Origin of the sequence: Lachnospira hominis (ex Hitch et al. 2025) (assembly GCF_040096395.1) — a bacterium.
GTDB classification, from domain to species: domain Bacteria; phylum Bacillota; class Clostridia; order Lachnospirales; family Lachnospiraceae; genus Lachnospira; species Lachnospira hominis.
In genome coordinates this window covers 115,344-157,949 of record NZ_JBBMES010000007.1, presented here as the reverse complement: position 1 = coordinate 157,949, position 42,606 = coordinate 115,344, and the positions used below count along the sequence as shown (strand labels likewise).

Below are 42,606 nucleotides of genomic sequence, written 5' to 3'. Positions count from 1 at the left end.
AAGAAACAGCTTTAAATGAGTTAGAATTGTTCAAAGATAAATGGGATTCCAAGTACCCGAAAATCTATAAATCCTGGCATGATAACTGGGCAACTTTGTCCACATATTTCAAATATCCGGAGGCAGTAAGACGGCTGATTTATACCACAAATGCCATTGAAGGATTCAACCGCCAGCTCCGGAAGGTGACCAAAAGCAAGACAGTTTTTCCGTCAGATGATAGCCTTTTAAAAATGCTGTATCTGGCAACTATGGATATCACGAAAAAATGGACCGGACACAGGCAGGACTGGGGGCAGATCCATTCCCAGCTGGAAATCTATTTTGAAGAACGTCTAATCGGACGCAACCTGTAAAAACAGCTTGTTTTAGGCAGGTTTTATTGACATGCCCAAAAACTCCTGTATAATGCAGATATGGGCAGAATCCGGAAAATCGGCTCTGCCCATTTGTAACTATTCACAAATCTTATATCAGTTTTTAACGTTTACACAAAACTTGAAACGGTCTCGATGCTGTAATCAGGTCAGCACCCGAGTATAATGTGGATGATATTATAAAGGAATTAAAAGACTAGAAAATATGTGGGGCTGTATTCCCAACAGGAATACAGCCCGCTCAAATAATTTTTTAATTAACCAAAGTATCTCTTTAAAAGACCTTCAAAAGCTTTTCCGTGGCGAGCCTCATCACGAGCCATCTCATGAACTGTATCATGGATTGCATCAAGGTTAGCAGCCTTTGCTCTCTTTGCAAGGTCTGTCTTACCAGCTGTGGCTCCATTTTCAGCTTCTACTCTCATCTCAAGGTTCTTCTTTGTGCTGTCTGTTACAACTTCGCCGAGAAGTTCTGCGAATTTAGCAGCATGTTCTGCTTCTTCCCATGCAGCTTTTTCATAGTAGAGACCAATTTCAGGATAACCTTCTCTATGGGCAACTCTTGCCATAGCAAGATACATACCTACTTCTGAACATTCGCCATTAAAATTAGCACGTAAATCAGAAAGAATATCTTCGCTTACGCCCTTTGCAACACCTACAACATGTTCTGCAGCCCAAGTTCTTTCATCTGACTGAGCAACAAATTTATCTGAGCCTGCGTGACAGACTGGACATTCTGCAGGAACCGTATCACCTTCATAAACATAACCACATACTGAACATACAAATTTCATAATAGTAATCTCCTTTACGTTTAAATTTTTAAAAATAGTAATTGTTACTGTTTTCTATGCAACTAATATATCACGTTATTTACTGTTTGTCAACACTAAATAGTAATAATTCCTATTTTTGTTTCTTGGAACATTTTGGACATTTTCCGTAGAAAAACGAAACACTTCCTTCGATTATTCCGTCGAACTGGTTTGCTGCAGCAGAAACAAGAGCTTTCTCAGGCTTGGAATCATTAAAGTCTAAATCAATAATAGCTCCACATTCTGTGCATTGAAAATGGTAATGAGGCATAACATTTCCATCAAAATGAACCGAGCCATCATCGCAAGGCACTTTAACAGCCTGACCATTGTCAACGAGAAATGAGAGATTCCGATATACGGTCCCTAGGCTTATATTTGGAAATTCTTTGCTTACATTAGCATATACTACTTCGGCGGTAGGATGGTCTTTTCTTGAAATAAGAAAGTTTCTAATTGCATCACGCTGCTTACTGTGTTTTGTAGTAGCCATAATATATACCTCTTCTAATAATGATAATTATTACTATTATTATTTTAAAGAAAAAACCATGTAATGTCAATATATAAAATTATCGTTTACTGACATTACATGGTTAATATGCTCATAATAGAAAATATTATTTACTGCAATCCTTAATAAGAGACATAATTTTATCAATGGCTTCGCTTTGAGGGCTTGAATCCATTGCATCAATATATTTTTGTCTGTTTTTATACAAATCATCAACAGCAGCAAGAAGTTTTTCAGGAGTGATTTCTTCTTCGGTCATGACGCTTGAGTAGCCATGTTCTTTAAAAGAATTAGCATTGAGAATCTGGTCGCCTCGGCTCGCATTGGCAGAAAGCGGAATCAGAATATTAGGTTTTCTTAGAGCAAGGAGTTCGCATATTGCATTTGCACCGGCTCTCGAGATTACTATATCACTTATAGCAAATAAATCACGCATCTGGTCACTTATATATTCAAACTGGATATAGCCATCAATTCCGTTTAAAGAGGCATCAGTCTTTCCCTTGCCGCAGAGGTGGACAACCTGATATTTTTTGAGAAGCTCCGGAAGGATTGCTCTCACGGCATTATTTACTTTTACAGCACCGGTACTTCCACCGACAACAAGAATAATTGGTTTTGATGTGTTAAAACCGCATAATTTAAGTCCGGCAGGTTTATTTCCAAGAAGAAGTTCATGTCTTATAGGAGAACCGGTAAGAACTGCTTTGTCTTTTGGCAGATATTTAAGTGTTTCAGGAAAGTTGCAGCATATTTTTGTGGCTCCACGCATTGCTATTTTATTGGCAAGACCGGGCGTCATATCAGATTCATGTATTATTACAGGAATATGTTTATGGCTTGCTGCAAGAACAACAGGAACGGATACGAATCCACCCTTTGAAAAAACTATATCGGGTTTGATTTTTCTGATTAATTTTCTTGATTGGAAATATCCTGCAATAACACGAAAAGGATCAGTAAGATTTTTCCAGCTTTTATAACGGCGTAATTTACCGGATGAAATTCCATAATAAGTTATTCCAAGGTCTTCAATAAGTTGTTTTTCAATACCTGTATAAGAACCTATATAAGTTACCTGATATCCGGCAGCCGCAAGACTTGGAAGTAATGCAATATTAGGTGTTACATGTCCGGCAGTGCCACCACCGGTTAAAATTATCTGTTTCATTTTTTGGAACTTCCTTTCAATTCAATTACATTTTATGTGAAAATCTTTCCTTAAAACTGCAATGACAGCAAAGTGGCTCAACAGCACGTTTGTCACGGAATCTCTGAATGAAATTCTGCGTGCGTTCCTGTTCAAGGATTTCAGAAATATCCTGCACAAATATATTTCCAAGCGAAATGCATGCATTGCCATCAAGACAACATGGAACTATTGTTCCGTCAGAAAGTATGGCAATATGTGTGCGTAATCCCTGACAAAATCCTCTGTCATTATAGTATGAATTATTAATATCGGGCCATTCAAATGGTGACTGTACATTTATATATAATTTTTTTCTGATTGTAAGATTTTTTTGACCAAAAAGATTAGGTTTTTCGAGTGTTGTCCAAAGACGAAGCGATATTTCCGTGTCAGTTTTTTCATTAAGCATATTACAACATTCAGTTATATTTTTAAAATACGTGTCCATATCAATACAGTCATTATCATCAGCACTGTGCATTGAAATATTTATCTGATGAACCGGATGAACAATAAGTGTATCAAGTTGCTTTTTTAAAAGCGTTCCATTTGTTGTGATATTTACACGCATACCTTCATCATGGCATATCTGCAGAATATCACCAAGCTGCGGATGCAGAAGAGGCTCACCTTTTACATGAAGATATATAAATTCTGTAAGAGGCTTGACCTGTTCTATTACATGAGAAAATTCGTCGATGCTCATGAAGCGTTTGTCACGTTTTGTTTCCTGACAGAATGAACATGTAAGATTACAGGAACTTGTTATTTCTATATAAATACGTTTGAATCGTGTGACACGGTATTTTTTCACGCCTGCTCCTTGTACTGTGTTAATGCATTGGCAAGCTGGTCAGGACAGGATGTCGATCTGAATCCACACTTGATGCCGGACATTCTTTTTATTGCTTCATCTATATCCATGCCTTCTATAAGTGCTGCAACACCTTGTGTATTGCCTGAGCAGCCACCTTCAAAATGCACATTAGTTACTTTATTATCAACAACATCAAAATCAATTGAGCGGGAACATACACCGGATGTTTTATATTTCATTTTATAATCCTCCTTTGAAATTTATGCTAAGTATATCACATCAAAAAATGTGCCGCAAGGTCTTGCAAAAATGTGAAAAATCTATTATTATAAACATATATTAATGAATACATAAATGAGAATATGCGGTGAGGGTGCTGACAGCTGCTGTTTTCGTTACAAATTAAGGAGGATTATATGATAGGTATTATTGGAGCCATGGATGAAGAAGTTGAACAGATTGTGGCAGTTATGGATATAAAAAAAGAAGAGACTAAGGCATGTATGACATTTAAGGCGGGAATTCTTGCCGGTAAGGATGTTGTAATTGTAAGAAGTGGTATTGGTAAAGTTAATGCTGCTGTATGTACACAGATTCTTGTTGACGATTTTGGCGTTGATTATGTTATCAATACAGGTATTGCCGGTTCTTTAAAGGCTGAGATTGATATTGCGGATATTGTTATATCATCAGATGTTCTTCATCATGATATGGATGCGACAGGATTTGGATATCCACTTGGTCAGATTCCAAGAATGGATACACTTTCATTTAAAGCAGATGATAGACTTATCGAGCTTGCAAAGGAATCGTGTGCGAAGGCAGTCACTTCAGTAGGCGTTCATGTTGGACGAGTTGTAAGTGGAGACCAGTTCATTTCGGATAAGGCAGTAAAGGAAAGAATTTCGTCTGAATTTGCAGGATACTGTACAGAGATGGAAGGTGCGGCTATTGCACAGGCAGCATATCTTAATAAGGTTCCATTTGTGATTTTGAGAGCGATTTCGGATAAGGCAGATGACAGTGCAACAATGGATTATCCAACTTTTGAGAAGCAGGCAATTGCCAATTCAGTCCTTTTATTAAAGGAACTTGTTTCAAGAATTTAATTAATAAGGAAATTGATAAATATATGAACTTTTTGGAAGTTAAAAATATAGAGAGTTCATTAACAGGCACAGTTTACTATCATCTTCCGGGATTGTTTGAATTTTATGACTTTTACCGGGTGTTTTTGCCGTTATTTTATGAACACAGAGAATATTTTTATGACTGGTGTGATATTGGTTCAATATATGGTGCACCATCAGACTGTATATGGGGTGGCGGACGTGTTTCAGACGGAGATAGTAATCCTGAAGAAGTTCTTACTCTTTTAGAAGAATATGGGATTTCATCAAGGCTTACATTTAGTAATTCACTTTTGAAAAAAGAGCATTTGTCAGATAGAAAATGTAATGAACTTTGTAGACTATTTGAGAAAAATAATAAAATACAAAATGGTGTAATTGTTCATTCTGAATTATTACTTGATTATCTGAAAAATAATTATCCGGAATTATATCTGGTATCATCTACAACAAAGGTGATTACTGATTTTGATGAGTTTCTTATGGAAACTGACAGGGATGATTTTAAGTATGTTGTGCCGGATTTCCGCCTGAATAAGACATTTGACAGGCTTGGCAGTATGACATGCGGGCAAAAGGACAAAGTGGAGTTTTTGTGTAATGAATGTTGCTGGTTTGGATGCAATGACAGAAAAAAATGCTATGAAGCTGTCAGCCGTAAAAATCTTGGGGAGAATATATCTGAACATATATGCAGTGCTCCCGGTTCTAACGAAGGTTATAGATTTTCCAAAGCAATGAAAAATCCGGGATTTATTGGAGTTAATGATATAAAAGATAAGTATATTTCTATGGGATTTTCCAACTTTAAGATAGAGGGCAGAGGACTTGGAAGTGCATTAATTCTTGAATTTTTGCTTTATTATATGACAAAGCCAGAGTATCATGTTCATGTGAGAGAAAAAGTATATCTTGATAATATGCTGGACTTATTTTAGAAGTATTTGATATGAAAAAATCAGTATACAAAAATAAAGGTTGGTGAATATATGGTAGAAAATATTACAATAATTAAAGGGACTGATGGTCCGACGGCAGTATTTTTGGCGGGAAAAAATCATAGATATACGCTCAGACAGAAAATAAAGAAATATATATTTAATAGAAAAATGAAATTTGTCGAAAAAAGCCTGAAACCGGAAGGGCACACTGTTGATGAGGTTATTTATTATGCAAAAAATAAATACGGATTTGAAGAGGCTGATAAAGATTCTGACGAGTATAAAGAAGAGTATAATCAGATGCGTTCCTCTTTTATAATCCAATATAAACCTGAGTTGTTGGGTGATTTGACATCAGAACCTGAGTTGAAAGGCACATCTGAACAGGATATGCTTGAATTTATGGAGCAGAACGCAAAACGCATGGAAAGAGCACAAAATGTGCCTAAAGACCTGTTTGACATAGATTATCACAAGCTTATAAAAAGATTTAATGATAAAAATGATTATATGCATATAGATATTGAAAAAAATTATTCTTCAATAAGCGGTGGAGTATGTGGCAGTGATAAAATGGCAAAAAAATTTAACTGCATATACAAAGACATATACAGATATTATGGGGTGTCCGCACGGGATATCATGGAAAAAACGGAAAGGTATGAAGATGTAGTACATACGCTCAGCATGTAATTTATAAGATACAGAAAAGATTTTTGCGGGGGTGTATTGAATTATGAAGATTGAAAAAGTGACAGTTGAAGATGCAGAAGAACTTTTAGAGATATATGCACCATATGTTGAAAATACAGCAATAACATTTGAGTATGATGTTCCATCAAAAGATGAATTTGAAGAAAGAATAAAGAATATTTCTGCAAAATATCCTTATATTAAAGCAGTACATGAAGGAAAAATAGTCGGATATGCATATGCTGCAAGCTTTAAAGACAGAAGAGCTTATGACTGGTCTGTTGAAACAACAATTTATGTAAAAAATAACTGTAAGAGAATGGGTATTGGCAAGGTATTGTACGAGGTACTTGAACAGGAACTTAAAGATATGGGTATACTTAATATGAATGCATGTATTGCCTGCCCGGTACAGGAGGGAAGATATCTTAATGATGACAGCATACGTTTCCATGACAATATGGGATTTACTGAGGTCGGACATTTTCATAACAGCGGTTATAAATTCGGACAGTGGTTTGATATGATATGGATGGAAAAAATGATTGGGGAGCATAATGCTAATCCACATGAGGTAGTATGGCAGCAGGACTTTAAATTATAGAATTGTTGAAGTATAATATAAAACGGAAAAAAGGTAATCTTAAAAAATACAGGAGGATTATCGTATGAAAATACCATTTAAGGTTGATTTGACGGGAAAGACAGCAATTGTAACGGGAGGAAGCGGAACATTATGCTCAGCTATGGCATATGGGCTTGCCGTTAGCGGAGCAAAAACTGCCATAATAGGGCGTAATCAGGAAAAGCTTTTGAAGGTAGTTAATAAACTGACAGAAGATGCGTTAAATGAGTATGGCAAAGATGTTATCGTAAAGGGATACAGCTGTAATGTGACTGATAAAAATGAACTGGAAAAAGCGTACAGCCTAATAAGCAGTGAACTTGGAACGTGTGATATTCTTATTAACGGTGCAGGTGGAAACCAGCCGGGTGCAATAGCTTCAACAGAGATGTTAAAGAAGGAAAAAGGAGAAGATGATTATTCGTTCTGGAATCTTGATGAAGATAAAATAAGAGATGTAATGGATGTTAATTATATGGGAACACTTCTTCCGATTCAGGTTTTTACAAAAGATATGGTAGAAAAAAGAAGTGGAAGCATTATTAATATAGCATCTGTAACGTCAATTCTTCCGCTTACAAAGGTTGTTGCATATGGCAATGCAAAAAGTGCAATTTTTAATCTTACACAGTGGCTTGCAGTTCATTTTGGAGAGAGCGGAATAAGATGTAATGCAATTGCACCGGGATTTTATGCAGCAGAACAGAATCATTCTCTTTTATTTAATCAGGATGGAAGTTATACTGCAAGAGCAGGAAAGATAATTGCCGGAACACCGATGGGCAGATTTGGTAATCCGGAAGAACTTATAGGTGCAGCACTTTTTCTTGCAAGTGATGAAGCGTCAGGTTTTGTAAATGGCATTGTTCTTCCGGTTGACGGCGGATACAGTGCATACAGCGGTGTCTAAGACGGTATGTTTATATGATTTTTATGCGGTGGTGTGTCAAAAAAAGGCACATTGCCGTATTTTTTGTAAAACGATTGTTAATATGAGGACTTTAAAAAATATGATGCCTGAATTATAATATTTTTAAGTGATATGGAAGAAATGCTGTCATAAACTTCTTAATGTTACAGATAAATAAATGGAGGTTGTATGAAAATAATTTTATTGGGGATGTTAATTATATTTTTACTGGGGATGACGGCACAGCTTGTGGTTTATACGATTATGGCGTACATAAAAGAGGACTGCAGCCGTAAAATGATGAGAACGGTATTCGTGAAAAATACGATTTTAAGATATGAAGAGTGTACAAAGCTGGGAATTCCGGTTGATAATGTAAAAAGATTTGTGGAAAACACATTTGATTCGTGTATTTATGGTGGATATTCGCCGGATTTGATTGCTGATGTGTCAAAAAAATCCGGTAATATAATTATGGTAATGGGAATTCTGAGTGTAATTTTTCATATTAATAATTTACAGGAATGTTTTGTATATATATCAATGACTCTCCTTGAGGTAATTGCGTTAAGAGTTTCGGAAAAAATGACTGATTATAATGAAAATAAAAAGAATATTATTATTATAATGCAGAATGAACTCCTGCACTTTGAAAAATATTCGGAACTTTTGAAGGAAAATGTGAGAGGAATATATACGGAAAAGCTGAGGGGACAGGCAGCAGCTGAGTTTGGCAGGCTTAATAAACAGTACAAGCAAATCTTGAAAAATACCTAGGCAGGAAGTATAATTAAATAAGATAGTATTTTATTATTTTGTGGACTTTACTTAAAAAAGTAAAGAAATGGAGGTTATATATGGGACAGGTAAAATTTGATTATTCTAAGACAGCAGGTTATGTACATGAACATGAAGTTGAATCAATGAAAGCACTTACGGAGAGTGCAAGAAAGCTTCTTCTTTCTAAGAGTGGTGCAGGTAATGACTATCTCGGATGGATTGACCTTCCTGTTGATTATGATAAGGAAGAGTTTGCACGTATTAAGAAGGCAGCAGAAAAGATTAAGTCAGATTCAGATGTGCTTGTAGTAATTGGTATCGGTGGTTCTTATCTCGGTGCGAGAGCTGCAATTGAATTTCTTGGACATAATTTCTTTAATTCAGTTTCTAAGGATTTAAGGAAAGCACCGGAAATTTATTTTGTAGGTAATTCAATCAGTTCAAATTATCTTGCTGGGCTTGTTGATGTAATCGGTGACAGGGATTTTTCTGTAAATATTATTTCAAAGTCAGGAACTACAACTGAGCCGGCTATTGCATTCAGGGTGTTTAAGAAAATGCTTGAAGAAAAGTATGGAAAAGACGGGGCTGCAAAGAGGATTTACGCTACAACTGACAAGGCTAAAGGAGCATTAAAGAAGCTTGCTGACGCAGAAGGTTATGAAGAATTTGTTGTACCTGATGATGTAGGCGGACGTTTTTCTGTTCTTACAGCAGTAGGACTTCTTTCAATTGCAGTAAGCGGTGTTGATATAGACGAACTTATGGCAGGAGCAGCATCAGCAAGAAAACGCTGCATTGAGAATGATTTTGACAATAACGATGCAATGCAATATGCAGCACTCAGAAATATTATGTTAAGAAAAGGCAAATCAGTAGAAATTCTTTGTGATTATGAGCCAAGTCTTCATTATACACTTGAGTGGTGGAAGCAGCTTATGGGTGAGTCAGAAGGCAAGGATAACAAGGGATTGTTCCCGGCAAGTGTTGATTTGACAACAGATTTACATTCTATGGGACAGTTTATACAGGATGGTTCAAGAATTATGTTCGAGACTGTTCTTAATGTTGAGAAGACATCAAGAGAAATTGTTATTGAAAAAGAAGATGAAGACCTTGATGGACTTAATTACCTTGCAGGAAAGACGATGGATTTTGTAAATAAATGTGCCATGAATGGTACAATTCTTGCACATACGGATGGCAATACACCAAATTTAAGAGTTGATATTCCTGAGCAGACACCATTCTATCTCGGCGAATTATTCTATTTCTTTGAATTTGCATGTGGACTTTCAGGTTATATGCTCGGTGTTAATCCGTTTAATCAGCCTGGTGTTGAAAGCTATAAGAAGAATATGTTTGCACTTCTTGGAAAGCCGGGGTATGAAGCAGAAGGAGAAGAACTCCGTAAGAGAATTTAATTTTAACAATTAACAATAAGAGGAATTTATCATGAAAATTTTAATGCTTGATACAATTACATATGGTGATGATATTTCGCTTGATAAGTTTAAAACACTTGGTGAAGTTATAACATACCGGACAAGTACGCAGGAGGAAGCGTTACAGCGTATTAAGGAAATACAGCCTGATGTGGTTGTGACTAATAAAGTTGTGATTACAAAGGAATTGTTTGAAGCATCACCAAATATAAAGATGGTTGCTGAGACTGCAACAGGATATAATAATATTGACATTGAATATGCAAAGGCTCACCAAATAAGGGTTGCTAATGTTGCAGGATATTCAACGGAATCAGTTGTGCAGCATACATTCGCACTTTTATTTTATGTATACGAAAAATTAAGATATTACGATGAATATGTAAAATCCGGAGAGTATGTCAAAAGTCCGTGTTTTACACATTTTGACAAAGTATTTAATGAACTCAGTGGAAAGACATGGGGGATTGCCGGACTTGGAAGCATAGGAAGAAGAGTTGCAGATGTAGCCAAAGCGTTTGGATGCAGGGTGGTATATTTTTCGGCAAGCGGACATACATATGATACTGAATTTAAGAGAGTTTCCTTTGATGAACTTCTTGAAAATTCAGATATTATATCAATACATGCACCACTTAATGATAAAACAAATAATCTTTTTGATGATGCAGCATTTGCAAAGATGAAAAAGAATGCTGTTCTTCTGAATCTCGGCAGAGGCCCTATTGTAAATAATGCAGCTTTAACAAAAGCATTAAAAGAGAATATAATTGCCGGTGCGGGTCTTGATGTTATCGACAAAGAGCCGATTGCAGCAGATAATCCTCTTCTTGAGATACAGGACAGCAGCAAGCTTATTATTACACCTCATATTGCATGGGCAACTTATGAAGCACGCGTTCGTCTGATGGACGAGGTATATGAAAATATTAAAGCATTTGAGGCAGGAGAAAGCCGTAATGCAGTAGTATAAAATTTATGGGACAAAACATGTGAAAGTGTTTTGTCCCGTTTTTTATTACAAAGGTGATTTCGCTCCGGTTGAGTTGATACAAGTTTGATTAAAAATTGTTATTGAGCAATTATTATGATATTATTATAATTATATCACAAAAATAATCAACACAATGTTAAGAAAACAGGAGATTCGTATGAAAGAACAGGAAGAAAAGAAGAAAGGAAATCTGTGGCTTACGGTGGCAACATTTATTGTAAATAAGCGTAAAGCCATAGAGATTCTTTTTGTGCTGGCAATTATTTACAGTGTGCTGTGTATTAATAAGGTACAGGTCAATCAGGATATAACATCTTATCTGCCGGCTGACAGTGAGACAAGACAAGGTCTGTCTATAATGGATGAACAGTTTATGACATATGGAAGTGCAAAGGTTATGCTTGCAAATGTCACGTTTAATCAGGCGGATTCGCTTGTCGATAGTCTTGAAAATGTGGACGGTGTCAAGGAAGTTGCATTTGATGATTCATCTGACCATTTTAAGGGGACTAATGCATTATTTGACATTACTTTCAGTGGGACATCGGATGAACAGGTAAGTAAGGACGCATTGAATTCTGTCAAGGATATATTGGCGGATTATGATGTTTATGTTTCAACTGAAGTTGGTTCAGAAGAGTCAAGTGCCGAATCACTTGCGAAGGATATGAATATAATTCTTGTGCTTGCTGTAGTTGTCATTGTTGCTGTGCTTTTGCTTTCAACTAAGGCATATCTGCAGATACCGGTACTTTTGATTACATTTGGGGTAGCGGCTATTCTTAATATGGGAACTAACTACTGGTTTGGAACGATTTCATCAATCACTAATTCTATTGCGGTTGTATTGCAGCTGGCACTGGCTATTGACTATGCTATTATTCTGTGCGACAGATTTATGGAAGAGCATGAGACGCTTGATGCTGAAGAGGCTGTAAAGGTAGCACTTTCAAAGGCTATTCCGGAAATAAGTTCGTCATCACTTACTACTATTTCAGGTATGGTTGCAATGATGTTCATGCAGTTCAGACTTGGATATGATATGGGTATAATTCTTGTAAAGGCGATTATTTTAAGTCTTATTTCGGTATTTTTCCTTATGCCGGGGGTGCTTTTAATTTTTGCAAAAGGAATTGATAAGACGCATCACAAATGTTATGTTCCAAAGATTACTATTGTTGGTAAGTTTGCCAATAAGACAAAATATATTATACCTCCGCTTTTTATAATATGTCTTGTATTTGCATTTATGAAATCAAATAACTGTCAGTATATTTATGATACAAGTTCGATTGTAAGTGCAAAAAAGAGCGAATCAAAGATTGCACAGGAGACAATAGAAGAAACTTTTGGTGCAAGTAACCAGCTTGTAGTAATGGTACCTAAGGGTGATTATGAATCTGAGCATAAAGTTGTAAAAAAACTTCAGAATCTTGATTACGTGACATCTGCACTGGCTCTTTCCAATGTTTCAATAAATGATGAGTATGTACTTACAGATAAATTAAGTCCAAGACAGTTTTCGGAACTTGTGGGAATTGACAGGGAAGTTGTTGAAGTTTTATATATGGCATATGCATATAATCAGGAGCAGTACGGGCCGGTTGTAACAGGAATTGATGATTACGATGTTCCGATTATTGATATGTTTCTGTTCTTATATGACCAATATAAGGAAGGTTATGTGACTCTTGACAGCAATCTGGATGAAAAGCTTACAACTTTATATGACACACTTCATGATGCACAGCTCCAGCTTCAGGGTTCGGATTATTCGCGGCTTGTTCTTAATATTTCGCTTCCTGTTGAAGGTCAGGAGACATATGATGCACTGGAGGAAATTCGAGGAATCGCTGCACAATATTATTCAAAAGACAGTGTTATTCTTGTAGGCAATTCAACGAGTGACCATGACCTTGAGTCATCATTTGCGTCAGATAATATTATAATAAGCGTGCTGACAGCGTTATTTGTTATGATAATATTGTTCTTTACATTCCAGTCGGCAGGTCTTCCTGTACTTCTCGTACTTACAATTCAGGGAAGTATATGGATAAACTTTGCAGTTCCGTCAATTGAGGGGCAGACTGTATTTTTCATAGCATATCTGATTGTATCAGCAATTCAGATGGGTGCTACAATTGATTATGCGATAGTTATATCTAACAGATACCTGCAACTTAAACAGCAGATGCCGCTTAAAGAAGCCATAACCGAGACGCTTAACCAGTCATTTCCGACAATATTTACATCAGGTTCAATACTTACATGTGCTGGTTTTCTGATTGGTGAAATTGCATCAGATGCCACAGTTGCTTCGATTGGTGTGGCACTTGGACGAGGAACTTTAATCTCAATAATTCTTGTATTATTTGTATTGCCTCAAATACTTCTTATGGGAGACATTATTATAGAAAAGACAGCACTTACAATGAATATTACAAGACCACAGAGAGAAGTTGCAGGAAGAGTAAGAGTAACGGGACATGTACGTGGATATGTACAAGGTGAAATTGATGCTGATATACAGGGTACATTCCAGGGACAGATGAAAGTGTCTGTAGACTCTGTGATTCCAGGAAGGCAGGGTCAGATTGAGCAGAATGATTTGGATTCTCAACAGATATCAGAAGATGATGATATTGCAGACAATAAAGCACAGGAAGGAGATGAGGAGTCATGACAATGAAAAAATATTTAAAGAAAAGGATAATACCGGCAGGACTTTCTCTAATCCTTATTATAATGACAGTAATAAGCATCATGCCGATTAATGTGTCAGCTGAAGATTCTTTGAATGTTATTGAGATTTCAAGAGTAAATGAACTTATTGAATTTGCCAATAAATGCAAATATGACAGTTATAGCAAAGACAAGATTGTGAAACTGACTGCCGATATAGATGTTTCGGGCTCAGATTTTAAAGGAATATCATATTTTGCCGGAACATTTGATGGCGGTTCTCATATAATAAGTGGTTTTAATGTTGATTATAAAGGTTCGGATTTTGGCTTTTTCCGTTATATAGCAGAGAGTGGTTTTATTACTAATCTTAATATTTCAGGAAGTATTAATGTTACCGGAAGTCAGAAAAATATAGGCGGAATAGCAGGTGTAAACAAAGGGGTAATAAATGAAAGCTCATTTTCGGGTAAAGTAAATGCATCTACTGTAACAGGTGCAATTGCAGGCTATAATCATGAAAATGCCAAAATAGTGAGCTGTACCAGTGATGCTGATATTTTAGCAACAAATCAGACAGGCGGAATAGCCGGAGTTAATGATGGACTTATAAGCAGCTGTACATCAAAGAGCCGTGTTAATACGCAGGAACTGGATACAACACTTGACATAGGTGGTGTTGATGTAGGAACTCTCAATCTTACGCAGAATGTCATAGACCGTAATGATATGGGTGGAATAGCCGGTGAGTCAACAGGAATAATATCGGATTGTGTTAATTATGGTAAGATTGGATTTGCACATACAGGGTATAATGTCGGTGGAATAGCCGGAAAACAGAGCGGTAAAGTTATAACATGTTCTAATGAAGGTGAAATCTATGGAAGAAAAGATGTCGGTGGAATTGTCGGACAGGCAGAACCGGATATTGAGTCTGAGTATCTGAATGACCGTGTTGATGATGTGCAGAGTTCAATAGATATTATTAACAGTACATTAAATAACATGTCATCATCGATGAATAATGCTTCATCTGATGTTAAGTCTTATACAGAAAATATTATTGACCAGTATAAAGAACTGCTTGATAAGTTACAGGATAAGCTTAATGGAAATAACGATAACGATGAAAAAATAGAAGATTTTGTTGATGATATTTCAAAAGATATTGAAAACAGCACTGTTGAAGATGATATACATGGCGTTGCGGACACAGTTGACAGTGAAATAAGAACAATTGCAGATAGTATTGAAAGAATCTCTGCACAGATTAAAAATATTGGTAATACAGTAACAGAAACAATGGATGTTGTGACAAGTGATGATGACTATATAGAAGATATATCATCTGCTGACAGTGCACAAAATTCAGATGGTGTTATTGCAAAGTCAGTAAACAGGGGAGCAGTGCATGGAGATATTAATGCCGGAGGAATAGCCGGAACAATGAACGTTGAATATGATGTTGATCCAGAGTATGATCTTGACATAACTGAGACTACAAATGTAAGGCTTCGTTCAACTGTCAGTGATGTTGTAATATACTGTATTAATTATGGTGAGGTTAATTCAAAAAAAGACTGTGCCGGAGGAATTGTCGGATTACAGGAACTTGGACTTGTATATGGAAGCGAGGGTTATGGAACAGTAAAGTCGGAGACGGGTAACTATGCCGGAGGAATAGCCGGTAACAGTGCAAGTGCAATAACAGACAGTTACAGTCTTTGCAATGTGGAAAGTGAAGATTATACAGGCGGAATTTGTGGAAAAGGTTATACAATGCAAAATTGTATTTCGATTCCGGCAATTCTTGGTGATGGTGAAGCAAAGGGAAGCCTTGCAGGAATAATTGAATCTGACGGTGAAGTAAGCACAAATATATTTGTAAATGATATATATGGCGGAATTGATGATATTAATTATAGCGGTAAGGCTGACAGTGCGAGCTATGAAGCTGTTATGGCAATGGAGAATATACCTGATGGATTTCATCGTGTAACACTTGTATTCAAAGCTGATGGAAATGTTATTGATACAAAAAATATTGCATATAATGCAAATCTTGGTGTATCGGAACTTCCCTCAATTCCTGATAAGGATGGATATTATGCACAATGGCCGGAAAATATAGTATCAAAACCAATATTGCAGAATACTGTTGTTGAAGCAGAATATCATGTGTGGATAGAAAGTGTTGCCGGTGACATTGCATCGCAGAATGATAAACCGCTTTTTATTGCGGAAGGAAAATTCTATGATGATAATAAAATTACATTATCAAAATGTGATACTGATAATCTGTCAGGGGATATAGAATATTCATATGCATGGAAAATGCGAGGCACAGACGTAAAAGATAAAGGTACAAAAACATGCCATTTTTACATAAAAAATACTTCGGGAAGCAGCGAAGTATGGTATCGTGACAACGCAGATTCAGGCTGGGTTAAGGCAGATGCGAAAGAGCATGGAAGTTATATGACTGCTGAAATTCCTTACGAAGCAGATTTTGCGGTGATTCATAAAGAAAGCAGCAATATGATTTACTATATATGTGGCGGTGCTGCAGCATGTATAATTGTGCTTGCAGTAATTATTATAAAAAAACGTAAAAAAAGAAATAAGTAATGTGTGTCAGGCATAATGCAAAGTAACTTACAAGCATTAGACACTTATTCAGTGATGACGGGTGACAGAATATATGAGAAATTACTGGGAGAATCGGAAGGAGTGAGCAATATGTGTGATGTGGCACAAAGATTAGAGGACAGAGGAACTTATAGCAAGCGGGATTGATAAAGAGACAGTAGATGTGGCGTTGACGTGTCTGTAGTTAAATAAATAAAATATAAAAATTAAGGTATCCGATATGTTGTTGTGTATTGGATACCTTTTTTGACATATAAAAAAACAAAAATGCAACCTTTTATTACAAAATGTTGCATTTTTGTTTACATTTATTATATCAGCTGTAAGTGATTTTCCTTAACCCCTTTTTTCTGAAAAATAAGAATTTTTTAAATCTATAATTGATATTATAAAAATGGTTTAGCGAGGGAATTTAATATGCATATATATCATCTTTTTCGCATTGTGTGATTCCAAGATATCGTTTTGTTATATTGTATGAGGAGTGATTATAGATTGCCATGAGTAAAGCCGGCTGTGTTCCTTGTTTCCATGCAAAAAATCCAAAAGTTTTTCTGAGAGAATGACAACTAATGTTTCCTGTAATATTACATTTGTCAGCTGCGGTTTTTATTATGCGGTATGCCTGAGTACGGCTCAGCGGTCTTGTGTGGTCTGTCGATTTTGTAAATATGTAATCGTTGTATTGAGGATTCTGTTTGGAAAAAAGTTTTTGAAGTGCAATAGATAAATTGTCATTTATAGGGATAATATTTATTTTTCCTGTCTTATGTTCACTTATGGTGAGCCTCTTTATGAATTTCTTGTTTTCAAAATCATAAATCATATTCCATTTAATATTTAAAATATCACTTATTCTTAATGCAGTATTTAATCCAAAAACAATCAGGCAATGATTTCGCAGATTCGGTTTTTTGTCAGCGTAGAAATTAAGAAATGCCTGCAATTCTTTGTTATCTTTTATCGGTTCTGTAATCATAAATATTCTCCAATCATAATTTTTATAGTTCAGATGAATTATTACAAATAAAAAGTTAAAAATGCAACATTTTGTAATAAATAGTTACATTTTGAAAAGGAAAAATTCTAACTGATACATGGAGTTAAAAATGCTAAAACTCACATTAAAACCCGGAGAGTATATAGATATTGGAGACAATATCAAAGTTATATTTTCGGGAGGTTCGGCAAACAATATTCATCTGCTGGTTGATGCACCGAGAGAGGTCAACATTGTAAGAAGTTCGGTAAAAAAAGCAGCCGGTGAAAAAGTTGATGAATATAAGAAAGAAGAGGGAATATCGCAGGAAGCACAAAAAGAAATTGTAGATATTCTGATGCGTGAGAAGCGTAAAAATCGAGGTAATAATGTATAACTGATATTTTGCATGTCGTAAATATTTCATCCCGGGAAAGCATGCTTAATAAAAGACATACTTATTATAAATAAAAATGGGAAACGGAGTTTCCATAAAAATTAACCACACGGAGGTACAAAAATATGGTAGTACAACACAATTTAACAGCAATGAATGCTAACAGAATGCTTGGCGTAACAACTTCAGCACAGGCAAAATCAACAGAGAAATTATCTTCAGGTTATAAGATTAACCGTGCAGCAGATGATGCAGCAGGACTTTCAATTTCAGAAAAGATGAGAAAGCAGATTCGTGGTCTCAGTCAGGCATCTTCTAATGCACAGGATGGAATATCATGTGTACAGACAGCAGAGGGTGCATTAACAGAAGTTCATTCAATGCTTCAGAGAATGAATGAACTTGCAGTTCAGGCAGGTAACGGAACAATGTCAGAAGATGACCGTCAGAATATTCAGGACGAAATCGACCAGCTTACATCTGAAATTGACAGAGTTTCTGAGACAACAAAGTTCAACGAAACATATCTTTTAAAGGGTAACGGAACGGAAACAAGACAGAAAGAAGTTGCAGCTACAGCTATGACAGCTACATATAAAACACCTGTTACATCTACAGTTGCGTTAACAGCAACAAACGCACCTACTACTTGGTATGCTAAAGGCTCTGCAACAGCTTTGACAGCAGATCAAATATTAGAACGTCTTGAAGTTGATGCAAATGGAAATGTAGCGATTAAAGATGGCATGGAAATGTATTCTGAAGCAGCAAATACAACAGATCAGTATGGTGCACAGACAAAAGATAAGATTGTTGCATTAACTACTGTAAAGCAGAGTTATGGTGTTGCATCAACAGCTTTATATGCAGACGCGCAGGGAACGACAGCGGTAAAAGATGAGGATTTAAAAAATTATTTTAATGAAGATGGAACAGTAAAGCAATCACTTTACAAAAAGACGACAGGTGCTAATGCGACATTTAAAGAAATTGGTGCTGAACAGATTGCTAATTATGTAACAGTGACAGCTGCAAAAGATAAGACAACAGTAGAATATGAAGCTGTTAAAGACCTTGTTCTCAGTTTTCAGGTTGGGGCTGATACTACAGCAAATAATAAAATTTCTGTTTCTATGCAGAGCATGAGTGCTGAAAGTATTGGTGTCAAAGGTATTTCTGTAACAGGAGATGATTCTACAAATGCAGATGCAGCTGTAGATACAATTGGTGAAGCTATAAAGAAAGTATCTTCACAGCGTTCAGCTCTTGGTGCCGTTCAGAACAGACTTGAGCATACAATTGCTAACTTAGATAATATTGTTGAAAATACAACAGCAGCTGAATCTGCTATTCGTGATACAGATATGGCTGAAGAAATGGTTGCATACAGCAAGAATAGTATCCTTACACAGGCAGGTCAGTCAATGCTTGCACAGGCTAACCAGTCTAACCAGGGCGTACTTTCACTTCTTCAGTAATGCTATAAAAGCGTAATTACTATATTTTAAAGTAAATAAAAGGGGCTGTAAAAAAACTCCCCTTAAAGAAAAATCGCTTAGGCCGTGAGGTTTAAGCGATTTTTTGGTATAATTAATTATGCTACTAATTAATAAACCTAATGGTAATTATACAGCTCGTCAGCTGAAATTACCATTAGAAATCGAAAAATTAATTAATATTTCTGATCCAGTATATACTTTTTGTGAAGTTATGAATCACGGATTCTGTTCTCTCCGGGAGATTGAAAAACTCTGTAGAACGGACATCCGGTATATGTATCTTCTTGATGAAATGAAAGCTCCATCCTTTGCCACGTTCGGTAACTTTATTCGTAATGAATTAACCGATACAATTGAACAAATATTTGCCGATGGCAACAAACGAATCGCAGCAACAATGTTTCTGTATTTCCTTGATAAAAATGGCATCCTGTTTGCTGATGGAAATAAGCTGATTGACGATCATACACTTGTAGCACTTTTTAAACAGTGCTACACTAAAGAAAATTTGGATTTGTGGAGGTAGTGATTATGAAAAGATTGATAGCAATGGTTCTTTGTCTTTTATTTGTTATATCTTTAGCTGGTTGTGGAAAAGGAAATACAAAAAATTTAGTTATTGACTATGGGACATCATCTATATACACAAAAGATGACATGGATGAAGCTATTGATGTTATAAAGAAACAATTTAGTTCTTTTGAGGGGTGTGAATTGCACAGCCTATCTTATACATCTGATGATGCGTGCAATAATGAGGATAATATTGCCTGGATGAATGAATTGGAGGAAGCAAACGACAATAAAGAGAGTTTCACACAATGTATTTCGTTTGATAGTAGTTTCAGGTCACCTAAAAATGGAGGTGGAGCGTGGAACGCTAATGAAGAATACACATGGTCATGGTGGTTGGCACGTAGCGAAGGCGGAACATGGAAATTAATGACTTGGGGATATTAACTGTCGGTTCCTAAGTAACAAATTTCAGTCTTCTGGTGAGTTGAAAGCAATGGCGAATTTGAATTTTGCAGAGATATGTCAAAGCATTTTGACACGCATTTTCTGTGATGTCAAAGCCGTTTGATAGACTATGAAGGGTGGTTTTCCTATAATAAAGTACAAGGGAGGTACAATGGACATGGAGTATGATATCGGAAGTAAAATAAAGGCAGCTAGGCTTAAAAAAAAGATGACACAAGAACAGGTTGCTGAATTATTGGGAGTGAGTCGTCAGACCATCTCAAATTGGGAAAATGAAAAATCCTATCCAGATATCATCAGTGTCATTAAAATGAGTGATTACTACGAGGCTTCCCTTGACTATTTATTGAAGGGAGAACAAAAAATGAATACATATTATGATTATCTCGAAGAAAGTACAAATGTTGTAAAAAGCAATACCAACAGAAACAAAATTATTACAATCCTGTCCTATATGCTTGTATGGGCAATTGCTATGATTGCGTTCTGGTTCTTTACAAGTGGAAGTGATGCGATGGGATATAGTTTAGTATACTTATGGATTCTTCTTCCTGTAACAACATTTATCGTTTCCTTCATAATCGGTAAAAATGATTTTTGGGCAAAAGGAAAATGGGCACTTACTCTATTTTTTGGAGTGATGTATATGCTTGCTGAATACGGCACATTCGCAATGGCAAATAACATTGCTTTTGACAAGCTGAATGCTCCGGAGTGGGGACTTGTTGTTGCAGGAGTAATAATCTCAGCAATTGGTATGCTGATGGGTTCGTTGCTAAAAAAGAAACGTTGCAAGTGAAACGAAGAAAATGATTAAAATTCACAGTTTTCCGTAGTTTTGAAGATAAAGACAGGCATCTGCCCACTCTCGTGAACAGATGCCCTATCTTATAGCTGTTTTTTACAGCCCCTTTTATTAATCTAGTCTTCTTCAATTACTTCAATTTCCATATAGGAAAAATCAATCGAATCAATAAAATTATCATGATTAAAACGTACTTTGGAATGACGCTTAAAGGTTTCGATATTTGATTCAAGCCATATAGGCTCGCTTAAATCAAACTCATAACATGCATCATGTATTCCATCAAAAATTTTTCTTGTACGATTCAAATCAGTGTTATCGTTTGCAATAACGGTATCTTTTAAAAGATGTCCGCTTTCGTCGAATAATTTACACCACAATCTGAACATAATCACATATCTACGTTAAGATGTCTTGGAAGACCGTCTACCATAATCGGTGAAAGCTCAGCCTGAATTAATGGTCTGATATAATGGATAAGATCATCTGTTACAAAATCATCTTCTGTAATCCATTCAAGAGGAACTTTCTTTTCAATATTAGCAATCTGATGAACATCGTGTGTTTCTGTAATGCACATATATGGGTCGTCAGAAACTCTCTTTAATACAACAACTTTGCCTGACTCACCTTCAAATGCAGCCTTAACCGCAGCACCACCAACATTGTAAGCTTCTGTAATATCTGTACGTGATGACATGTGTGAAGCACAACGCTGAAGAGTTGAAAGTTCAATAGCACGAGTCTTGATTCCGAGCTCTGAACCAATCTTATTTGCAAGGAACTTAGCAGAACCTGCGAGCTGTTTGTGACCGAAAGCATCAACAAACTCTACATGGTCTGAAAGTTCAAATACATATCTGCCATCCATAACACGGATACCTTCAGATACGGCAATAACCATAGAACGACCTTTTGAAACGATAGATTTAACACGTTCCATGAAATGGTCAATATCAAATACCTTTTCAGGAAGATAAATTAAATCAACGCCTTCGCAGTCCTCACCCTTTGCAAGAGCAGCGGCAGCAGTAAGCCATCCGGCATTACGTCCCATAATCTCAACAATAGTAATAGTAGGATAGTCATATACAAGACCATCTCTGATAATTTCTTTCATTGTTGCGGCAATAAACTTTGCAGCACTACCAAATCCAGGTGTGTGGTCAGTAACGGCAAGATCATTATCAATAGTCTTTGGAACACCCATGAATTTGATGTCACTGTTGATAAGAATACCATAATCGGATAACTTCTTAATAGTATCCATTGAGTCGTTACCACCTATGTAGAAGAAATATTTGATGTCAAGTTCATTAAGTATTTCAAATATTTTTTCATAAGTTTCTTTACCTTCACTGATTTCAGGCAATTTGTAGCGACAAGAGCCAAGATAAGAAGATGGAGTTCTCTTTAATAAGTCAATGTCAATATCAGTCTTGATTTTTTCAGATAAATCAACATACTGACGATCAAGAAGACCTTTGATGCCATGACGCATACCATAAACCTTCTTAGCACCTCTGTCTTTAGCAGTCTTGAATACACCTGCAAGACTTGAATTAATTACCGCTGTTGGGCCGCCTGACTGACCAACAATAACATTTCCAACCATAAAATCCTCCTTTATTTATCCGCTGTGCGGAACATACCCGTGTAATCCGGACAAAAAAATACCCTCTATAAAACATACGCCCGGACATTATAGAATATAATATTACTGCACGAAGTATTCTAAAAAGATTTTACCATATTTTTATAAAAGGTACAAGCATGACTTTTTCGCCGTCAGGTGTTATGATATAGTTAGTAATAAATAACCCGGAGGGTTTAATAATATGCAGACAAAAGTAAGCAATAATAGTAAAAGATATATATATAGAAAAAATGCACTTGGAAGAGATAAATCTGTTATGGGACAGATGACGGGTGCTGTAAAAAACTATATAAAACAAAAAAATGAACAGAGACGATTAACGGCAAAAGAATACAGAAAGACTGTAAGACCAATTGCGACAAAACCGGTTGTTCAGAGTATGAAGAAGTTTAATCATCACAGTCAGACAAGCTGCTTTAAACATTCTGTCCATGTGTCGTATATGAACTACATAGTATGTAAAAAACTTGGATTGGACGATAATGCGGCAGCAAAAGCAGGACTTTTGCACGATTTGTTTCTTTATGACTGGCATGGGCACAAACCTGAAAAGGGAGAACGCATGCATGGATTTGAACATCCGAATAAAGCCTTGAAAAATGCACATGATAACTTTTCTCTTACAAAAAAAGAAGGAGATATGATTACCAAGCATATGTTCCCGCTCACACTGACACCGCCATCATATAAAGAAACATATGTAATAGTTATGACAGATAAACTGTGCAGTGTTGGAGAAGTCCTTGATAAGTATTTCAGAAAAAAATACAAAAATAAAAAGACAAATAAAATAAATTGATAGAAATTATAATTTGTGTTAGTATATAAAATACAATATAAAATATTTTCTGAGGAGGAAGAAAATTATGAGTTTTTGCCCTAAATGTGGCAGACAGTTATCCGATGGAGAGGTTTGTAACTGTCAGGCACAAAATACACAGCAGGTACAGCCTGACGCACAGACACAAAGTACACAGCAGGCTCCGAAGCAGACATTGCCTATGGTAAAAGAACTTACAGATTTATTATCGGGAATATTTAAGAAACCGGCAGATGCCGTGAAAAAGTATGTTTCCGATGCATCAATGGAAGCACCGGCAATTCTTATACTTGTTCTTGCATTTATAAGTGCATTAGGTGAATTATTAAGAATGTTATATGTAAATTTTACAACAAAAAGTTCATTAAAGAGCCTCGCAGACCTTGCTAATCTTATTTCGGGAAAGACAAAAGCTTATTCTGCAGGACAGATTGCTGCAGGATTTTTCACACGTTTTGTGGAAGTTATTGCGATTGCTGCACTAACAGCTGCAATTATTATGCTCATAATCAATGCATTTGAAAAAGACAAAAAGGTTACATATAAGCAGACTCTTGCAATAGCAAGTTTATCAATTCTTGTAACAATTCCATTTACGTTTGCAGGAACAATAATCGCAATGATTCCGGCATCATTTTTCGGATATCTCAAATCATGGATGATTTCATTTGCAAATGGTGCAGGACTTGTACTCACTTTTATCGGTATCAAGGAAATAGAGAAGGATGATAATAATATGCCTCTGGTATATGGTCTTGCGGCACTCGCATCAGCAGTTCTTTCAACAATTCTTGGATTATTATTTAAATGATAAATTAAAACAGTTGCGGCAGCTGTAGTCCGGTGATTCCGGCTGTGGCTGCCGTTTTCATTAAGGAGGATTTTATGCAGAATAAAAAACAGGAATGGAGACCGGGAAACATGCTTTATCCGGTTCCGGCAGTCATGGTAAGCTGCCAGAGAGAAAATGAGAAACCGAATATTATAACAGTTGCATGGGCAGGAACAATATGCTCAGACCCAGTTATGTTATCAATTTCAGTCAGAAAAGAAAGATATTCACACCGGATAATATCAGAGACAAAGGAATTTGTTGTCAATCTTACAACAAAGGATTTATGCCGTGCAACAGATTATTGCGGAGTGCGTTCGGGAAGAGATGTTGATAAATTTAAAGAAATGAATCTCACACCACAGAAGTCATCAAAAATCAATGCTCCGGCAATCGCAGAAAGTCCGGTTAATATAGAATGTAAAGTGGTTAATGTTATTGAACTTGGCTCACATGATATGTTTATAGCAAAAGTTGAAGCAGTGCATGTAGATGAAAAACTTCTTGATGATAAGGGAAGATTAAGACTTGAAGATGCTAATCTTCTGGCATATTCACATGGTGAATATTTTGAACTTGGGGAAAAAATAGGCAAATTTGGTTTTTCAGTAGCAAAGAAGAAATAATGCGGTAATCAGTAATCCGGAGGTGTCATAGTGAAAATAAAAAGGCTTCATATTAAAAACTATAAGTCGATAAAAGAACTTGAAATAGATGATGCACAGGATGCACTTATTCTTGTTGGAAGAAATAATTCGGGCAAGTCAGTAATTCTTGATGCAATCCGTGTTGCTCTTGGCGATAAAACAGTTAATATGCCGGATTTTAATGGCCCGGAGGGAAATATTATAATCGGAATGGAACTGGAGTTTGCATATGAAGACCTGAGTTTTCTTCATGGCAACGGGATTGTTAAAAAAATGAAAAATTATGATTTGTGGCTCAAAAGCTTCTGCCAGAGACTGCCGTCATTTATTCCTGATGAAGAGGGCGGTGGAATATTGACATTTGAGTATGTGTTTGACAGGAATGGAAATGAGAAATACCGCGATGGAATAAAGAAAAATAATACATATATAAGAAATGTGCTTCCGAGAATTTATTTTGTTGATCATTATAGAAATAATATTGATATTTTAAAAGATATTATGATGTTTTCTAATGATGATAACTTTGCGGAATTTAAGGCTGACAGATGCATATTCGACAGTGCAAAGAAATGCAGCCAATGCTTTGACTGTATGGGCGTAATCAACAGAAAAAAGCCGCAGGAGCTTACACTTGTTGAGACAAGCAGACTCATGCAGTATAAAATGTTCAGCCTGAACCTTAACACATTTGCGGACAGGCTTAATTCGTATTTTTCAAAAAACGGTGGGGGAGATTTGAAAATCCGTTATGAAATTAAATTTGATGCGGATGAACTGTTTAATATAGAAACAATAGTTGAAAATCCGTCAAGAAAAACATACCACAGTTTTGATTCAATGGGAGAAGGATTCAGGAGTATATATATTTTGTCGCTGCTTGAAACATATATAAATTCTGATAATGATACGGCACCATATATCATTATGATTGAAGAGCCCGAGACATATCTTCATCCACAACTACAGAAAATCGCCAGTGAGATTTTGTACAGACTGTCAAAAAAGAATCAGGTTATTTTTTCAACTCATGAACCGGAGATGCTTTTTAATTTTACAACAAAACAGATAAGGCAGATTTACTGCGATGAATTTCATATGACAGCTATCAGAAAAGATACAGATATAGATGATATTTTAAATGACCTTGGTTTTACGGCAAATGATATGATGAATGTGAGCTTTGTGTTTATTGTTGAGGGAAAGCAGGACAGGAGCAGGCTGCCACTTCTTCTTAACAAGTATTATTCTGAAGTATATGACGAAAATGGGCGTTTAAGGCGTATAGCTATTATTTCTACCAACAGCTGTACCAATATCAAAACGTATGCCAATCTGAAATATATTAACACTCTCTATCTTAAAGATCAGTTTATGATGATTCGTGACAGCGACGGCAAGGATAAACAGATGCTGGGAAAACAGCTGTGTCGCTATTATGGTGAGCGTGCAAAAGAAGATAAAGGGAATATGCCAAGAGTTACGGATAGAAATGTACTTATATTAAAGTATTACTCATTTGAAAATTATTTTCTGTTTCCTGAAATAATGGAAAAGGTTGGTGTTGTTAAGAGTGTTGATGAGTTTTATGATATTTTGTGGGAGAAATACAATCAATATTTGTACAAACTGACAAGTGTAAAGAAAATGTTAAGCAAGCTGGATATAAGTATTGATTCACGCAATGATTTAATTGCAAATATAGAAAATATAAGGATTTATGTCAGAGGACATAATCTTTATGATATTTTTTACGGAAGATTCAAGGCAAATGAGAATGATGTGCTTTCGCGATATATAGAACTTGCACCGAGAAAAATTTTTGCTGATATTTTAGATAAAATTGATGGCTTTGTATATTTTGACTCAAGAAGAAGATAAAATGATATAACTTTGTGAAATTTGACAAAATGGTACTTTACAAAGGGACATGTTAGTGTTAAGATGTATTTGTTACAAAAATGTTACAGAAAAATTACAAATATGGAATTATAAAATAACATTATTTGGAGGAATATATGACACACTTAACCAGGTATGGCAGAAGACTTAAGATGACTCTTATAGCCGGAATGTCAGCAGCATGTTTTGCATGCATATTTGCTATACCATTTGCAGAGAATAAGTTTAATAACAAAGTTGGATATTACAGCATTGTATTTAACGGTGAGGAGATTGGCAGTGCCAACTCAAGACAGGAAGCTGAGCAGGCAATGGCAGCAGCCAGACTCAAGTTCAGTAAGGAATATGATTCTGTTGTATATATGGATAACAATATTGATATTGTAGAAGAGCATAAGCTTGTTGCATCAAGAATGTCACAGGACGAGCTTGAGACAGCTATTTACAGCAGTCTGTTCAACTGTGTTACAGATAAGGAGAATGCAACTGCATATACTGTAAGAATCAATGATTTTACAGTTACACTTGCATCAAAAGATGATGTTGTTGAACTCATGGAGAAAGTTACAGATAAGTATGATACAAAGAAAGAGTTTCAGGTTAAGCTTTCTTCAGGAGACGGAAGCTATGGTGCATATTCTGTAGATGTTGTCCAGTCAGAGTTAAAGAATACAGATACAGATATAGTAGCAGCTGCTCTCAACGGACAGATGGCATCAGTTGCTACTGACAGTGATACAGCTAAGGATGGAATAACAGGAATAAGTTTTGAGCAGAATGTCGTAGTTAATGAGACACTTGCAGCAGGAGCTAATATTGTGAGTGTACAGCAGGCATATGACGAGATAACAAAGGAAAAAGAGGAGAAGACCATGTATGTGGTCGAAGAAGGAGACTGTCTTTCACTTATAGCAGGCAAGTGTGATATTGCACTTAATGATTTGCTTGCACTTAATGAGGGACTTACAGAAGAGTCACTTATAATACCGGGAGATGAACTTGTTGTAACAGTTCCTAAGTCAGAGATTTCAGTTGTTGTAACACAGAGAATGACTTATGAAGAAGATTACAATGCTCCTGTTCAGTATGTAGATGATGACACAGCTTACAGAGGAACAAATACAGTTATATCTGAAGGAACAACCGGTCATCATAAGGTTACAGCTGATGTTACATTTGTTAACGGAGTAAAGACGGATGTTTCTTATGTTAATGAAGAGGTTATGGTTGAATCACAACCGCAGGTTGTATCAGTTGGTACACTTACACCTCCAACATATTTAAGACCGATTTCAGGTGGTTCAGTTTCATCAGAATTTGGTTACAGATGGGGAACACTTCATTCAGGCGTTGACTGGTATGTATCAGTTGGTACTCCTGTAAGAGCTGCGGCAGCAGGAACTGTTATCAGAGCAGGCTGGTATTCAACATATGGATATTGTGTTGATATAAGACATTCAGATGGTTCTATGACAAGATATGCACATCTTAATTCTGTTACGGTTTCTAATGGTCAGTATGTAAATCAGAGCGATTTGATTGCTTACTCAGGAAATACAGGCTATAGCACTGGTCAACATCTTCATTTTGAAATATGGATAGGTGGAACACCTGTTAATCCTTTATACTATGTAAATAAAAATTAGGATTATATATTGTGATATTTACCCCCGCAGTATGAATTGACATGCTGTGGGGTGTTTGTTATAGAATAATGGTACGGTTTTTAGAGGTTATCAAAAAATAATCTTTACAAAGGGTATCTTTGTGTTATAATATTGCAGTTGAAAATAAATAAATATAAGCTTTTTAAATGTGAATATTTACAAATATAGAAGAAATACTTATAATAATAAGTAATGAGTAGTTTTGAGATTAATCTGATTGTTAGAGGTGCATAGATGGAACAATATGTAATTAAGGGAGGCGTCCCACTTAACGGGGAGGTGTCCATCGGTGGTGCAAAGAATGCTGCGTTAGGAATTCTTGCAGCAGCAATTATGACAGATGAGACAGTTACAATTGAAAATGTGCCAAATGTAAGGGATACGAGAGTATTGCTTCAGGCTATTGAGGGAATTGGAGCTAAGGTTAAATATGTATATAACAACACCGTTCAGATTAACGGTGGAAGTATATGTGACATTAATGTCGATTATGAGTATATAAAAAAGATTCGTGCATCATACTATCTTTTAGGTGCATTGCTTGGAAAATATAAACGTTCACAGGTTGCATTGCCGGGTGGATGTAATATTGGAAGCAGACCGATTGACCAGCATATTAAAGGTTTTAAGGCACTTGGTGCAGAAGTTGAGATTGAGCATGGCAAGATTAGTACAAAGGCAGAGCATCTTGTTGGTGGTCATGTTTATTTTGATGTCGTGACAGTTGGTGCGACAATTAATCTTATGCTTGCAGCCTGTCTTGCAGAGGGTGATACAATTCTTGAAAATGCGGCAAAAGAGCCACATATAGTAGATGTTGCCAATTTCCTTAATGCTATGGGTGCCAATATAAAAGGTGCCGGTACAGATGTTATCAGAATTAAAGGTGTAAGTAAACTTCATGGAACAACGTATTCAATAATTCCTGACCAGATTGAGGCTGGAACATTTATGTTTGCATCAGCTGCAACATGCGGTGATGTTGTTGTAAGAGATGTAATACCTAAACATCTTGAATCATTATCTGCTAAACTTATTGAAGTTGGCTGTGAAGTTATAGAAGGTGATGACTGGGTAAGAGTTATAAGTAAAGGCAATCTTAAAAGCACTAATGTTAAGACATTACCATATCCGGGATTTCCTACAGATATGCAGCCACAGATGGCAGTTGTTCTTGCACTTGCACATGGAACAAGTATGGTAACAGAGAGCATATTTGAAAACAGATTCAAATATGTAGATGAGTTAAATCGTATGGGATGCCATATTAAGGTAGAGGGCAATACAGCATATATAGAAGGCGTTGATAAAATAACAGGTGCACAGATGTCTGCCCCTGATTTAAGAGCCGGTGCGGCGTTGGTTATTGCTGCTCTTTCGGCAGACGGTATATCTGAAATAGAAGACATTGAATATATACAGCGTGGTTATGAAGATTTTGAAGGTAAACTCAGAGGTCTTGGTGCCATGATAGAACGTGTTGACTCAGAGCGTGAGGCTTTAAAAGCACGCCTTAAAATAGGATAAAAACATTAAAGTGCATCATTCATGGATAAGACATGGATGATGCACTTGTGCAATGCGTTAGTTAAAGGAATTTATATGAAGTTAAGAAATAAGTTAAAAATATCATTTTGCATAATGGTTATATTGCCTGTAATAATGTGTTCGATATTTGCATATGCATTTTTTAAATATCAGGCAACAACAATACACCAGTTATATGAGGTTGACAGCGGTGAACTGCTTGATAACTTTTATTCTCCGGTTGTTCTTATGGGAAGGATGACAGAAAATATCTACAATGAAATGAAAGAAGTTGCTGAGACGTCACCATGGCAGTATAATTCGGTGGATTTTGTGAAACAGCTTGATGAGGAATTACAGTGCAAACTTTCGAGTATTGTTGTCAGACGTAACGGTCTTTATACATATGTATCTGATAATCTTGATATAGAAAAGCTTGATGTAGTTCTTCCTGATTATGAAGCGGGAGAAAATATATCAGATGAGGGTATTTATAAAGGTGGCGATTACCAATGTCTTGTAAAACAGATAGATTTTTGTGATTCATATGGAAATCAGTACAGTGTTTCGATTATAACACCTTTAAAGCAGGCTATACCTCAGATAAAGAAGTTTTTCATACAGGTTCTTATATCAGGTGTATTTATACTTATATTGACAAGTCTTCTGCTTAATGTATGGATTTATCGCTCAATTATAAAACCACTTGACAGATTAAAGCTTGCAACGCAAAATATAAAATATGGTAATTTTGATTTTGAAATGCCTAAAAGCTCCAATGATGAAATTGGAGATGTGTGCCGTGACTTTGAAGAAATGAGAGTTATTCTGAAAAAAACGGCAGAAGACAAGCTTAATTCTGATAAAGAAGAAAAAGAACTTATAAGAAATATATCACATGATTTAAAGACGCCGCTTACAGCAATAAAAGGATATGTTGAAGGAATTCTTGACGGAATTGCAGATACACCTGAAAAACAGCATAAATATCTTATGACAGTTGCAAATAAAGTTAATGATATGGATAAGCTTATAGATGAACTTACAATTTATTCAAAGCTTGACACTAACAGGGTTCCGTATTCATTTGCAAAAATTAATTTGAAAAATTATTTTGATGACTGTTGCGAAGAGATAGGAATGGATTTGGAAACCCAGGACATAGATTTGGAATACAGATTTCATGCAACTTCAGATTGTACTGTTGTGGCTGATGCAGAACAGCTTAAAAGAGTTGTTAATAACATTGTCAGTAATTCTGTAAAATATATGCAGCCGGGAAGAAAAGGTAAAATAAGCATAGATATTTATGATGAAGGAGATTATGTTCATATAATTATCGCAGATAACGGCAAAGGAATTGGCATGGATGAGATTCCACATATTTTTGACAGATTTTACCGTACTGATTCATCCAGAAACAGCAAACAAGGCGGAAGTGGAATCGGACTTGCTATTGTAAAGAAGATTATAGAGGATCATAAGGGAAAGATATGGGCAGAAAGCGTTGAAGGAGAAGGTACTACAATGCATATTAATCTTTTGAAAGATATGGATAAACGCAACTACATTTGCATAGAAGATAACAGAAAAAAGGAGAAAAAATAGTATGAGCAGAGTATTAATTGTTGAAGATGAAGATGCAATTGCAGAAATTGAAAAGGATTACCTTGAACTTAGTGGATTTGAAGTTGTAATTAAATCAGATGGAACAAGTGGTCTGGCAACAGCACTTGAGGAAGAGTTTGATATTATGATACTTGATGTTATGCTTCCGGGTGTTGATGGATATGAAATCTGCAAACAGGTAAGAGAAAAGAAAAATACACCTATTATCATGGTATCAGCGAAGAAAGAAGATATTGATAAGATAAGAGGTCTCGGCGTTGGAGCTGATGATTATATGACTAAGCCATTCAGCCCAAGTGAGCTTGTTGCAAGAGTAAAAGCACATCTTGCAAGATATGAAAGACTTGTAAGCAGTGCAAAAGAAGCTAATGACATTATAGAAATAAGAGGTCTCAAAATTGACAAGACAGCAAGGCGTGTATTTGTTAATGGCGAAGAAAAAGTATTTACAACAAAAGAGTTTGATCTGCTTACATTCCTCGCAGAGCATCCGAATCATGTATTTACAAAGGATGAACTTTTTAAGGAAATATGGGATATGGATTCAATTGGAGATATTGCAACTGTAACTGTTCATATCAAGAAAATCCGTGAAAAAATAGAGTATGATACATCTAAACCTCAGTATATTGAGACAATCTGGGGTGTTGGATACAGATTTAAAGTATAAGGAAGTGCTTAATAATGAGACTTGAAAAAGATAATGCAATAAGACTTTTTAATTGTGAGGCTCCCGGCTCTGAAGGTATTAAACTTGAGGAGATATTTTATGAGGAGAAAATGGAAGATGGCAGGATAAAGAAGGTTGTACAACATGTCCTTAATCCTGAGATGGTTCCATATATTCCATCTTCATCTAAAGATAAAAAAATTCCGGCTGTACTTATAATTCCGGGCGGTGCATTTAGAAGGCTTGTATACAATTTTGAAGGTGAAGAAGTTGCAAAATGGCTCAACAGTCTTGGAATAGCAGCATTTGTATTAAAGTGCAGACTTCCGGCAGATGAGCATAATGACTCATATAATGTTTCTTTGATTGATGCACAGAGAAGTATGAGAATAATACGTGCACGAGCTGATGAATTTAACATAGATGCAAATAAGATTGGTGTTATGGGATTTTCAGCAGGAGGATACTTTGCGGCACTTTTATCTACAGCATTTGATAAAAATGTATATGACAAAAAAGACGATATTGACGAATTATCGGCAAGACCTGATTTTTGCATATGCGGTTATCCAGTGATAAGTTATGATAAATGTATAGAAGCCGGACAGAGGTATTTTCCAAAAGAAGTGATAATTGCAAATGTGCGTTCATATGAGGAAAATATGTTGAAAAAATACAATCCGGAGGAGCTGGCATCACCGGAAATGCCACCGGTATTTGTATTTGAAACAGATGATGACAGGACAACACTGGCAGAAAACAGTATTGGATTTTACATGGCTGCCAGAAAAGCAGGAGTGCCTGCTGAGTTGCACATTTTCAGAGAAGGCGGACATGGTTTCGGTTGTGGAGATGATAACGGACAGACCGGAGAATGGAAACAGCTTTTTGTAAATTGGGCTAAAAGCCTGAATATAATTTAAGACAATAAACAGAGCGGGATATGGTTTATCAATTATATCCCGCTCTGTTGTTATGTGCATGAAGCACTGCATATAACACAGGGGATGCTTCTTATGGTTATGGCTTGGCAGCCAGAGCAGCCTCAGCTTTTGTGAGCTCTTCTTTTGAATATTTTGTTAATATTTGTTCTTTACTTAACCGCCTTTTTCCTGTATTGCAGGGGACTCATACCGTTTATTTTTTTAAAAAGAGTGCAGAAATAATTGGAATTGCAAAAGCCAAGCTCGTTGGATATTTCCTGGATACTTTTTGGCGATTCGGTGAGCATTGTCTGTGCGATTTTGTTTTTGTATCTGTTGACGTAAGTTTTGTATGAACAGCCTGTTGCGTCGCGGAAACGCTTCATAAAATGAGATTCGGATAATCCTGCCTTTTTTGCAAGCTCGGAGACTGAAGGATTATTCATAAAATTCGTGTCTATATAAGAAAGAATATCCATTATTTCGGTGTCTGCCGTCGAAATGTGGATTTCGGACGTTTCTGCTACGGTACCGTATCGGTACATTATAAGTATGAGCTGTTCGAGCAGATTTTGCAGGGCGAATTCCGCAACGCTGTCGTAATTATCATATTCAATAAGCATCTGTTCATAAATATCGATAATCTTTGGCTTTATTTCGTCGGGAACAGATAAAGCAGTGTGCAGCATTAAATCGTTAAATTCGTTCTCGCCTATTATTTCTTTTATTCTTGTTGTTACCGAGCTGACAAAACGCACCGCATAAACCTCGTAATTCCTGTCCGATAAAGGTGATGATTTATGATATACGCCCATGCTGACAGGTGAGAGGTATCCGTCATGGACGAAAAAAGTACGCTCGGGAGTCGAGACCTGTCGATCGCCTTTTACCAGATAACCTATTCCGTAATATTTTTCATATATGTCAAAAGAAGGCATGTAATTGGAAGCGGGTTTTGTTACATGCTCAACTCTGAATTTGTAGCCTTTTTTAAGAGGAATTGCCATAAAAATCTCCTTGTAAAATAATAGAAAATTGTAATAATTTAATCGGATTAATAATATAATGAATGTTTTTTATATAATTATATTATAAAATGTTATTAAAGAACAATGCAAGGAGAATAACATAAGATGAAGAATAAAAATATTTTTAAAAAAATTTTTATAAAAAATATTCCGCTGTTTTTTATTGAAATATTAAGTGCGTATATTGCAACAAAAGTATTGGTTTTGGGAAATACAAAAATATCGCAGGCGATAGACGCATTGTTTAATAATACAATTTCGGAGTATATCAATAAACAATTCTGGATATATGTTGCCGTTCTTGTTGCGGCGGGATTTATTTTTACATATATTCAGACATATGCGACAAAAGTATTTGCGGTAAATATGCAGACTGATTTCAGAAGAGAGGCGGGAAAGAAGCTGCCGGAGCTTCAGTTTAAATATTTCGACTCGCATTTGTCGGCGAGAGTGCTTAATAATTTTATTGATGATGTGGCTAAAATTTCGGAATATTATTCTGAGCTTCTTCCTGATATAGTAAAAACAATAATAACAAGCGTGACGATTTTTATTACACTTATAAAAGTTGACCGAGTGACGGCACTTCTGCTTCTTGTTATTATACCCGTAATGGCGGTTATCACAAGTTTTACGGGAAATATGGTGTCAAAGCTTACGAGAAAACATACTGAATATAACGATGAAGTAAATGAACTCGCATATGATGCCATAAACGGTATCAGTGTTGTAAAAAGTTTTAACCTTGAAAATTATTTTAAAAATAAGATAAAAAATACGTTAAAAACAATATTAAAATTTGAATATAGAAGAAATGCAATTTCGTCAATAGGCTGGGCTACGGGAAGCCTTGTATCTACGGCACCTTATATTATTTTGAGTATATTTGCGTTACACAGAGTTTTGTCGGGAAATTTGACTGTGGGCGGGATGACATATTTCATACTTTTTATGGACAGGCTTTTGCAGCCTCTTGGCAATCTTCCCTATATGATTATTGACGCAAAAATTGATTTGGTTTCAAAAAACAGGCTCAAAGAGCTGATGAATTATCCTGTTGAAACAAATATGGAAAATTCCGAGGACAACACAGGAGATTTTTCTAAAAAATCCGATAACACCGGGAAGAACAGTAATATTGTAAACGCTGACAAAATCGGGAAGAACAATAATGCGGCAGTAGTATTTAAAGACGTTACATTTTCGTATGTTAAGGGAAATAATGTTTTAAAAAATTTCAATGTTAATATAGAAGCGGGAAAAAATGTTGCGTTTGTCGGTTCATCGGGCGGCGGAAAGAGCACGATTTTTAAGCTGATTTGCGGTTTGTATGAAGTAAACGGCGGTACAGTGGAGATTTTCGGAAAGAGAATCGGAGAAGAAAATATTGATTTAATAAGAAAAGATATAGCACTTGTTTCGCAGGATACTTATCTGTTTCCAGAGACGATTGCGTGGAATGTTGCCTGCGGAGACGAATCGGTAAGTATGGAACGCATTATCGAATGTTGCAAAAAAGCAAGAATTCACGATGATATTATGAAAATGCCTCAGGGCTACAATACCGATGCAGGGGAACGCGGAAATATGCTTTCGGGCGGACAGAAGCAGAGAATAGCGATTGCAAGGGCTTTGCTTAAAGATGCCAGGCTTATATTATTCGATGAGCCGACAGCGTCCGTGGATATTGAAAATGAAGAAAAAATAAAACAGGCAATAGAAGAAATTAAAGAAAATCATACAATAATTACGATAGCACACAGACTTAATACAATAGAAAATGCAGACTGCATATATGTTGTGGATAACGGTGTTATAGCCGAAAGCGGTACGCATGATGAATTGATAGCCGGAAACGGAATATATAAAAGGCTGTACGATACGAAAGATGAGGTGTCCTATGAATAATTTTAAAATATTAAAAGAGCTGATAAAAAGATTTCAGGGAGTTCGTGCAGTTCTTTATTTTGCAGAAATAATAGGAATGGGAGTAGCAGATGGAATTTCGGTGGTTCTTGTTTCAAGAATTATAGGCATAATTATGGACACTGCCGTGTCAAAAGGAAATTTGCGTGACACTCCGCTGGTAAAATATATAATTCTTACAATAATATTTAAAATTATTATACAGACATTGCTGGCTGTTTTGTATAACGACGAAGCAAAGCGGACAGGTGCGAATATGCGTAATACTGTATACGGAAAGGCCCTGTCGCTTCCTATGGAATTCTATGACAATCATCATACGGGAGAATTTATGTCGAAACTTACATATGATACAAACATGGCATCTGGAGTGTTCGGTTCAAGAATAAGGCGTGTCATGATGCCTGTTATTATGGTTATTGTCTGCATAATACCTATGTTTGTTCTTTGCCCTCCTGTTACGGTGGGTCTGCTTGTTTTATGTATAATTTCGCTTACATTAAATTTTGTGATGATACCTGTGCTTGAAAAATACAGCCGCAAAATTTCAGATGCAAATAAAGAAATAAGCAAATCCGTAACAAATATGCTTCAGGGAATGGAAACAATAAGAATGTTTCCACTTAAAAAAGTTATAAGCGATTCTTATAATAATGCCAATGAAAATTGCGGCAAAAACATGAAAATCCAGGGACGGACAGAGGCTTTGATTTCGGCACTGAGAGCAGCATTTGACCTTATAGGGGCATTGGTTTTTCTTGCACTCGGAATATTATATACAACCAAAACAGGAGGAAAACTGGGAAATCTTATAAGCCTGTATTCAATATACGGAGCGTTTCAGTATAATTTTCTGCTCATGGGCGTGTATATACCTAGTCTGTCAAGCTGGCTTGTAAATGCACAGCGTGTTCTCGAGTTTATTGATACTCCGAACGAGAATTTTTACGTCGAAAATAAAGAAAATACAAAAAATAATATTTGTCAAAAAAACAGCGAAGCTCACCATACGGTAGAATTTAAAAATATAACATTCGGTTACGCGGGTAAAAATACAAATATATTTGAAGCTTACAGTGCGTTTTTTGACAGCGGAAAAAGTTATGCACTGGTGGGAGAATCCGGCCGCGGAAAGAGTACGCTTACAAAACTTCTGCTCGGATTTTATCAGCCAAAGAAAGGACGCATATTTATTGACGGAACTGACATAACGGAGCTCGGACTTGTAAATGTGCGTGATAAAATCGCATATATACCGCAGGAACCGTATTTATTTAACTGTTCGATTAAGGAAAATATAAGAATGGGAAAATTAAATGCTTCAGATGAAGAAATTTACAATGCGGCAAAACAGGCTGGAGCACACGATTTCATATCGGGGCTTGAAAACGGATACGAAACACCCGCGGGCGAACGAGGAAATACACTTTCGGGAGGTCAGAAGCAACGAATAGCAATAGCCAGAGCAATTCTCAAAGATGCACCTGTAATCATATTTGATGAGGCGACATCGGCACTTGACAATGAGACGGAAAAATATATAAACAAAACTGTTATGTCGGTGAAAAAGGACAAGCTTATCCTTATGATAGCACATCGCCCGTCTACGATAGAGACGGCAGATTGCAGATTTGAGGTGTAAAAGAGCTTACTGACATGTAATGTGGCTAAAAAGGTGGAGTGTATACAAAAAAATACCGATGTTTATGAAAAAACTTACTGTTTATTACAAGATGCTACAAAAAACTTGAATGTTTTGACTACAGGTGATATGTTTAATACAAATATAGTGTGTTTATCGGAAAACAAAAGGGTATTTTAGGAGGGGGTATATATGAATATAGCCATAACAGGAGATAAAAAAATAGCATTTAAAATTAAAAATTTATTAGAAAATGAAAAAATCGATAATATAAAAATAGACATTATTACATCTGAAGATTTTATTAGATTAGATGTTAATTTGTTGCAAAAATATAATGTTATATATATAAATGCAAGTGAAGATGAACAGGCTATTATGAAAAAAGCAAATGAATTGCATGAATATGACTACAAAGGCTTTATAGTTCTTATTTCTAATAATATTAATTTAGCGGTCAAAGGGTATGATGTTGGGGCATTTAAATATATAATATTAGATGATAATATTGTAGCTCAAGTTAAAAAAAGTATTGTTGATATTATTAAAATTAGGCGAAAAAAAGAAAACTATATTTTGTTAAATGATAATAAAGTAAAAATTAAAAATATTGTTTATGTTGAAAGCGATTTGCATAAAATAAAAGTGCATTTGTCAAATAAAAATGATGTTATACAATTAAATGGCAAGTTGGATGAATTTGAAAGAAGAATTAACATGTATGGGTTTATAAGGATTCACAAGAGTTATTTGGTTAATTGTATATATATATTGAATATATCAAGATATAATGCCACATTAAGTATTTATGATAATATACAATTACCAATTCCAAAGGATAGATATAAAGAAATAAAGTGTATTTATCAAATGTTTTTGGAAAGAGATTGTGTTTGAAAATTTGCCCGGTTATTCTGATTAATGCGTAAATTTTGCCGAAATATGTATATTGTGTTGACATAATTAAATGTAATGTTAAGCTGTTTTTAGAGAGAAAATAAAATCATGTGCATGATAACTTTTATAAAAGTATTTAAACTGTCTCTCGATAAATACTTAAGGTACATTAGAAAAATTAATTGAAAGGGGATAATTTATGGTAAAAAAAGATTTAATTAGAAAATTGGGTGTTGTTTTTACATCGGTTGTTTTACTTTGTGCAAATACAATGAGTGTTTTTGCCGAGTATAATGAAACAGAGAGAAGGTCATCATATGCAGGAAATACGAAGTTTTATTACCAGTTGCATATGGAAAATTTTAAGGCAACAGCTTCTTTGGATTCAGATTCGGAATGTGAGCTTTATTTATATGGATATGTAAAAGACTGTATTGGAGATTATTATAAGAATACATATACTTTTTCAGCAGGTGACCAGTGGGGATGCAGTATATCTGCTGGTAGAGATACTGCATTTTTAACATTGGAGTCATATGCAGAATATAGAGTTGATTCTGAAGACGGTGGTTGTTCAACAACGCTTACTTTACATGAATAATTAAAATATGGATACATGCACAATCTTATATGGTTGTGGATGTAATCCGAAAAAGCGGAGGGGTCTTTATGAGCAAAAAAATAAAATACATAGTGGCAGCAGTATTGGCAGCAGTGGTATGTGCTGCGGTGATTTTTACAATTAACAGGAAGAAGTCAGGCATAAATATGAATGTAGGTGAATTGTCGGGTGATGAGCAGAATTATTGGAATCCTGATATTCACAGCATTTCAAAGGCGGAAAACGGATATTATTACCTGCATTATGACGGAAAGAACCTTTTAGTGAAATATTTTGACGGGTCATCAAAAAGGTCTGTTCCGGTATGTGCGAAAGCAGAGTGCAGTCATAATTCAAAAACGTGTAATGCGTGGCTGGATACCGATGAATATCTGAGTTCTCCGATTTATTATTACAAAAATAATATATATGTTGTACGTGTGGAAGGTGGAATGGCTAAACTTGTAAGTATTAAGGCTGACGGAAGCGACAGAAAAGATGTTGCCAATTTGTTTGCAAATGACAGGATAACGTCAATTTCTATGGTGTTTCATAACGGATATGTATATGCGTACGACCATATAGGTCATATAGGAAGCTCTGAAAGCGGTAAAGAGATAATTAAAAAAATAAATATTTCAGATGGAAGTTCACAGGATATAGTCGAATATGAGGGTGAAAACAGTGCTGTGATGGGAGCGAGAAGTTACGGAGATAAACTTTTTTACAAAATTTTTCAGTATTCCATAAATAAGCAGACATTAAAAGCCAATATGAATTTTCAGCTTTATTATTATGATTATACCGACGGTGAGAATAAAAAAGTTTCGGATATGAATATATGTGATTTCTGTGTCGATGCTGACAACGGAATGTTATATTATTTTGTTGTTGGAAAAGGATTGTATTCTCAGTCGCTTGACGGACAGAATAATAAACTCATATACAAGGCGTCCGAAAATATGGTATCTGCGGTAATGTCATATGATGGCAGATATATTTATATGAGTAACGGCGGAATGGGAAGTACGACGGATTTATCTAAGACCGTTGAACGTGAAATTCAGGTTGTTGATACGACGGGAAAACAGATAGATACAATTAAGCTTGGAAATGAAATAGAGAATTTATATTTCGGCGATGAAAAATATTTATTCGGGACAAAGAGTGATAAGCTTGTTTATATAGATAAGAGCAGTCTCGGAAACGGTGCGTGTGTTTGGGAAAATGCGGAGTAGGAACTTATTATGGAAGAGTTTAAGAGGGTTTTTGGCATAAAATTTATAATGGTATTTACAGTGACGGTGCTGTTAAATATCGGTTTGTTTGTATACAGCAGTTCCGAGGGTAAAAGTATGTCCGATATAAGGCAGGAGACACATTACCGTCAATGGATAATCGGAGAACTGTCGGATATGCAGCCCGAGGAAGCTCTGGAAATTGCCGATATACAAAGTGATTCCGTAATAAAACGTAAATATGACGAATTGGAATCGGAAGATCAGACTGTATATTCAAGGCAGTTAAACAAAATAAAAGAACAATTAGAATATATAATAAAATATCCCGAGGATATAAAAAATATACAAAATAACGCAGATACCCTGAAGAGTTTTTCTATATTTGCAGATAAAAATTCATTTACATATAACAATATTCAAAAGACGGCAAAGGATTTCAAACGGGTAGAGGGCGTACAGCTTTATCTTACCGATAATAAAGCAGTAAGCGGTTTTGTTACATATTATTATATCTATTATCTGGCATTGGTACTTAATGTGTTTGTCCTGTATGAACTTTTCGGCGAACGGGAAAACGGAATGTGGTGCATTGTTCATACATCAAAAAGCGGCAGGGCAAAACTTGCGTTTAACAGGACAATGATTATTACAGCTTCTGCATTTATAATTACGGGAGTTTTGTTTTTTACAACATTTTTGACGTCGTTTATATTATACAAAACGGCGTCAATTAATGCACCGATTCAGAATATTGAAAGCTTTTCGAGATTTTCATTGCCGATGAGTCAGCTTCAATATATAATATATGATTTTTTATATAGTTTTTGTGCAGTGCTTACGCTGACAGCGATTGTATGGATGGCATTTGTTTTTATAAGGCACCGCAATATAGCGGTTACGGTAATTGCTGTATTTATGGGTGTGGAAATGCTTTTGTATCAAAAAATACAGTCACAGAGCGTATATGGCATTTTTAAGCAGATTAATCTTATAAGACTGTTAAAGGTTAATGATATAATAAGCACATATGCCAATCGCGGCAAAGGAACATTTGTGGTTTCCGAATCAAATATAATGCTGACAGTTACGACGGTGCTTTTTATTGCCGCATGTACGGGAGGAATTCTTGGAACAGTATATATGAGACCGGAACAGAAAAAATCAGTGATTGCAAGAATTGCGGATAAAATATGGGAAATGTATCAGCATTTATTGTCGGGATTTTCGATTACGGCAAAGGAATTCCATAAACTGCTTATAACAGGCAGAGGATTGATTGTTATAGGCGTGCTGGCGATTTTGGCGGTTTATTTTGTGAGATACGGACAAATGACATTTTCTGACAGCACAAAAGAACTTGATAATATCTATATTACCAATGGCGGAAAAGAATATCATTATATAACCGATATGGTTAATGAAAGATTAAATGATTATCAGTGTGCGGTTAAAGATGCACAAGATTGTATGGTCCGTTACAATGCAGGAGAAGCAACGCTTGAGGAGGTTACAGAGAGCTCATCAACGGTTTCGTTATATGCGGTTAAACTTGGCAGGGTATCCGAATTTATGAAAAAACAGGAGTATTTGCAGGAAATTAACGAAAAATACGGAGTAGACGGCTACATGATTTCGGACAGGGGCTATGAGGAGATTTTTGGAAAATATTCGATTATAAGGGAGGCTGTACTGTTTTTGGCACTTGCTGCCGCAATAATTCTTATAGTGGCTGAAAATATTGTGCTTGAATACAGAACGGGAATGAATTA

At 35.8% G+C, this 42,606-nt stretch carries 39 protein-coding genes and 1 pseudogene (1 of these 40 cut by a window edge); 31 read left to right on the top strand and 9 right to left on the bottom strand.

Translation table 11 applies throughout. From position 1 onward, the window contains the following. On the top strand, positions 1-356 hold a 356-nt coding region (locus WMO38_RS08520), incomplete at its 5' end, for a transposase (protein WP_349162239.1). A gap of 278 nt (positions 357-634) precedes the next feature. On the opposite strand, the gene WMO38_RS08515 is transcribed toward WMO38_RS08520, so the two are convergent. The 5 genes from WMO38_RS08515 to WMO38_RS08495 form a co-directional block, all read right to left on the bottom strand. Continuing rightward, positions 635-1,177 (bottom strand): rubredoxin-like domain-containing protein, encoded by a 543-nt coding sequence (locus tag WMO38_RS08515; protein ID WP_186837219.1) that lies wholly within the window; start codon positions 1,175-1,177, stop codon positions 635-637. A gap of 109 nt (positions 1,178-1,286) precedes the next feature. After that, positions 1,287-1,688 carry a Fur family transcriptional regulator gene (locus WMO38_RS08510; protein WP_021865108.1) on the bottom strand — a complete coding sequence of 134 codons (402 nt, stop codon included), beginning with the start codon at positions 1,686-1,688 and terminating at the stop codon, positions 1,287-1,289. Between the two features lie 127 nt (positions 1,689-1,815). Then, positions 1,816-2,880: an undecaprenyldiphospho-muramoylpentapeptide beta-N-acetylglucosaminyltransferase gene (murG, locus tag WMO38_RS08505; RefSeq protein WP_021865109.1), complete on the bottom strand. Its 1,065-nt coding sequence runs from the start codon at positions 2,878-2,880 to the stop codon at positions 1,816-1,818. A gap of 25 nt (positions 2,881-2,905) precedes the next feature. Continuing rightward, positions 2,906-3,715, bottom strand: a complete 810-nt coding sequence (locus WMO38_RS08500) for a radical SAM/SPASM domain-containing protein (protein WP_349162237.1) — start codon at positions 3,713-3,715, stop codon at positions 2,906-2,908. Further along, positions 3,712-3,957, bottom strand: a complete 246-nt coding sequence (locus WMO38_RS08495) for a TIGR03905 family TSCPD domain-containing protein (RefSeq protein ID WP_349162236.1) — start codon at positions 3,955-3,957, stop codon at positions 3,712-3,714. Before WMO38_RS08495 ends, WMO38_RS08500 begins: the two co-directional genes overlap by 4 nt. Before the next feature lie 177 nt (positions 3,958-4,134). Here WMO38_RS08495 and WMO38_RS08490 point away from each other — a divergent pair, with 177 nt between their 5' ends. From WMO38_RS08490 to WMO38_RS08445, 10 genes are all read left to right on the top strand, one after another. Further along, positions 4,135-4,827 carry a 5'-methylthioadenosine/adenosylhomocysteine nucleosidase gene (locus WMO38_RS08490; protein WP_021865112.1) on the top strand — a complete coding sequence of 231 codons (693 nt, stop codon included), beginning with the start codon at positions 4,135-4,137 and terminating at the stop codon, positions 4,825-4,827. Positions 4,828-4,850: 23 nt separating this feature from the next. Beyond that, positions 4,851-5,786, top strand: a complete 936-nt coding sequence (locus WMO38_RS08485; RefSeq protein ID WP_349162235.1) for a hypothetical protein — start codon at positions 4,851-4,853, stop codon at positions 5,784-5,786. 51 nt (positions 5,787-5,837) lie between these two features. Then, complete coding sequence (locus WMO38_RS08480) at positions 5,838-6,482, top strand: hypothetical protein (RefSeq protein ID WP_021865114.1); 645 nt, start codon at positions 5,838-5,840, stop codon at positions 6,480-6,482. A gap of 43 nt (positions 6,483-6,525) precedes the next feature. Continuing rightward, complete coding sequence (locus WMO38_RS08475) at positions 6,526-7,086, top strand: GNAT family N-acetyltransferase (protein ID WP_349162233.1); 561 nt, start codon at positions 6,526-6,528, stop codon at positions 7,084-7,086. 64 nt (positions 7,087-7,150) lie between these two features. After that, positions 7,151-8,017: an SDR family oxidoreductase gene (locus WMO38_RS08470; RefSeq protein WP_349162231.1), complete on the top strand. Its 867-nt coding sequence runs from the start codon at positions 7,151-7,153 to the stop codon at positions 8,015-8,017. Between the two features lie 189 nt (positions 8,018-8,206). Next, positions 8,207-8,794 (top strand): hypothetical protein, encoded by a 588-nt coding sequence (locus WMO38_RS08465; protein ID WP_021865117.1) that lies wholly within the window; start codon positions 8,207-8,209, stop codon positions 8,792-8,794. A gap of 80 nt (positions 8,795-8,874) precedes the next feature. Continuing rightward, positions 8,875-10,221 (top strand): glucose-6-phosphate isomerase, encoded by a 1,347-nt coding sequence (locus WMO38_RS08460; RefSeq protein WP_186837127.1) that lies wholly within the window; start codon positions 8,875-8,877, stop codon positions 10,219-10,221. Positions 10,222-10,252: 31 nt separating this feature from the next. Then, the gene (locus WMO38_RS08455) at positions 10,253-11,215 is read left to right on the top strand and encodes a D-2-hydroxyacid dehydrogenase (protein WP_349162229.1); all 963 of its coding nucleotides are present in this window, start codon (positions 10,253-10,255) and stop codon (positions 11,213-11,215) included. Between the two features lie 178 nt (positions 11,216-11,393). After that, on the top strand, positions 11,394-13,919 hold the full coding sequence (locus WMO38_RS08450) for an efflux RND transporter permease subunit (RefSeq protein ID WP_349162227.1): 2,526 nt from the start codon (positions 11,394-11,396) through the stop codon (positions 13,917-13,919). Between the two features lie 2 nt (positions 13,920-13,921). Further along, positions 13,922-16,546 (top strand): hypothetical protein, encoded by a 2,625-nt coding sequence (locus WMO38_RS08445; protein WP_349162226.1) that lies wholly within the window; start codon positions 13,922-13,924, stop codon positions 16,544-16,546. Between the two features lie 433 nt (positions 16,547-16,979). Here WMO38_RS08445 and WMO38_RS08440 read toward each other — a convergent pair whose 3' ends face one another. Further along, entirely contained in the window at positions 16,980-17,546 is a 567-nt protein-coding gene (locus tag WMO38_RS08440) for a tyrosine-type recombinase/integrase (RefSeq protein WP_349162225.1), read from the bottom strand. 130 nt (positions 17,547-17,676) lie between these two features. On the opposite strand from WMO38_RS08440, the gene WMO38_RS08435 reads away from it, so the two are divergent. The 5 genes and pseudogenes from WMO38_RS08435 (at position 17,677) to WMO38_RS08415 (ending at position 21,222) form a co-directional block, all read left to right on the top strand. Then, complete coding sequence (locus tag WMO38_RS08435) at positions 17,677-17,943, top strand: carbon storage regulator (RefSeq protein ID WP_021865122.1); 267 nt, start codon at positions 17,677-17,679, stop codon at positions 17,941-17,943. 125 nt (positions 17,944-18,068) lie between these two features. Then, positions 18,069-19,421, top strand: a complete 1,353-nt coding sequence (locus WMO38_RS08430; protein ID WP_349162224.1) for a flagellin N-terminal helical domain-containing protein — start codon at positions 18,069-18,071, stop codon at positions 19,419-19,421. Between the two features lie 118 nt (positions 19,422-19,539). Continuing rightward, positions 19,540-19,830 (top strand): annotated as a pseudogene (locus WMO38_RS08425) (transposase family protein); the annotation flags it as partial. A 143-nt stretch (positions 19,831-19,973) separates the two neighbouring features. After that, on the top strand, positions 19,974-20,402 hold the full coding sequence (locus WMO38_RS08420) for a hypothetical protein (protein WP_021865125.1): 429 nt from the start codon (positions 19,974-19,976) through the stop codon (positions 20,400-20,402). A gap of 178 nt (positions 20,403-20,580) precedes the next feature. Next, a complete protein-coding gene (locus tag WMO38_RS08415) occupies positions 20,581-21,222 on the top strand; it encodes a helix-turn-helix transcriptional regulator (RefSeq protein WP_186837132.1) in 642 nt (213 codons plus the stop codon). A 122-nt stretch (positions 21,223-21,344) separates the two neighbouring features. Here the strand turns inward: WMO38_RS08415 and WMO38_RS08410 are convergent, their stop codons facing one another. Both WMO38_RS08410 and WMO38_RS08405 read right to left on the bottom strand, forming a co-directional pair. Continuing rightward, complete coding sequence (locus WMO38_RS08410) at positions 21,345-21,617, bottom strand: hypothetical protein (protein WP_349162221.1); 273 nt, start codon at positions 21,615-21,617, stop codon at positions 21,345-21,347. A gap of 2 nt (positions 21,618-21,619) precedes the next feature. Then, entirely contained in the window at positions 21,620-22,843 is a 1,224-nt protein-coding gene (locus WMO38_RS08405; RefSeq protein WP_021866503.1) for a 6-phosphofructokinase, read from the bottom strand. Between the two features lie 223 nt (positions 22,844-23,066). On the opposite strand from WMO38_RS08405, the gene WMO38_RS08400 reads away from it, so the two are divergent. The 9 genes from WMO38_RS08400 to WMO38_RS08360 all read left to right on the top strand — a co-directional run bounded on the left by WMO38_RS08400 (position 23,067) and on the right by WMO38_RS08360 (position 33,502). Beyond that, positions 23,067-23,684 carry an HDIG domain-containing metalloprotein gene (locus tag WMO38_RS08400; RefSeq protein WP_021866502.1) on the top strand — a complete coding sequence of 206 codons (618 nt, stop codon included), beginning with the start codon at positions 23,067-23,069 and terminating at the stop codon, positions 23,682-23,684. Between the two features lie 67 nt (positions 23,685-23,751). Next, positions 23,752-24,516: a hypothetical protein gene (locus WMO38_RS08395; protein ID WP_349162219.1), complete on the top strand. Its 765-nt coding sequence runs from the start codon at positions 23,752-23,754 to the stop codon at positions 24,514-24,516. A 74-nt stretch (positions 24,517-24,590) separates the two neighbouring features. Next, entirely contained in the window at positions 24,591-25,163 is a 573-nt protein-coding gene (locus WMO38_RS08390; protein ID WP_021866500.1) for a flavin reductase family protein, read from the top strand. A 30-nt stretch (positions 25,164-25,193) separates the two neighbouring features. Then, complete coding sequence (locus WMO38_RS08385) at positions 25,194-27,065, top strand: ATP-dependent nuclease (RefSeq protein ID WP_349162218.1); 1,872 nt, start codon at positions 25,194-25,196, stop codon at positions 27,063-27,065. A 137-nt stretch (positions 27,066-27,202) separates the two neighbouring features. Then, positions 27,203-28,732, top strand: a complete 1,530-nt coding sequence (locus WMO38_RS08380; protein WP_349162216.1) for a peptidoglycan DD-metalloendopeptidase family protein — start codon at positions 27,203-27,205, stop codon at positions 28,730-28,732. 255 nt (positions 28,733-28,987) lie between these two features. After that, positions 28,988-30,280, top strand: coding sequence for a UDP-N-acetylglucosamine 1-carboxyvinyltransferase (gene murA, locus WMO38_RS08375; protein WP_186837137.1), 1,293 nt, complete (start codon positions 28,988-28,990; stop codon positions 30,278-30,280). A 75-nt stretch (positions 30,281-30,355) separates the two neighbouring features. After that, positions 30,356-31,888, top strand: coding sequence for a sensor histidine kinase (locus tag WMO38_RS08370; protein WP_021866496.1), 1,533 nt, complete (start codon positions 30,356-30,358; stop codon positions 31,886-31,888). 1 nt (position 31,889) lies between these two features. Next, positions 31,890-32,579: a response regulator transcription factor gene (locus WMO38_RS08365; RefSeq protein ID WP_186837139.1), complete on the top strand. Its 690-nt coding sequence runs from the start codon at positions 31,890-31,892 to the stop codon at positions 32,577-32,579. A 14-nt stretch (positions 32,580-32,593) separates the two neighbouring features. Beyond that, positions 32,594-33,502, top strand: coding sequence for an alpha/beta hydrolase (locus WMO38_RS08360; RefSeq protein ID WP_349162215.1), 909 nt, complete (start codon positions 32,594-32,596; stop codon positions 33,500-33,502). A 170-nt stretch (positions 33,503-33,672) separates the two neighbouring features. Here WMO38_RS08360 and WMO38_RS08355 read toward each other — a convergent pair whose 3' ends face one another. Continuing rightward, complete coding sequence (locus WMO38_RS08355) at positions 33,673-34,509, bottom strand: helix-turn-helix domain-containing protein (protein ID WP_349162213.1); 837 nt, start codon at positions 34,507-34,509, stop codon at positions 33,673-33,675. A 126-nt stretch (positions 34,510-34,635) separates the two neighbouring features. On the opposite strand from WMO38_RS08355, the gene WMO38_RS08350 reads away from it, so the two are divergent. The 6 genes from WMO38_RS08350 to WMO38_RS08325 all read left to right on the top strand — a co-directional run. Then, positions 34,636-36,438 carry an ABC transporter ATP-binding protein gene (locus WMO38_RS08350; RefSeq protein WP_349162211.1) on the top strand — a complete coding sequence of 601 codons (1,803 nt, stop codon included), beginning with the start codon at positions 34,636-34,638 and terminating at the stop codon, positions 36,436-36,438. Further along, positions 36,431-38,098, top strand: coding sequence for an ABC transporter ATP-binding protein (locus WMO38_RS08345; protein WP_349162210.1), 1,668 nt, complete (start codon positions 36,431-36,433; stop codon positions 38,096-38,098). Before WMO38_RS08350 ends, WMO38_RS08345 begins: the two co-directional genes overlap by 8 nt. 192 nt (positions 38,099-38,290) lie before the next feature. Then, positions 38,291-38,995: a LytR/AlgR family response regulator transcription factor gene (locus tag WMO38_RS08340; protein WP_349162209.1), complete on the top strand. Its 705-nt coding sequence runs from the start codon at positions 38,291-38,293 to the stop codon at positions 38,993-38,995. 199 nt (positions 38,996-39,194) lie between these two features. Next, entirely contained in the window at positions 39,195-39,596 is a 402-nt protein-coding gene (locus WMO38_RS08335; protein WP_349162208.1) for a hypothetical protein, read from the top strand. A gap of 68 nt (positions 39,597-39,664) precedes the next feature. Beyond that, positions 39,665-40,834 carry a YncE family protein gene (locus WMO38_RS08330; protein WP_349162207.1) on the top strand — a complete coding sequence of 390 codons (1,170 nt, stop codon included), beginning with the start codon at positions 39,665-39,667 and terminating at the stop codon, positions 40,832-40,834. 9 nt (positions 40,835-40,843) lie between these two features. Then, on the top strand, positions 40,844-42,606 hold the 5' portion of the coding sequence (locus WMO38_RS08325) for a hypothetical protein (RefSeq protein ID WP_349162206.1). The gene runs 316 nt beyond the window's last position; the window shows 1,763 of its 2,079 coding nt (coding positions 1-1,763); the start codon lies at positions 40,844-40,846; its stop codon lies beyond the right edge, outside the window.

Bases quoted from the DNA above. Each gene is read 5' to 3' on its own strand.
- murG (WP_021865109.1), bottom strand. From the start codon at position 2,880: ATGAAACAGATAATTTTAACCGGTGGTGGCACTGCCGGACATGTAACA.
- WMO38_RS08510 (WP_021865108.1), bottom strand. From the start codon at position 1,688: ATGGCTACTACAAAACACAGTAAGCAGCGTGATGCAATTAGAAACTTT.
- WMO38_RS08405 (WP_021866503.1), bottom strand. From the start codon at position 22,843: ATGGTTGGAAATGTTATTGTTGGTCAGTCAGGCGGCCCAACAGCGGTA.
- WMO38_RS08420 (WP_021865125.1), top strand. From the start codon at position 19,974: ATGAAAAGATTGATAGCAATGGTTCTTTGTCTTTTATTTGTTATATCT.
- WMO38_RS08440 (WP_349162225.1), bottom strand. From the start codon at position 17,546: ATGATTACAGAACCGATAAAAGATAACAAAGAATTGCAGGCATTTCTT.
- WMO38_RS08350 (WP_349162211.1), top strand. From the start codon at position 34,636: ATGAAGAATAAAAATATTTTTAAAAAAATTTTTATAAAAAATATTCCG.
- WMO38_RS08365 (WP_186837139.1), top strand. From the start codon at position 31,890: ATGAGCAGAGTATTAATTGTTGAAGATGAAGATGCAATTGCAGAAATT.
- murA (WP_186837137.1), top strand. From the start codon at position 28,988: ATGGAACAATATGTAATTAAGGGAGGCGTCCCACTTAACGGGGAGGTG.
- WMO38_RS08450 (WP_349162227.1), top strand. From the start codon at position 11,394: ATGAAAGAACAGGAAGAAAAGAAGAAAGGAAATCTGTGGCTTACGGTG.
- WMO38_RS08415 (WP_186837132.1), top strand. From the start codon at position 20,581: ATGGAGTATGATATCGGAAGTAAAATAAAGGCAGCTAGGCTTAAAAAA.
- WMO38_RS08390 (WP_021866500.1), top strand. From the start codon at position 24,591: ATGCAGAATAAAAAACAGGAATGGAGACCGGGAAACATGCTTTATCCG.
- WMO38_RS08485 (WP_349162235.1), top strand. From the start codon at position 4,851: ATGAACTTTTTGGAAGTTAAAAATATAGAGAGTTCATTAACAGGCACA.
- WMO38_RS08470 (WP_349162231.1), top strand. From the start codon at position 7,151: ATGAAAATACCATTTAAGGTTGATTTGACGGGAAAGACAGCAATTGTA.
- WMO38_RS08355 (WP_349162213.1), bottom strand. From the start codon at position 34,509: ATGGCAATTCCTCTTAAAAAAGGCTACAAATTCAGAGTTGAGCATGTA.
- WMO38_RS08410 (WP_349162221.1), bottom strand. From the start codon at position 21,617: ATGTTCAGATTGTGGTGTAAATTATTCGACGAAAGCGGACATCTTTTA.
- WMO38_RS08380 (WP_349162216.1), top strand. From the start codon at position 27,203: ATGACACACTTAACCAGGTATGGCAGAAGACTTAAGATGACTCTTATA.
- WMO38_RS08495 (WP_349162236.1), bottom strand. From the start codon at position 3,957: ATGAAATATAAAACATCCGGTGTATGTTCCCGCTCAATTGATTTTGAT.
- WMO38_RS08345 (WP_349162210.1), top strand. From the start codon at position 36,431: ATGAATAATTTTAAAATATTAAAAGAGCTGATAAAAAGATTTCAGGGA.
- WMO38_RS08455 (WP_349162229.1), top strand. From the start codon at position 10,253: ATGAAAATTTTAATGCTTGATACAATTACATATGGTGATGATATTTCG.
- WMO38_RS08395 (WP_349162219.1), top strand. From the start codon at position 23,752: ATGAGTTTTTGCCCTAAATGTGGCAGACAGTTATCCGATGGAGAGGTT.
- WMO38_RS08475 (WP_349162233.1), top strand. From the start codon at position 6,526: ATGAAGATTGAAAAAGTGACAGTTGAAGATGCAGAAGAACTTTTAGAG.
- WMO38_RS08370 (WP_021866496.1), top strand. From the start codon at position 30,356: ATGAAGTTAAGAAATAAGTTAAAAATATCATTTTGCATAATGGTTATA.
- WMO38_RS08360 (WP_349162215.1), top strand. From the start codon at position 32,594: ATGAGACTTGAAAAAGATAATGCAATAAGACTTTTTAATTGTGAGGCT.
- WMO38_RS08435 (WP_021865122.1), top strand. From the start codon at position 17,677: ATGCTAAAACTCACATTAAAACCCGGAGAGTATATAGATATTGGAGAC.
- WMO38_RS08480 (WP_021865114.1), top strand. From the start codon at position 5,838: ATGGTAGAAAATATTACAATAATTAAAGGGACTGATGGTCCGACGGCA.
- WMO38_RS08430 (WP_349162224.1), top strand. From the start codon at position 18,069: ATGGTAGTACAACACAATTTAACAGCAATGAATGCTAACAGAATGCTT.
- WMO38_RS08400 (WP_021866502.1), top strand. From the start codon at position 23,067: ATGCAGACAAAAGTAAGCAATAATAGTAAAAGATATATATATAGAAAA.
- WMO38_RS08460 (WP_186837127.1), top strand. From the start codon at position 8,875: ATGGGACAGGTAAAATTTGATTATTCTAAGACAGCAGGTTATGTACAT.
- WMO38_RS08340 (WP_349162209.1), top strand. From the start codon at position 38,291: ATGAATATAGCCATAACAGGAGATAAAAAAATAGCATTTAAAATTAAA.
- WMO38_RS08445 (WP_349162226.1), top strand. From the start codon at position 13,922: ATGAAAAAATATTTAAAGAAAAGGATAATACCGGCAGGACTTTCTCTA.
- WMO38_RS08465 (WP_021865117.1), top strand. From the start codon at position 8,207: ATGAAAATAATTTTATTGGGGATGTTAATTATATTTTTACTGGGGATG.
- WMO38_RS08490 (WP_021865112.1), top strand. From the start codon at position 4,135: ATGATAGGTATTATTGGAGCCATGGATGAAGAAGTTGAACAGATTGTG.
- WMO38_RS08330 (WP_349162207.1), top strand. From the start codon at position 39,665: ATGAGCAAAAAAATAAAATACATAGTGGCAGCAGTATTGGCAGCAGTG.
- WMO38_RS08335 (WP_349162208.1), top strand. From the start codon at position 39,195: ATGGTAAAAAAAGATTTAATTAGAAAATTGGGTGTTGTTTTTACATCG.